This window comes from Streptomyces alanosinicus, assembly GCF_014650595.1.
Classification (GTDB): Bacteria; Actinomycetota; Actinomycetes; order Streptomycetales; family Streptomycetaceae; genus Streptomyces; species Streptomyces alanosinicus.
This window is the reverse complement of the sequence record NZ_BMVG01000015.1, coordinates 56,902-113,513: the sequence shown is the minus strand read 5'-3', so window position 1 is coordinate 113,513 and position 56,612 is coordinate 56,902. Positions and strand designations below refer to the sequence as shown.

Annotated in this window: 50 protein-coding genes and 3 pseudogenes (2 of these 53 only partly in view); 35 read left to right on the top strand and 18 right to left on the bottom strand. The window is 72.2% G+C overall.

The genetic code is table 11. The features are described 5' to 3' along the window. From IE277_RS27115 to IE277_RS27095, 5 genes are all read left to right on the top strand, one after another. Positions 1-255: the 3' portion of a thiolase family protein gene (locus tag IE277_RS27115; RefSeq protein ID WP_189956327.1), read on the top strand. The gene continues 795 nt to the left of window position 1, outside the view; only the last 255 of its 1,050 coding nucleotides appear in the window; its start codon lies beyond the left edge, outside the window; its stop codon occupies positions 253-255. Further along, positions 252-1,418, top strand: coding sequence for a thiolase family protein (locus IE277_RS27110; RefSeq protein ID WP_189956326.1), 1,167 nt, complete (start codon positions 252-254; stop codon positions 1,416-1,418). The genes IE277_RS27115 and IE277_RS27110 overlap by 4 nt, the downstream gene beginning before the upstream one ends. Positions 1,419-1,500: 82 nt before the next feature. Beyond that, positions 1,501-1,743 (top strand): DUF397 domain-containing protein, encoded by a 243-nt coding sequence (locus IE277_RS27105; RefSeq protein ID WP_189956325.1) that lies wholly within the window; start codon positions 1,501-1,503, stop codon positions 1,741-1,743. A 129-nt stretch (positions 1,744-1,872) separates the two neighbouring features. Continuing rightward, entirely contained in the window at positions 1,873-2,775 is a 903-nt protein-coding gene (locus IE277_RS27100) for a universal stress protein (protein ID WP_189956324.1), read from the top strand. 262 nt (positions 2,776-3,037) lie between these two features. Continuing rightward, positions 3,038-3,535 (top strand): glycosyltransferase family protein, encoded by a 498-nt coding sequence (locus IE277_RS27095; RefSeq protein ID WP_189956323.1) that lies wholly within the window; start codon positions 3,038-3,040, stop codon positions 3,533-3,535. A gap of 28 nt (positions 3,536-3,563) precedes the next feature. Here IE277_RS27095 and IE277_RS27090 read toward each other — a convergent pair whose 3' ends face one another. Then, positions 3,564-5,540, bottom strand: a complete 1,977-nt coding sequence (locus IE277_RS27090) for an N-acetylmuramoyl-L-alanine amidase (RefSeq protein WP_189956322.1) — start codon at positions 5,538-5,540, stop codon at positions 3,564-3,566. 261 nt (positions 5,541-5,801) lie between these two features. Next, the gene (locus IE277_RS27085; RefSeq protein WP_189956321.1) at positions 5,802-6,950 is read right to left on the bottom strand and encodes an aminoglycoside phosphotransferase family protein; all 1,149 of its coding nucleotides are present in this window, start codon (positions 6,948-6,950) and stop codon (positions 5,802-5,804) included. Between the two features lie 328 nt (positions 6,951-7,278). Here IE277_RS27085 and IE277_RS27080 point away from each other — a divergent pair, with 328 nt between their 5' ends. Beyond that, the gene (locus tag IE277_RS27080) at positions 7,279-8,772 is read left to right on the top strand and encodes a DNA-binding protein NsdB (protein WP_189956320.1); all 1,494 of its coding nucleotides are present in this window, start codon (positions 7,279-7,281) and stop codon (positions 8,770-8,772) included. Between the two features lie 86 nt (positions 8,773-8,858). On the opposite strand, the gene IE277_RS27075 is transcribed toward IE277_RS27080, so the two are convergent. Beyond that, on the bottom strand, positions 8,859-10,298 hold the full coding sequence (locus IE277_RS27075; protein WP_189956319.1) for a PP2C family protein-serine/threonine phosphatase: 1,440 nt from the start codon (positions 10,296-10,298) through the stop codon (positions 8,859-8,861). Positions 10,299-10,647: 349 nt separating this feature from the next. On the opposite strand from IE277_RS27075, the gene IE277_RS27070 reads away from it, so the two are divergent. Next, positions 10,648-11,064, top strand: coding sequence for an SsgA family sporulation/cell division regulator (locus tag IE277_RS27070; protein ID WP_189956318.1), 417 nt, complete (start codon positions 10,648-10,650; stop codon positions 11,062-11,064). Between the two features lie 132 nt (positions 11,065-11,196). Further along, entirely contained in the window at positions 11,197-13,218 is a 2,022-nt protein-coding gene (locus IE277_RS27065; RefSeq protein ID WP_189956317.1) for a phosphocholine-specific phospholipase C, read from the top strand. On the opposite strand, the pseudogene IE277_RS27060 reads toward IE277_RS27065, so the two are convergent. Further along, a pseudogene (locus tag IE277_RS27060) lies at positions 13,208-14,297 on the bottom strand (Gfo/Idh/MocA family protein). The gene IE277_RS27065 and the pseudogene IE277_RS27060 sit on opposite strands and share 11 nt — an antisense overlap. A gap of 122 nt (positions 14,298-14,419) precedes the next feature. Beyond that, complete coding sequence (locus IE277_RS27055; RefSeq protein WP_189956315.1) at positions 14,420-15,514, bottom strand: baeRF3 domain-containing protein; 1,095 nt, start codon at positions 15,512-15,514, stop codon at positions 14,420-14,422. A gap of 188 nt (positions 15,515-15,702) precedes the next feature. Between IE277_RS27055 and IE277_RS27050 the strand changes: the two genes are divergently transcribed. Together IE277_RS27050 and asnB are read left to right on the top strand one after the other, a co-directional pair. Then, positions 15,703-16,482, top strand: a complete 780-nt coding sequence (locus IE277_RS27050; RefSeq protein WP_189956314.1) for an alpha/beta fold hydrolase — start codon at positions 15,703-15,705, stop codon at positions 16,480-16,482. A 319-nt stretch (positions 16,483-16,801) separates the two neighbouring features. Further along, positions 16,802-18,643, top strand: coding sequence for an asparagine synthase (glutamine-hydrolyzing) (gene asnB / locus IE277_RS27045; RefSeq protein ID WP_189956313.1), 1,842 nt, complete (start codon positions 16,802-16,804; stop codon positions 18,641-18,643). On the opposite strand, the gene IE277_RS27040 is transcribed toward asnB, so the two are convergent. Together IE277_RS27040 and IE277_RS27035 are read right to left on the bottom strand one after the other, a co-directional pair. Beyond that, positions 18,630-19,160 (bottom strand): DUF4232 domain-containing protein, encoded by a 531-nt coding sequence (locus IE277_RS27040; protein WP_189956312.1) that lies wholly within the window; start codon positions 19,158-19,160, stop codon positions 18,630-18,632. The genes asnB and IE277_RS27040 overlap by 14 nt on opposite strands. A gap of 131 nt (positions 19,161-19,291) precedes the next feature. Beyond that, entirely contained in the window at positions 19,292-20,893 is a 1,602-nt protein-coding gene (locus IE277_RS27035; protein WP_189956311.1) for an alpha/beta hydrolase, read from the bottom strand. Positions 20,894-21,177: 284 nt separating this feature from the next. Here IE277_RS27035 and IE277_RS49250 point away from each other — a divergent pair, with 284 nt between their 5' ends. From IE277_RS49250 to IE277_RS27020, 3 genes are all read left to right on the top strand, one after another. Next, the gene (locus IE277_RS49250) at positions 21,178-21,843 is read left to right on the top strand and encodes a chaplin (protein WP_189956310.1); all 666 of its coding nucleotides are present in this window, start codon (positions 21,178-21,180) and stop codon (positions 21,841-21,843) included. Between the two features lie 120 nt (positions 21,844-21,963). Beyond that, entirely contained in the window at positions 21,964-22,485 is a 522-nt protein-coding gene (locus IE277_RS27025; RefSeq protein ID WP_229881980.1) for a hypothetical protein, read from the top strand. Next, positions 22,482-23,336: a GNAT family N-acetyltransferase gene (locus IE277_RS27020; RefSeq protein ID WP_189956309.1), complete on the top strand. Its 855-nt coding sequence runs from the start codon at positions 22,482-22,484 to the stop codon at positions 23,334-23,336. The genes IE277_RS27025 and IE277_RS27020 overlap by 4 nt, the downstream gene beginning before the upstream one ends. Here IE277_RS27020 and IE277_RS27015 read toward each other — a convergent pair. Continuing rightward, positions 23,314-24,621, bottom strand: a complete 1,308-nt coding sequence (locus IE277_RS27015; RefSeq protein WP_189956308.1) for an MFS transporter — start codon at positions 24,619-24,621, stop codon at positions 23,314-23,316. The two genes, IE277_RS27020 and IE277_RS27015, sit on opposite strands and share 23 nt — an antisense overlap. A gap of 59 nt (positions 24,622-24,680) precedes the next feature. On the opposite strand from IE277_RS27015, the gene IE277_RS27010 reads away from it, so the two are divergent. From IE277_RS27010 to IE277_RS27000, 3 genes are all read left to right on the top strand, one after another. Next, on the top strand, positions 24,681-25,052 hold the full coding sequence (locus IE277_RS27010) for a MerR family transcriptional regulator (RefSeq protein WP_189956307.1): 372 nt from the start codon (positions 24,681-24,683) through the stop codon (positions 25,050-25,052). Positions 25,053-25,093: 41 nt separating this feature from the next. Next, positions 25,094-25,870, top strand: a complete 777-nt coding sequence (locus IE277_RS27005; RefSeq protein WP_189956306.1) for a GNAT family N-acetyltransferase — start codon at positions 25,094-25,096, stop codon at positions 25,868-25,870. Between the two features lie 159 nt (positions 25,871-26,029). Continuing rightward, a complete protein-coding gene (locus tag IE277_RS27000; RefSeq protein ID WP_189956305.1) occupies positions 26,030-27,487 on the top strand; it encodes a M6 family metallopeptidase in 1,458 nt (485 codons plus the stop codon). A 44-nt stretch (positions 27,488-27,531) separates the two neighbouring features. On the opposite strand, the gene IE277_RS26995 is transcribed toward IE277_RS27000, so the two are convergent. Together IE277_RS26995 and IE277_RS26990 are read right to left on the bottom strand one after the other, a co-directional pair. After that, positions 27,532-30,258: a glycoside hydrolase family 2 protein gene (locus IE277_RS26995; protein ID WP_189956304.1), complete on the bottom strand. Its 2,727-nt coding sequence runs from the start codon at positions 30,256-30,258 to the stop codon at positions 27,532-27,534. 105 nt (positions 30,259-30,363) lie between these two features. Next, complete coding sequence (locus IE277_RS26990; RefSeq protein WP_189956303.1) at positions 30,364-31,548, bottom strand: ROK family protein; 1,185 nt, start codon at positions 31,546-31,548, stop codon at positions 30,364-30,366. 137 nt (positions 31,549-31,685) lie between these two features. On the opposite strand from IE277_RS26990, the gene IE277_RS26985 reads away from it, so the two are divergent. Next, on the top strand, positions 31,686-33,119 hold the full coding sequence (locus IE277_RS26985; protein ID WP_189956302.1) for an APC family permease: 1,434 nt from the start codon (positions 31,686-31,688) through the stop codon (positions 33,117-33,119). Between the two features lie 208 nt (positions 33,120-33,327). Here IE277_RS26985 and IE277_RS26980 read toward each other — a convergent pair whose 3' ends face one another. Both IE277_RS26980 and IE277_RS26975 read right to left on the bottom strand, forming a co-directional pair. After that, positions 33,328-34,119 carry a hypothetical protein gene (locus IE277_RS26980; protein WP_189956301.1) on the bottom strand — a complete coding sequence of 264 codons (792 nt, stop codon included), beginning with the start codon at positions 34,117-34,119 and terminating at the stop codon, positions 33,328-33,330. 293 nt (positions 34,120-34,412) lie between these two features. Beyond that, a complete protein-coding gene (locus tag IE277_RS26975) occupies positions 34,413-34,850 on the bottom strand; it encodes an SPW repeat protein (protein ID WP_189956300.1) in 438 nt (145 codons plus the stop codon). A 242-nt stretch (positions 34,851-35,092) separates the two neighbouring features. On the opposite strand from IE277_RS26975, the gene IE277_RS26970 reads away from it, so the two are divergent. The 11 genes and pseudogenes from IE277_RS26970 to IE277_RS26930 all read left to right on the top strand — a co-directional run bounded on the left by IE277_RS26970 (position 35,093) and on the right by IE277_RS26930 (position 43,205). Further along, positions 35,093-35,272 carry a DUF8839 family protein gene (locus IE277_RS26970; RefSeq protein ID WP_189956299.1) on the top strand — a complete coding sequence of 60 codons (180 nt, stop codon included), beginning with the start codon at positions 35,093-35,095 and terminating at the stop codon, positions 35,270-35,272. A gap of 181 nt (positions 35,273-35,453) precedes the next feature. Then, positions 35,454-35,537, top strand: a complete 84-nt coding sequence (locus tag IE277_RS49630) for a putative leader peptide (protein ID WP_350710819.1) — start codon at positions 35,454-35,456, stop codon at positions 35,535-35,537. 157 nt (positions 35,538-35,694) lie between these two features. Continuing rightward, entirely contained in the window at positions 35,695-36,252 is a 558-nt protein-coding gene (ssuE, locus tag IE277_RS26965; protein WP_189956298.1) for an NADPH-dependent FMN reductase, read from the top strand. A gap of 156 nt (positions 36,253-36,408) precedes the next feature. After that, the gene (locus IE277_RS26960; RefSeq protein ID WP_189956297.1) at positions 36,409-37,551 is read left to right on the top strand and encodes an LLM class flavin-dependent oxidoreductase; all 1,143 of its coding nucleotides are present in this window, start codon (positions 36,409-36,411) and stop codon (positions 37,549-37,551) included. A gap of 28 nt (positions 37,552-37,579) precedes the next feature. Continuing rightward, positions 37,580-38,116, top strand: a complete 537-nt coding sequence (locus IE277_RS26955) for an HXXEE domain-containing protein (protein ID WP_189956296.1) — start codon at positions 37,580-37,582, stop codon at positions 38,114-38,116. A 228-nt stretch (positions 38,117-38,344) separates the two neighbouring features. Next, a complete protein-coding gene (locus IE277_RS26950; protein ID WP_189956295.1) occupies positions 38,345-39,667 on the top strand; it encodes an aldehyde dehydrogenase family protein in 1,323 nt (440 codons plus the stop codon). A 95-nt stretch (positions 39,668-39,762) separates the two neighbouring features. Then, positions 39,763-40,051, top strand: a pseudogene (locus IE277_RS47475) (aldo-keto reductase family protein); the annotation flags it as partial. Positions 40,052-40,222: 171 nt separating this feature from the next. Then, positions 40,223-40,603 (top strand): BlaI/MecI/CopY family transcriptional regulator, encoded by a 381-nt coding sequence (locus IE277_RS26945; RefSeq protein ID WP_189956294.1) that lies wholly within the window; start codon positions 40,223-40,225, stop codon positions 40,601-40,603. Next, positions 40,600-41,526: a M56 family metallopeptidase gene (locus IE277_RS26940; protein WP_189956293.1), complete on the top strand. Its 927-nt coding sequence runs from the start codon at positions 40,600-40,602 to the stop codon at positions 41,524-41,526. The genes IE277_RS26945 and IE277_RS26940 overlap by 4 nt, the downstream gene beginning before the upstream one ends. 161 nt (positions 41,527-41,687) lie before the next feature. After that, on the top strand, positions 41,688-42,080 hold the full coding sequence (locus IE277_RS26935) for a VOC family protein (RefSeq protein WP_189956292.1): 393 nt from the start codon (positions 41,688-41,690) through the stop codon (positions 42,078-42,080). Positions 42,081-42,125: 45 nt separating this feature from the next. Continuing rightward, positions 42,126-43,205 carry an adenosine deaminase gene (locus tag IE277_RS26930; RefSeq protein ID WP_189956291.1) on the top strand — a complete coding sequence of 360 codons (1,080 nt, stop codon included), beginning with the start codon at positions 42,126-42,128 and terminating at the stop codon, positions 43,203-43,205. Here IE277_RS26930 and IE277_RS26925 read toward each other — a convergent pair. From IE277_RS26925 to IE277_RS26915, 3 genes are all read right to left on the bottom strand, one after another. After that, positions 43,187-43,702 (bottom strand): mycothiol transferase, encoded by a 516-nt coding sequence (locus IE277_RS26925; RefSeq protein WP_189956290.1) that lies wholly within the window; start codon positions 43,700-43,702, stop codon positions 43,187-43,189. The two genes, IE277_RS26930 and IE277_RS26925, sit on opposite strands and share 19 nt — an antisense overlap. A 28-nt stretch (positions 43,703-43,730) precedes the next feature. Then, on the bottom strand, positions 43,731-45,236 hold the full coding sequence (locus IE277_RS26920; RefSeq protein WP_189956289.1) for a carotenoid oxygenase family protein: 1,506 nt from the start codon (positions 45,234-45,236) through the stop codon (positions 43,731-43,733). Positions 45,237-45,301: 65 nt separating this feature from the next. Beyond that, positions 45,302-46,228: a LysR family transcriptional regulator gene (locus tag IE277_RS26915; protein ID WP_189956288.1), complete on the bottom strand. Its 927-nt coding sequence runs from the start codon at positions 46,226-46,228 to the stop codon at positions 45,302-45,304. A 146-nt stretch (positions 46,229-46,374) separates the two neighbouring features. Here IE277_RS26915 and mgrA point away from each other — a divergent pair, with 146 nt between their 5' ends. After that, on the top strand, positions 46,375-47,367 hold the full coding sequence (gene mgrA, locus IE277_RS26910) for an L-glyceraldehyde 3-phosphate reductase (protein WP_189956287.1): 993 nt from the start codon (positions 46,375-46,377) through the stop codon (positions 47,365-47,367). A gap of 31 nt (positions 47,368-47,398) precedes the next feature. Here the strand turns inward: mgrA and IE277_RS26905 are convergent, their stop codons facing one another. Together IE277_RS26905 and IE277_RS26900 are read right to left on the bottom strand one after the other, a co-directional pair. Next, the gene (locus tag IE277_RS26905; protein ID WP_189956286.1) at positions 47,399-47,863 is read right to left on the bottom strand and encodes a DUF5990 family protein; all 465 of its coding nucleotides are present in this window, start codon (positions 47,861-47,863) and stop codon (positions 47,399-47,401) included. Positions 47,864-48,109: 246 nt separating this feature from the next. Beyond that, on the bottom strand, positions 48,110-48,529 hold the full coding sequence (locus tag IE277_RS26900) for a nuclear transport factor 2 family protein (protein ID WP_189956285.1): 420 nt from the start codon (positions 48,527-48,529) through the stop codon (positions 48,110-48,112). A 300-nt stretch (positions 48,530-48,829) separates the two neighbouring features. Between IE277_RS26900 and IE277_RS26895 the strand changes: the two genes are divergently transcribed. From IE277_RS26895 to IE277_RS26880, 4 genes are all read left to right on the top strand, one after another. After that, a complete protein-coding gene (locus tag IE277_RS26895; RefSeq protein WP_189956284.1) occupies positions 48,830-49,240 on the top strand; it encodes a hypothetical protein in 411 nt (136 codons plus the stop codon). 71 nt (positions 49,241-49,311) lie between these two features. Beyond that, a complete protein-coding gene (locus IE277_RS26890; protein WP_189956283.1) occupies positions 49,312-51,651 on the top strand; it encodes an FHA domain-containing protein in 2,340 nt (779 codons plus the stop codon). Positions 51,652-51,689: 38 nt separating this feature from the next. Further along, on the top strand, positions 51,690-52,241 hold the full coding sequence (locus tag IE277_RS26885; RefSeq protein ID WP_189956282.1) for a hypothetical protein: 552 nt from the start codon (positions 51,690-51,692) through the stop codon (positions 52,239-52,241). After that, positions 52,241-53,245: a serine/threonine-protein kinase gene (locus tag IE277_RS26880; RefSeq protein WP_189956281.1), complete on the top strand. Its 1,005-nt coding sequence runs from the start codon at positions 52,241-52,243 to the stop codon at positions 53,243-53,245. Before IE277_RS26885 ends, IE277_RS26880 begins: the two co-directional genes overlap by 1 nt. A 313-nt stretch (positions 53,246-53,558) precedes the next feature. Here the strand turns inward: IE277_RS26880 and IE277_RS26875 are convergent, their stop codons facing one another. Beyond that, positions 53,559-54,836, bottom strand: coding sequence for a streptophobe family protein (locus IE277_RS26875; protein ID WP_373310876.1), 1,278 nt, complete (start codon positions 54,834-54,836; stop codon positions 53,559-53,561). Positions 54,837-55,051: 215 nt separating this feature from the next. Here IE277_RS26875 and IE277_RS26870 point away from each other — a divergent pair. Both IE277_RS26870 and IE277_RS26865 read left to right on the top strand, forming a co-directional pair. Beyond that, a pseudogene (locus IE277_RS26870) lies at positions 55,052-56,233 on the top strand (DUF6777 domain-containing protein); the annotation flags it as partial. Positions 56,234-56,566: 333 nt separating this feature from the next. Further along, positions 56,567-56,612: the beginning of an ATP-binding protein gene (locus tag IE277_RS26865; RefSeq protein WP_189956278.1), read on the top strand. Its footprint extends 407 nt past the window's final position; the window shows 46 of its 453 coding nt (coding positions 1-46); it begins with the start codon at positions 56,567-56,569; its stop codon lies off the right edge, out of view.

Genomic DNA, 56,612 nt, shown 5'->3' with positions numbered 1-56,612 from the left:
GCCGAGTTGCACGCGCCGTTCACCGCTCAGGAGGTGATCCTGCGCAGGGCGCTCCGCCTCGGCGACGACGTCCGCGTCAACCCCTCCGGCGGTGCGCTGGCCGCGAACCCCGTCATGGCCGCAGGACTCCTCCGCATCGGCGAGGCCGCCGCCCGCATCCACCGCGGCGCGTCCGACCGCGCCCTCGCCCACGCCACCTCCGGACCCTGCCTGCAGCAGAACCTGGTCGCCGTACTCGAAGGGGATCCGCGATGAGCAAGGAGCCCGTGGCCGTCGTAGGCATCGGCCAGACCAAGCACGTGGCCGCCCGCCGCGATGTGTCCATCGCCGGACTCGTCCGCGAGGCCGCTCGACGAGCCCTTGAGGACGCCGAGTTGTCCTGGGCCGACGTCGACGCCGTCGTCATCGGCAAGGCGCCCGACTTCTTCGAGGGCGTGATGATGCCCGAGCTGTACCTCGCCGACGCGCTCGGCGCCGTCGGCAAGCCCATGCTGCGGGTGCACACCGCCGGCTCGGTCGGCGGCTCCACCGCGCTCGTCGCCGCGAACCTGGTCGCCGCCCGCGTCCATGGCACCGTCCTCACCCTCGCCTTCGAGAAGCAGTCCGAGTCGAACGCCATGTGGGGCCTGTCCCTGCCCGTCCCCTTCCAGCAGCCCCTGCTCGCCGGGGCGGGCGGCTTCTTCGCCCCCCATGTGCGCGCCTACATGCGGCGCAGCGGCGCCCCCGACACAGTCGGCTCCCTCGTCGCCTACAAGGACCGGCGCAACGCGCTGAAGAACCCCTGCGCGCACCTTCACGAACACGACATCACCCTGGAGAAGGTCCAGGCCTCACCCATGTTGTGGGACCCCATCCGCTACTCCGAGACCTGCCCGTCCTCCGACGGCGCCTGCGCCATGGTCCTCACCGACCGCGCCGGCGCCGCCCGCGCGCCCCGGCCGCCCGCCTGGATGCTCGGCGGGGCCATGCGCAGCGAACCGACCCTGTTCGCGGGCAAGGACTTCGTCTCCCCGCAGGCCGGCAAGGACTGCGCCGCCGACGTCTACCGGCAGGCCGGCGTCGCCGACCCGCGCCGGGACATCGACGCCGTCGAGATGTATGTGCCGTTCTCGTGGTACGAGCCCATGTGGCTGGAGAACCTCGGCTTCGCCGAGGCGGGCGAAGGCTGGAAGCTCACCGAGTCCGGCGTCACCGAACTCGACGGCGATCTGCCGGTCAACATGTCCGGCGGGGTGCTGTCCGCCAACCCCATCGGCGCCTCCGGCATGATCCGTTTCGCCGAGGCCGCCCTGCAGGTGCGCGGCCAGGCCGGGGAACACCAGCTGGAGCGGGCCCGCAAGGTGCTCGGGCACGCCTACGGCGGCGGCTCCCAGTTCTTCTCCATGTGGCTCGTGGGAGCGGCGCCCCCACAGTCCTGAAAGTCCTTCCCACGTGGCCTGTTGGGCATCGTGAGCGCTCGCTAGGCTGGCCCGCGGACGACGAACCGGGAGGAGCACGGACGTGGCCGAGAGCACGATCCAGCAGCAGCCGTTCACGGGCTGGGACAAGCCGGAGCTGGACCTCAGCAGGGCCGAGTGGCAGTCCAGCAGCCGAGGGCTGGGCGATGTCCAGATCGCTTTTGTCGAGGGCTTCATCGCGATGCGCAACAGCGGCCGTCCGGAGAGCCCATCCCTGATCTTCACGCCGGCGGAATGGGGAGCCTTCGTCTCCGGAGCCCGGGAAGGGGAGTTCGACCTCACCTGAACCGGGGGTGTTCGGCGCCGATTTCCGGACACGCGACCGGCACGGCCCCGAGGGGACCACGGCCTGCGTCAGGCTGTGCCCCAGCAAGGGGAAGGTCGGGTTCCGAGAGGTTCCGAAAGGTGAGGAACGATGAGCACTGCACCCGTCATCGCCGCGGTCGACGGCTCGGACGACAGCCTGCGCGCACTGGAGTGGGCCTTCGACGCAGCCCGCCGCCGCGCCGCACCGCTGCGCGTGGTGCACGTACGGCAGTACGCCGCCTGGGGCCAGGCCGACGTGCTGGTCGCCGGGCCGCCGGACGCGGAGGGCGATCCGGTCCTGGACGATGTGCACGCCCGGTTCGCGGACCGCGGTGGCGAACCCGTCGTGGAGTACGTCGCCCTGGAGGGCGTCCCGGGTGCCGTCCTGCCGGAACTCGGCACGGACGCCGCGCTGTTGGTCCTCGGCTCCCGCGGCCGCGGCGGCTTCGCCAGCCTGCTGCTCGGCTCCAACGGCCTCGCCGCGGCCCGGGACGCCCAGTGCCCGGTGGTCGTCGTACCCCGGCGCGACCGGCAGGTGCACGGGGACGGGCCGGCCGAACCCGGGGCCCGGGTGGTGGTCGGTCTGCATGTCGACAGCCCCGACGACGGCGCTCTCGCCCTCGCCTTCACCGAGGCGGCTCTGCGCCAGGCCCGGGTCCAGGTGATCGCCGCCTATCCGTGGCCGGTGCAGACCTGGTCCGCGCCGGGCCAGATCCTGCCGCCCCAGGTCGACCAGGACGCCGTCGCGAACGAGACCCGCGCCCTCGCCGACGGCTTCCTCGCTCCGCACCGCAAGCAGCACCCCGAGGTCCGCGCCGACGCCGAGGCGCTGCCCGGGGACGCGGCCGGCAATCTCGTGGCCGCCTCCAAGGACGCCGAACTGATCGTCGTGGGCCGGCACCGGCGGCGCCTGCTCGCGCCCGCCCGCATGATGGGCTCGGTCACCCAGGCCGTCCTGCTGCACGCGGCCGCCCCGATCGCCGTAGTCCCGCCCGAGCCGCCACAGGAGTGAGCCGGCCAGGGACGCGGGCACCCCACCGCCCTGAGGCGGCGTTCTGAGGACGCGCCCTGAAGTGGCGCGCCGAGGGGCGCGGGGGAACTGCGCGACCAGCCACGACGTCCCCGCAGCCGCCCGACGGCCCATCACACCACCGCCGTCCGGCCCCACACCAACGCCGTCCGAACCCCACGTCACCACCGACGCGGACCCCTGGGAGAACCGGCGGAGCCGCCCGCACGCCACCCACCCGAGCCCGGACACGTACCATGGCCGCATGTCGTTCCTCCGCCGCCGCAGCGCCACCCCTGCCGGGCCCGATTTCGACGTGCTGGCCATGGACCCGGGCGACTGGCCGGGCAATCTCGGCGCGGGCCTGCTGCCCGCCCCCGACGGCACCTGCCAGGGTGTCTTCCTGCGCTATGACCTCTTCGGCGGTCGCGGCCCCGCCATGATCATCGGCAATCTGCCGGCGGGTTCCCCGGCCCGTGAGGTCGCCGAGGACGAGATCCCCTTCGAGGTGGGCCAGCTGCTGCTGGCGCTGGAGAACGACGAGGAGGTCACCGTCGTCGGCGTCGAGGACACCCCGGTCCTCCAGGGCGACAACCTCCTCATCGTGCGGCGGCTGAAGCTGTCCGAGTCCCGGATCTCCTGCGTCCAGTTCGACCGCAGCGACGGCGTCCTCGTCACCATCGCCGCCTGGGACCGCCCCATCACCGACGACCTGTACGCCCTGCTGAAGCCGCTCCCGGCGGAACTCTTCCAGCAGGGCTGAGGCCGGCCCGCGGCCAGGCCCTGCCGGCCTAGTGCGCCGCGCTCTCGACGCGCACGTCCGCGGCGCGGACGAAGGCGATCCGGTGGCCGTACTGGATCTCGTAGTACAGGTCCTTACCGGTCACCACCCGGTGCGAGTCGGTGGTGAAGGTGACCGAGTAGTCGTACGCGCCGGGCATCGCGTCACCGACCACGTACTTCTGCCCGGCCGGGATCGTGTACGGCAGCGGCACGACCGACTGCACCGGGATGTCCGCCGGGTAGGCCTCCTTCTCCGGGTAGGCCCTGCCGTACACCGGGACGCTCGTCAGGCCCTCCTTCGGTGTGATCACCGCACCCTGCGCCGGGACGGCCCTCGGCGCCTCGCGCGGGTTCTGGAACCAGGCCTTCTGGCCCAGGTACCAGATCGCGGTCCAGTCGCCCCAGCGGTCCGCGACCGCGTACTGCTGACCGGTGGAGACCCGGGAGGACAGGTCGTTCACATCGATGGTCGGGTCCGCGTTCATGCCGATGTCCTTGACCAGCGGCGCGTTCACGTCGTGGTCCGAGTACAGCCGCACCTCGTCGGAGCCGTGCGCCGGGCACGGCGCGCCCTTGGTGGCGCAGCCCGTGTACACCGGCTGGTTCGAGGCGAAGTCCGGCAGGATCGTGAGCAGCCCGGACTGCCTGGGCGCCGTGCGCTTGAACGGGTGGCCCAGCAGCTGGAAGTAGTGCCGCCAGTCCCAGTACGGGCCCGGGTCCGTGTGCATACCGGGGATCGTGGACGTGGTCGGACCGGGCACATTGTCGTGGCCGATGATGTGCTGCCGGTCCAGCGGGATGTCGTACCTCCGGCTCAGGTACTTCACCAGCCGGGCCGAGGACCGGTACATCGCCTCCGTGTACCAGGCGTCCGGGTTGGCGAGGAAGCCCTCGTGCTCGATGCCGACGGACCGGGCGTTGATGTCCCAGTTCCCGGCGTGCCAGGCCACATCCTTCGCCTTGACGTGCTGGGCGATCAGACCGTCGGTGGAGCGCACGGTGTAGTTCCACGACACATAGGTGGGGTCCTGGACCAGGTTCAGCACCCCGTCCCAGGTGCCTTCCGTGTCATGGATGACGATGTACCTGATGCGCTGCGACACGGGGCGGTCGCCGAGGTCGTGGTTGCCGTAGTCGTTGTTCCCGAACTGGGCGTACGGCGCCCACACCGCCTCGCACGACACCGAGCTGGGGCATTCGATCCCGTCTGTCGGCAGTGTGCGCAGGCCCGCCCGCGTCAGCTGGGCGATGAGAGGGACCAGCCGTGGCAGGGCGGCGAGCGCGACCAGTTGGCCGTCGTCCGTGGTGCGGGTCTCACCGGTGCGCAGGACGTCGTACACGTCGCCCGCGTACGCCGCCGCGGTCGCCTTGTCGTCGGCGCCGGAGAAGCGGGCCACCGCCGCGTACCAGTCGGCCGGGTCGGCGCTCAGCGGTTCGCCCAGCTCCTTCTGCGCGGCGGCGAGCAGGGCGGCGCCACCGGCCACGTTCGCCGCCGGATCGCCGCGCAGCCGGTCGGCCGGCAGGCCGGTCAGCCGCGCGGCCTTCGCCAGCGTCTTCAGCCGGGCGGGCAGCGCGGCCTCGGCCGGGACCTTGACCTCGGCAGCCGGACGCAGGGCGGCGCGGCTGCCGTCACCGCGGGCGTCCTCCGCGCTCTCGGCGAGATGCTCCGTGGCGGCGATCGCGGCCCTGGCGTCCGTGAGATGCATCGGGCCGTAGCCGCCGCTCACGCTCGGCGCACCCGCGTGCCAGTCCCAGCGGGACTGGATGTACGAGACGGCCAGCAGGACGCTCTGCGGCACGTGGTACTCGGCCGCGGCGGTGGCGAAGGCGTGCTGCAGCCGGCCTGCGGCGGGGTCCGGGACGCTCTGGGCGGGTGCCGCGCCGAGCAGCGGCAGCAGCAGAGCCGCGGAGGCCAACGGGCCGGCGGCCCGCCGTGGATGTCTGTGGCCGGGTGTGAACGGGGAGTGCGTGGCGGAACCTCGCAAGGCGGCCTCCTGAGACGGGCGGGCGTGGCGGGGCGTGCGGCGCCGAGCTGGGTCAGTGGTACCGGCTTGCCGACGATCCGTCAATGATGCCTACAGGACGGCGATTTCCCATGTCATGGAGGGGTTTCGGCGAGTTCCACGATGGCGGTGCGCGGACCTGCGGGGCATCACTGGCGTACACCAGTGGCCACGCCACGCCCGATAGGTACGAGGGTCCGCGGTGCGCCGCCGCTCTGGCGCACCGCGGAACCGTCGTCCCCGTCAGCGAGTGCCGACCGCCGCACGGACGGCCCTGCGGGCCATCTGGCAGTCGTCGTGCAGCCGCCTGAGCAGCAGCCGCTGTTCCTCGCCGGACGGCGCAGCACCCGGGTGGGCCAGGCCCGGTGCCGCCGGGGCCGCATCGTGCATCGAACGCTGCACGGCCGTCTCGTACGTACGGATCTCCCGGGTCAGCAGCAGCATCAGATTCACCAGGAAGGCGTCCCGGGAGGCCGGGCCCGCCGACTGGGCGATCTGGCTGATCTGGCGCCTGGCCACCGGCGCGTCCCCGAGGACCAGCCACAGCGTCGCCAGGTCGTACCCCGGCAGATACCAGCCCGCGTGCTCCCAGTCCACCAGCACCGGACCGGCCGGTGACAGCAGGATGTTCGACAGCAGGGCATCGCCGTGGCAGAACTGCAGCATGCCCTGGCGGCCGACCTCGTGAGCGATACCGTGCAGCAGTTTCTGCAGGTCGCCCAGGTCCCGGTCGGTGAGCAGGCCCAGTTCGTGGTACCGGGACATCCGTTCGCCGTAGTCGAGCGGGATGTCGAAGGTGCCCGCCGGGGGCCGCCACGCGTTCACCCGGCAGATCGCGCCCAGCGCGGCCCGGATGTCCGCGCGGGGCGGCGCCTCAAGGGGATGCCGTTGCAGCGCCGCCACGCGGCCCGGCGTCCGTTCGATCACCAAGGTGCAGTTGTCCGGGTCCGCCGCGATCAGCCGGGGCACACGGACCGGGGGCCGGTGCCGGACGAACGAGCGGTATGCGGCTATTTCGTGCCGGATCCACTCGGCCCAGACCGGCGACTGGTCCAGCAGACACTTGGCGACGGCCGTGGTCCGCCCTGTCGTCCCGACGAGAAGGACGGACCGTCCGCTGCGCCGCAGCACCTGCACCGGCGCGAACTCCGGACAGATCCGGTGCACCGCGGCGATCGCGGTGCGCAGCTGCGCGCCCTGGGGACCCGACAGATCGAGTCTTCCGCTGAGCGGTTGGGTGCCGGGCTGTCCCGGGAGCAGCCGACGGGGCCGGCCCGCGACCGGTACGGGTCCGCCCGGACGCGCCCCCGGGTCGAGGTACGGCCCGCCACCCGCCGGGCGGGGACGCAGCGGCCGGGGCGGGGCGGACACGGAGGACGATGCTGCGTACATGGGAGATACAGATCCCTTCGTGTGCCTGCGGTGCCTGCCTGGTGGTGCCGTGCTCGGCGCACCTGCGCGAAGCCGGTCCTCCCGGGGAGTCCGTACTCCGTTCGCATGCACTGCGAGCATGCGCCTGCCCGGCCCGGTCGCCCGGGTGCACCCTGGGGAATGCACCTGTCGTACCGAGTTGGCGACCGGGTCGGGGTGGCGCGTTCCTACTCGACACCCGATGCCCAGTGGCACACCATCTGGCGGACCCTGGCGAACCCTGGCGAATAGTCGCCCGGCAACCTCCACCGGGCTACTGTCAACTCAGCCGAGAACCTGGGGGCTTGACGTGAGCGGACAACCCAACACCCGCCTGGCGGACCTGTTCGGCCTGGCCGGCTGGTCCAAGGGTGAACTCGCGAGGCTGGTCAACAAGCAGGCGGCGGCCATGGGCCACCCCCAGCTGTCGACCGACACCTCCCGGGTGCGGCGGTGGATCGACATGGGAGAGATCCCGCGCGATCCCGTGCCGCGGGTGCTGGCGGCTCTGTTCACCGAGCGTCTCGGCCGTGTCGTGACCATCGAGGACCTCGGTCTGGTACGGCACGGGCGTGCGGGAAGACGGCAGGGCGACGGGATCGAGGAACATCCCGACGGCGTGCCATGGGCGCCCGAACGTACCGCCGCGGTCCTCACCGAATTCACGGGAATGGACCTCATGCTCAACCGACGCGGCTTGGTGGGCGCGGGTGCCGCGCTCGCCGCGGGATCCGCACTCAGCAGCGCCATGCACGACTGGCTGCACACCGACCCCACACTCAAGGCCGACGCCCCCGTACTCGACGACCCTCTGCACGCCGACCCCGCCGGGTTCGACCGCTATGAGGCCGCCCCCATCGGATCGCAGGAGATCGAGGAGCTGGAACGCTCGGTCGAGGTGTTCCGGGCCTGGGACGCCGCGCGTGGCGGCGGGCTTCAGCGCAAGGCCGTGGTGGGCCAGCTCAACGAGGTGGGCGGCATGCTCGCCTACCACCATCCACCCCATCTCCAGCGCCGCCTGTGGGGCGTCGCCGCCAACCTCGCCGTCCTCGCGGGCTGGATGTCGCACGACGTCGGCCTGGAACCCACGGCGCAGAAGTACTTCGTCATCGCCGCCCATGCCGCCCGTGAGGGCGGAGACCGGCCGCGGGCCGGAGAGGCCCTGTCCCGGGCGGCCCGGCAGATGGTGCACCTGGGCCGGCCCGACGACGCACTGGACCTGATGAAGCTCGCCCAGTCCGGCGCCGGCGACCGTCTGCAGCCGCGTACCAAGGCGATGTTCCACACCATCGAGGCCTGGGCGCAGGCGTCGATGGGCAAGGGCCAGGCCATGCGCCGCACGCTCGGCCAGGCCGAGGACATGTTCGTCGCCGGCCGGGGCGACGCCGAACCGCTCGACTGGATGCAGACCTTCAAGGACGAGGATCTGTACGGCATGCAGGCCCTCGCCTACCGCACGCTGGCCGAGTTCGACCCGAGCGAGGCCGCGCACGCCCAGCACTACGCGGAGAAGGCGCTCGCCCTGCGGGTGGACGGGCGGGAGCGGTCGAAGATCTTCGACCATCTGTCCATGGCGTCGGCCTGCTTCATCGCCGACGACCCCGAACAGGCCGACCGCTACGCACGGCTGGCCCTGATGTCGATGGGCGCGAACTCCTCCCGTCGCACCTGGGACCGGCTGCGGCAGATGTACCGGCTGACCGCGGAGTTCGCCGGCTATCCGAGGATCCATCAACTGCGGGAGGAGATCCGGCTCGCCCTGCCCAAGCCGAGGGCCAAGGGCGCGGGCAGCGCACGGGCGTGAGCGCACAGGCCCAGGGCCTGCGCGCCGACCACTAGAACAGCAGCTGTCTCACCGACTCCAGCTGTCTCACCGACTCAGGGCTCGGCTCATGCGGTGACCTTGGCGACGAGCACACACGCGTCGTCCTCGCGTCCGGCTCCGCCGAACTCCTCGACCAGCGTCCGTACGCAGTCCTGCGCGGTGCGTGCCGTGCCGAACCGCGGGGCGAGGTCGAGCAGGCGGTCCATGGCCGCCGCCGGGCCGTGCCCCGGCACCAGCCCGTCGGTGTGCAGCAGAAGGAGGTCGCCCGGCCGCAGAGCCTCTTCGGCCTGTCCGTAGACCGCGCCCGAGGTGGCGCCGAGCAGCACGCCGTCCGGTGCGTTCAGCAGACGCCCCGTCCCGTCGCGGTACAGCAGCGGGGCGGGGTGTCCTGCCTGCGCCCAGACCAGGGTGTGGGTCTCGGGCCGGTAGCGGCAGCAGACGGCGCTGCCGAGGGCGGGCTGTACGGTGGCGTCCAGTAACTGGTTGAGCCTGCCAAGCAGTTCAGCGGGCCGGCTGCCGGCCAGCGCCATGCCGCGTACGGCACCGAGCAGCATCGCCATGCCGGAGGCGACGGCCACCCCGTGCCCGGTGAGATCGCCGACGCTGAGCAGGGTCTCGCCGTCGGACAGCTCCAGCGCGTCGTACCAGTCGCCGCCGATCAGTGATTGTGTCGCCGCGGGCAGGCGGTGGGCGGCGAGGTCGAGGGTGCGCGGGCCCCGGTGCGGGAGCCGCAGGGAGCCGCGCCAGGGAGGGAGCACGGCTTCCTGCAGCTCGGCCGCGATCCGGTGCTCGGTCTGCTCCTGCCGGCGCTGACGCTGCAGCGAGTCACGGGTCTCGTGCACCGTCCGCTGATTGCGGCGCAGTTCGCTGACGTCGCGGAGTACCGCCCACATCGAGGCGGTGCCGCCGTCGGCGCCGAGCACGGGTTCGCCCATCATGTGCACCGCCCGGACGGATCCTTCCGGCCGTACGACGCGGAACTCCCCGTCGATGGGTTTGCCGTCGACCAGGCAGTCCGTGACCATCGCGGTCAGTTTCGGCCGGTCCTCGTCCAGGACCAGCGCGGGCAGTTCGTCCAGGGTGAGGGCGGGGGCGTCCGGGGCGAGGCCGAGGATCTGGTACAGCTCCCCGGACCAGGTCGCCTCGTCCGTCAGCAGGTTCCACTCCGCGCTGCCGACGCGGCTGAGCAGCGAGTCGTGCCGGACCGCGCCCGGCGCGGGCCGGAGCGCGGGCGCCCTCGTGGCCGCGGCCGGAGCGGCCGCCACGGAGTCCGGGCCGTCCCGGAGCTGGGCCAGGTGGGCGTCCAGGTCGTCCAGTTGGTGGAGCGCGAGGTCGTACAGGGCGCGCTGCCAGCGTTCCTCGGGGTCCGAACCGTCGCTCCGGGTGTCCCGCCGTACGGCGTCCACGTCGCCCTTGAGCCGCCGCGCCTGCGATATCAACGCCTCGACCGAGCCGCGTCCGGGTGGCTGGGCGGCTGAGCGGTCCGCGGAGACAGGGGACGGCATGACGGGCTCCGTTGGGGGAGGATGCGGCCAGGAGGGGACGGGGGGACCGGTTACGACTCTTGCACAGCCCGCGACGCCCCGTAAGGGATTTGGCAACACACGATACGGTGGTGCTTCTGGCATATGCCAGAGTCTTCTCTGAGTGATCCCGGCACACGAATGACGTATGCGCGGCGCGCCTCAAGTCGTAGTAGTCCTACGGGAGTTGTGGCACGCGCTTGCCGATCGGTCATGTGTTCGTCGCTCTTGTGTCCGGACGGAATGTCACCGTCCTGCATCCGTCCCGCATCCGTCGAACTCTGACCGGATTTGGCGGCATGCGAAGCGCCTTCGCGGAGTCCATTAAGGCATGGATGCCATCACTGTCGAACAGTCCGCCCAGGCCCGGCTGATCACCGCGGACGACGAGGAGATCCCCGTGTCGGCCACGCTGCGCTACTCCACGGACGACCCCCTGGCCGTCTTCGTGGACTTCCCCGCCGAGGCCTCCCTGGAGGGCGAGGAGGTCAGCTGGACCTTCGCCCGCTCCCTGCTCGACCAGGGGCTGCGGGCCCCGGCCGGACACGGGGACGTACAGATCTGGCCGTACGGCCACACGCGGACGGTGCTGGAGTTCCACTCGCCGCACGGCCTGGCCCTGCTCCAGTTCCCCGCGTGTGCGCTGCGCCGTTTCCTGCTGAACACCTACGCGGTGGTGCCGGCCGGACAGGAGGATGTGGCCGGGGTCGTGGAGCGGGGGCTCAGTGCCCTGTTCGGCGGGGTGTGAGGGGGTACCCCGGACGACTTTGACTGCTGTTCATCTTCGCCTCACCGCACCGGTATGGACCCTGACCATCGCCCCGTGCACCCTGGCGCGCGGCGTGCCGCAGGGGCACCGCAGGTGAGAAGGACGGGGCGAATGACACCGATCAGCCGAAGAGGCTTCGTGGGACTCGGCGCATCCGTGGCGGCGGGTGTGGCGCTGGGCGCCGGCACCCGCAGCACGGCCGCCGCGGCCACGGTGACCGGCACGATCAAGGACGTACAGCACGTGGTGATCCTCATGCAGGAGAACCGCAGCTTCGACCACTACTTCGGCCGGCTCAAGGGCGTGCGCGGCTTCGACGACCGCAGCGGCATCACCCTCAGCGGCGGCCACCCGGTCTTCGAACAGCCGAACGGGACGGGCCGTCAGTACCCGTGGAAGCTCAGCGCGACCCCGGACGCGGGCGGCAAGGACGGCGAGACCCTGGCCCAGTGCAGCGGCGATCTGCCGCACTCGTGGTCCTCCCAGCACTCCGCCTGGAACAAGGGCCGGATGGACAACTGGGTCGCGGGCGTCGGCAATGTGCGCTCGCTCGGCTACCTGGACCGCTCCGACATCCCCTTCCACTACGCGCTCGCCGACAACTACACCATCTGCGACGCCTACTTCTGCTCCACGCTCAGCGCGACCGGCCCCAACCGCACCTTCCTGTGGAGCGGCAAGGTCGACTCCTCCAGCTACGACGGCGGCGACGAGTCCGGACTGACCTGGCAGACCTACGCCGAGGCGATGCAGACCGCCGGGGTGAGCTGGAAGGTCTACCAGAACGCGGCCGACAACTACGGGGACAACGGCTGCGCCTACTTCAAGAACTTCGCCGACGCCAAGGCCGGCGACCCGCTGTACGACCGCGGCATGTCCTCGGTGCCGAAGGTGACCGGCTCGACCCCCGACGACATCGCCGCCGCCATCAAGGCCGACGTGGTGGCCGGCACCCTCCCGCAGGTCTCCTGGGTCGTGCCCGACCAGGCCTTCTCCGAGCACCCCTACGCCCCGCCCGGCGACGGCGCCCACTTCGTCAACCTCGTCTACCAGGCCCTCGCCGCCGACCAGGACGTCTTCAACTCGACCGTCCTGTTCCTCAACTACGACGAGAACGACGGCTTCTTCGACCATGTGCCCCCGCCGTCCCCGCCCGCCGGCACCGCGGGAGAGTTCCTCAACGGGGTGCCGTACGGCTTCGGCTTCCGGGTCCCGATGCTCGTCATCTCGCCCTGGACGCGCGGCGGCTGGGTCTCCTCGGAGGTCTTCGAGCACACCTCGGTGCTGCGCTTCCTGGAGACCTGGACGGCGGCCATCGGCAAGCCGGCCACGTGCGCCAACATCAGCGACTGGCGGCGCAAGGTCAGCGGCGACCTCACCGGGGTCTTCGACTTCGCCCACCCGGTCTACGGCCCGGTCTCCCTGCCGTCGACCGGCGTCATCGGCATCGGCACCTGCGGCCCGCTGCCCAACCCGGCACCGACGGACAACGCCCTGCCCGCCCAGGAGAGCGGCACCCGCCCGGCCCGCGCGCTGCCGTATCAGCCGAACGGCTACCTGGACCACCTGGAGTTCGGCGCGGCAGGCAAGATCCTCGCCTGGTTCACCATGACCAACCAGGGCACGCCGGCGTCCCGCGCGGCCCACTTCTCCATCCACCCGAACGCCTACCGCGACACCACGCCCTTCCCGTACACGGTCGACCCGGGCGGCACCGCCTCCGACTTCTTCAACATCGGTACCGGCTTCGGCGGCGGCAAGTACGACCTGTCCATGGTCGGTCCCAACCGCTTCCTGCGCCGCTTCCAGGGCGACGCGACCAAGGCGGGCAAGTCGGCGGAGGTGAGCACCCGTTACGCGGTCGAGCCGGGCACGGGCAAGCCCGCCGTCTACTTCAAGATGACCAACTCGGGCTCCTCGACGGTGAAGTTCACCATCACCTCCAACCACTACCGCAGCGACGGTCCCTGGAGCTACACGGTCGCCGCGGGCGGCTCGGCGGAGGACTTCTTCAACGCCGTCGCCTACCAGAACGGCTGGTACGACTTCACGGTGACCGTCGACTCCGACGCGACCTGGTCGCGCCGGTTCACCGGGCACCTGGAGACGGGCGCCGCGAGCGTCAGCGGCTGAGGCCGGCGTACAGCTCCGGGCGCGGGGCGAGGGTGACGGCCGTCCGGCCGCCGTCCGCCAGCGCCCGGACCCCCGCCTCGGCGACGGCGGAGGCGGCGTACCCGTCCTGGGGCCTGTCGTCAAACTCCCGCCGTGCGCCCGCCGGGCAGGCGGGAGTTTGACGACAGGCCCCAGGCGCTCGGACCGGTGACCTCGCCCCGCCGGGTGGCGTCGACCCAGGCCTGCACCTCGCGGTCGTAGGCGTCGGCGAAGCGGACGAGGTAGTCCTGTGCGACCTCCTCGTGGGCGCGGCCCGCCGTGGTGACCACCATGGTGTGTTCGGCGCCGATGCGGGCGCTGCCCTTCTCGCACACGGCCTCGCAGCGCACCTGGTAGCCGAAGCCGCAGTTCACGAAGACCTCGACATCGACGAGTGCGCCGCCGTCGGTCTCGAACAGCACGAACTGCGGATCGAGCAGACCCCCGGGCGCGTCCGAGGACGGCGTGGGCCGCAGCACGGTCACCGCCGTCAGCTCCTGTCCGAGCAGCCAGCGGGCCGCGTCGATCTCGTGCGAGACGGAGCTGTCGATGAGCATGGCGCTGGTGAAGCCGGGCGGCGAGGAGACATTGCGGTGGGTGCAGTGCAGCATCAGGGGCCGGCCGAGGTGTCCGCCGTCCAGCAGCGTCTTGAGCCGGCGGTACTCGGAGTCGTAGCGGCGCATGAAGCCGATCTGGGCCAGCCGGCGGCCCGAGCGGGCCTCGGCCTCCACGATCCGCAGCGCACCCGTGGAGTCCGGCACCATGGGCTTCTCGCACAGGACCGGCAGTCCGCGGGCGAAGGCGGCGAGCAGGGCCTCCTCGTGGGCCGGGCCGGGGGAGGCGATGAGGACGGCCGCGACACCGGGCGCGTCCAGCGCGGCCTCCGGGTCCGTGTGCACACTGACCGCGTCGAGGCCGGCCACCGCGTCCTCGGCTCGGGCGCGGTCGGGGTCGGCCACCGCCGCGACCCTGGCTCCGCTGACCATGTGGTGGAGGCGCCGTATATGGTCGGCCCCCATGTGCCCGGCACCCAGGACGGCCACTCCCAGCAGGTCACCCATGCGTGCGCTCCCTTACGCCGACGATCACGCCGTAGCGTACGCCGCGCAGGGAGCGCTGCCGGGGGAGGACCGGAAGGGGACGGAACGGAAGGGGAGGACCGGAGGGGCGCCGGGGGACCGGCTCAGTACCGCAGCACCCCCGCCATGCCGTTCGCGTCGCCCAGCGTGCCGTCGGGCACGAAGCGGACCTCGGCGCCGGTCTCCAGGCACTGCTCGACGATCTCGTCCACGATGTCGTCGCGGGCGTCCAGATCGCCGGGCGCGGCCGGCACCAGATGCGCGCCGAGATCCTGGACGGTGGCGCGGAAGTTCTCCTCCACGGCGAGCAGCCGCACCCGGCCTTCCCGGGCGCTCTGCCACAGCTCGTCGAGACCGGCCGCGAAGGTCCGGTGGCCGCGGGCCGAGGTCAGCTCCCGGACCACGGCCGTGGCGTCCTTGCGGGACTCCGCCTCCAGCACCGGCCGCAGCGCCTGCCACACCGCCTCGGGACCGGCGTGCGCGAGGCCGCCGCGCGGGACCTGGACCGCGGCCTTGGCGACGCTGCCGACCTCCTCCAGCAGGGACAGCGCCGCCTGTTCCCCGGTGACGTACAGCGGCCTCGGATGGTCGCGCAGGATCGTGCTCATGGCGGTGTCCGCCTCGCGCAGGAACTGCCGGGAGGCCTCGTCGCGGAAGGTGCTCGGCAGGTCGCCGATCTGCATCTGGCGCTCGGAGTCGAAGTTCTCCTGTCTGCGCTCCCGCGGGAAGCCGCCCAGGTGGTCCTGGACCACACGGCCCTCGCCGCCGCTCCACAGGGTGACCCGGTCCGCGGAGACCGACAGCACCCAGAAGGGCCGCTCGGCGGCGTGTGCGGCGACCAGGTTGCGGGTCAGGAAGGTGTCCGAGAGCACCACCCGCTCGGGCACGGTACGGGCCAGGGACCACACCTGGTGCTCGCCCGGAGCGGCGAAGATCACCAGGCCGTCCTCGGCATGGGCCAGGTCCACCTCCGACAGCGCCCGGTCGAGTTGCGCCACGACGTCGTTGCGCCGCTCACGGGTGACGGAGGGGTCGGCCTCCAGACGCCTGCGGGCCTCGGTGACCACATTGCGCAGCCGGACGGGATCCTGGCCGTTCTCGGGTTCGCGGCGGTGCGTCGGGGTCAGCACCGACACCGCCGGATAGGGACGCGGGCGCCGCAGTTCGGCAAGCGTCGCGGGACTCAGTGCGTGCTCCATGACAGCACGATAGGTCCGATTCACAGGTACGGCATTCGGGGTGTTCCGGACTGCGAGCCCTGCTCGGTCCTCCGGCCGGCGAACGGTGACGCGACGCCCTGCCGGCGGCTACCGTACCGGCCAGTAACCGGACCGTGGCGCAACCCGCCGTGGCGCAACCCGCCGTGGCGCAACCCCAGGAGGCCTGAATGCCGCAGCTCGAAGTCGACGGAGCGACCCTGACGTACGACGACGAGGGTCCCCGTGACGCACCCCGGGTGCCCCTGGTCCTCGTCCACGGCTGGACCGCGAACCGGCACCGCTGGGACCACCAGATGGCCCACTTCTCCGAAAGACGCCGGGTGATCCGGCTGGACCTGCGCGGACACGGGGAGAGCACCGGGGCCGGGGTGCGCACCGTCGCGGAACTGGCGCGCGACGTCCTCGCCCTCCTCGACCATCTGCGGGTCGAGCGGTTCGTGCTGGTCGGCCACTCGATGGGCGGCATGATCGCGCAGACCATCGCCCTGGCCCACCCCGAGCGGGTGGAGCGGATGGCGCTGGTCGGCTCCATCGCCCGGATGACGTACAGCCGTGGCCGGGGCCTGCTCATGGCCGCCTCGACCCTGGTGCCGTACCGGCTGTTCGTGGCGGCCAACATCCAGCGCGCGTTCGCGCCGGGCCATCCGCGCGAGGAGATCCGCGCGCAGATCCGCGCCTCGGCCGCGACCCCGCGCGAGGTCGTGATGACGCTGTACGGCGCGATGCGTGCCTTCGACGTCCTGGACCGGGCCGGTGAGATCCGTACGCCCACCCTGATGGTCCATGGCTATCACGACGTCCAGCTGCCGGTGCGGCAGATGCTGCGGATGGCCAAGGCCTATCCGGACGCGGTCGTCCGCATCCTCGACGCGGGCCATGAGCTGCCGCTGGAGAAGCCGGCCGAGCTGACCGACGTACTGGACCGGTTTGTGAGCGAGAAGCCCTGAGCTTAGCTGAGGGTCTGTCGTCAAACTCCCGCCGTCCACCCGAAGGCGACCTTGGTGAAGTTTTTGCCTGTGACCGGTTCCTGGCGGCGTCGTCCCGGTGGCCTGGGTGATGCCAGATTTCGCGCGAGCAAAACACGGCCGAAATGATGGGGGTGTAGGGGGCGTCCGCGTCGGCGCCGAGTTGACTGCCTCAGGCAACCGACGGAGGCTTGACGCATAGGTGCTCGATACAACTGGTTTGTCGGCCGCTCCCAGGCTCACCAGGGAAAGCCCAGGTGAGCGCCGGAGCCGGCGGCGGGCCGGAGTCTGGAGGCAGCGCATGTGCGGCATCACCGGATGGGTGTCCTTCGACCGTGATCTGACGACCGAGGTCACCACATTGGATGCGATGACCGAGACGATGGCCTGCCGCGGCCCGGACGACCGTGGCACCTGGGTCCAGGGCCCCGCCGCCCTGGGCCATCGCCGGCTCGCGATCATCGACCTCCCCGGCGGCCGTCAGCCGATGTCCCTCGACACCCCTGAGGGAACCGTGGCCATGGTGTACTCCGGGGAGGCGTACAACTTCACCGAGCTGCGCCGCGAACTGGAAGGCCGCGGCCACCGGTTCACGACCGATTCCGACACCGAGGTCGTCCTGCACGGCTACCTCGAATGGGGTGACGCGGTCGCCGAACGGCTCAACGGGATGTACGCGTTCGCCGTGTGGGACGGCCGGTACCACAAGCTCGTGATGATCCGCGACCGCATGGGCATCAAGCCGTTCTACTACTACCCCACCTCCGACGGCGTCCTGTTCGGCTCCGAGCCCAAGGCGATCCTCGCCAATCCGCTGGCCCGCCGCCGGGTCACGCTGGACGGGCTGCGGGAACTGCTCGTCATGGTCAAGACGCCCGGACACGGGATCTGGGACGGCATGCGCGAGGTCGAGCCCGGCACCGTCGTCACCCTCGACCGCTCAGGCCTGTCCACGCGCGTCTACTGGCGGCTCCAGACGCGTGCGCACACCGACGACCGCGACACCAGCATCGCCACCGTGCGCTCGCTCCTCGACGACATCGTGCGCCGCCAGCTGGTCGCCGACGTACCGCGCTGCACCCTGCTCTCCGGCGGCCTCGACTCCTCCGCCATGACCGCGATAGCCGCCCGGCAGCTCGCCGCGCAGGGTGAGCGGGTGCGCAGCTTCGCCGTCGACTTCGTGGGCCAGACCGAGAACTTCATCGCCGACGAACTGCGCGGCACTCCCGACACGCCCTTCGTGCACGACGTGGCCAAGCTCGCCGACACCGAGCACCAGGACATCGTGCTGGACCCGCAGTCCCTCGCCGACCCCGCCGTGCGCGAGCGGGTGATCCGCGCCCGCGATCTGCCGGCCGGCTTCGGCGACATGGACGCCTCGCTGCTGCTTCTCTTCCGCGCCATCCGGGAGAAGTCCACCGTCGCCTTGTCCGGCGAGTCCGCCGACGAGGTCTTCGGCGGCTATCTGCAGTTCTTCGACGGGGAGGCGCGCCGTGCCGACACCTTTCCCTGGCTGGTCCGCTTCGGGCGCGACTTCGGTGACGACGCCGACGTGCTGCGCGCCGACGTCGCGAGGTCCCTGGACCTGGACGGCTATGTCGCCGACGGCTACCGCACCGCCGTCGCCGGCATCGACCGGCTCGACGGCGAGAGCGACTTCGAGTACCGGATGCGGCAGATCAGCCATCTGCACCTGACCCGCTTCGTGCGCATCCTGCTCGACCGCAAGGACCGGATGAGCATGGCCGTCGGCCTGGAGGTCCGGGTGCCGTTCTGCGACCACCGGCTGGTCGAGTACGTCTACAACGCCCCGTGGGCGCTGAAGTCCTTCGACGGCCGGGAGAAGAGCCTGCTGCGGGAGGCGGCCGCGGACGTCCTGCCCCGCTCGGTCTACGACCGGGTCAAGAGCCCGTACCCCTCCACGCAGGACCCGCGGTACGCCCGCGCCCTCCAGGAGCAGGTCAAGGACCTGATCGCGCAGCCCGCCCACCGGGTCTTCGACCTCGTCGACCGCGACCGGCTGCGCAAGGCCGCCGAGAGCGAGGAGCCGATCAACACCCAGGCCGGGCGGCGCGGGCTGGAGCGCACGCTGGACTTCGCGCGCTGGCTGGACGTCTACTCGCCCGAGCTCAACCTCGGCTGAGCCCGATGGCCCGGTCCGCGGCCGCCGCCGAGGGCCGCCACCATGTCGTCACCGGCTCCCACACCAGGACCCGCTTCCCGGTGCCGAGCCGCCCGGCGGTGAAGGAGCGGCCCCAGTGTGCGGTCGAGGCGGCCACGGTCACGGCGTCCACCCGGCGGGCCTCGGGGTCCGCCGGGTCGCCGATGGTACGGATGTCGGCGTAGGCGCTCTGGCCCGGCGCGAGCCGGTAGGCGCCGGCGCCGCCCGCCGGCGTCGGCAGCGCGGCGCCGTCCAGGTTCCCGAAGGTCACCGTGGGCACACGGTCGACAACGCAGGCGCGGGCGCCGTGGTTGGTGATGCTGACCCGCACCACGGTCGGGTCGCCGGCCGCGGCCCGCGCCCGCATCGACAGGGCCTTCTCGGTGCAGCCGGCGGGGCGGGAAGGGCCCGTGGCGGCCTGGCTCTGCGGCGCGGTCAGCAGCAGGACCGCCGTGGCGGCCGAGACGGCGGGTACGGCGAGGGCGGCGCGGATGCGCATGGTGGTCTCCCCTGTCGTGGGCACGTGAGCGGGATGGAGCGGCCGAAGGGCGCCTGCCCGGAGTGACGACCGGAACAGGCGGGAGGTTGTGCCGGATTCGCACCTGTTACCCGGTTGCGTCCTTGCTGTCATCAGTTGGTGGTGTTCTCGCTGTCACTCCATTCGCGGCCGTCCGCCGGGCACGAGCTGCCGCTCGGCGGCAGGGAGCCGTAGAGCAGGAAGTCGCCGACCGTGCGGTGCACACAGGTGGAGGAGGTGTAGCCGGTGTGTCCGTCGCCCTTGTTGTCGAGCACCACGGCCGACGGGCCGAGCCGCGCGGCCGTCTCCACGGTCCACCGGTACGGCGTCGCCGGGTCGCCGCGCGTGCCCACGAGCAGCATCTTCGCCGAGTGGACCTGCTTGACCCGGTCACGGATGAAGTCGGTGCCCTTCGGGCGGCCGTAGCACATGAGCAGCTGGGTCAGCCGGTAGTGGCCGAAGACCGGTGAGGCCTGCTCGTACGCGGCCCGCAGATCCTTCAGGTCCTTGGCTATCTGTGCCGCTCCGGGCCGGTCGGGGTCGTCGGCGCAGTCGATCGCCATCAGCGCGGCCGGGAGGTTGTCCGTCGGGACGTCCTGCGGATCGACCGGACCGCCGCTGCCGCTCCGTGCCGCGCCGGGCTTCGTGGCGCCCCCGCCGGCGAAGGTCAGCACGCCCCGGGTGTCGCCGTCGTCGACCAGGGAGGCCAGGGCGCGCTCCAGGGCGGGCCACAGCTGCTTGCTGTAGAGGGCCTGCCCGATGGCGCCCACCAGGTCCTGCCCGGAGAGGGAGCCGCCGAAGTCGCTCGGGACCGGGTTCCCGTCGAGCGAGTGCACCAGCCGCACGACCTGGTCCCCGGCAGCACGCCGGTCCTGCCCGAACGGACAGGCGACGTCCGCCGTACACCAGTCCAGGAAATCGTCCAGCGCGGTCTGCTGCCCCTCGGCGCCGGCCAGCCCCTGCTCGGACAGCGGCTCGGTCAGGGTGTCCACGCCGTCGAGGGCGATCCGGCCGACCTTGTGCGGGAACTGTGCCGCGTACACCGCGCCGAGCCGCGTTCCATAGGAGAAACCCAGGTAGTTGAGCTTCTTGTCGCCGAGCGCCTGGCGGATCACGTCCAGGTCGCGGGAGGCGTTCACGGTGCCGATGTGCGGCAGGACGGGGCCGGAGTGCCGGGCGCATTCGGCGGCGGCCTTGCGCAACTGTGCGAGCAGCGCCGCGGGATGGTCGAGATCGGGGTCGGCCGTCGCCTGGGAGGCCTCGTCACCGCCCTCGCCGCAGCTGACCGGGGAGGAGCGGCCGACGCCGCGCGGGTCGAAGGTGACCACGTCGTAGCCGTTCGTCAGGTCCATGAACTCCCGGCCGTCGGCGGCCAGTTCGGGTATTCCCGCACCGCCGGGCCCGCCGAAGTTCAGCAGCACCGAGCCCTGCTTCTTCCCGGTGCCCTGATAGCGGGCCAGGGCCACGTCGAGCGTGCCCGCGCGGGGCCGGGCGTAGTCGAGCGGGACGGTGACCTTGCCGCACTGCAGGTCCTTCGGCATCTCCGGGCCCGGGCAGGCCGCCCAGGTCACCTTCTGCCGGTAGAACCGGGTCAGGTCGGGCTGCGGCTGACCGGCGGCCGCCGCGGGCAGTCCGGAGCCGAGCAGGGCCAGGGTCAGGGCTCCGGTACCCGCGCAGCGCCGCACGGCGGGCCGTGTCGACAGCTTGGCCAGCATCGATCGCCTCCCGGGACGCCTGTCGCGGACCGGGGACGGCGCCCTTCGGATCACCATAAGCGGGGCCCGGACCGGCCGCCTCCGGGCGAGCGGCACGGCCCCCACCGTCGTACCCTTTGCACCCTCTGTTCCTGTTAATGATCATTGAGTGGCTTTACATGCAGTTCGATAACAGTGTCGCTCGACGGGGTGAAAGACCGATAAGCCATAACTCGGATGGTGCTCCTGCGTTTTATGGGGTGCGGGTGAGTGCCCGTGACGAAGTTGTGGAAGGCAGGAAACCTATGAGACGGGCTACCCGTAAAGGTGTGATCGCCGTCGCCGCCTCCGGGGCGCTGGCCGTGGCGCTCCCGGTGTCCGCCGCCTTCGCGGCCGACGGCTCCGCAGCCGACGGCTCCGCGGCCGGCTCACCCGGACTGCTCTCCGGCAACGGCATCCAGCTCCCGGTGCACGTGCCGGTGAACGTGTGCGGCAACACCGTGGACGTGGTGGGGCTGCTCAACCCCGCCGCCGGCAACGCGTGCGCGAACCGCCCGGACACGAGGGGCCGGTCGTCGGCGCACGGCGGGGCGTCCGCGCACGGCGCGGCGAAGAACGCGCCCGGCGTGCTCTCCGGCAACGGCATCCAGCTCCCCGTCGATGTCCCGGTCAACATCAGCGGCAACAGCGTCAACGTGGTCGGGGTGGGCAACCCGGCCGCCGGCAACCGGTCGGTCAACGGCTCCGGCGGACAGCCTCGCACCCCCCACCACCCGCGCCACGCGGCCCCCAAGCCCCCCACGAAGCACCACCCCGGCCCGCCCCGGGCACTCGGGCCGACGACGTCCGCGCTGGCCCACACCGGTACGGACATCATCTTCCCGGCGGTCGCCGGCAGCGCCGCGCTGCTGCTCACCGGCACGGTCCTCTACCGCCGCTCCCGCACGGGCCGCACCGACCGCACCGGCTGAGCCACCACCCCGGCCAAGGCCCCACCGGACGCCGGACCGGTGGGGCATCGTTCGCCCGCCGCCGCACGTGTCCGTTCGCCCTCCGCCGGCCGGTGTCACCGGGTGCAGTAGGTTGATCCGGTGACGGACGGCATACGCGGGCGATGGCGGGCACTTCCGCGCCGGGCGCGCTGGACACTCGTGGTGTACGTCGGCGGGTTCCTGGAGGGGACCTGCTACCACGCCCTCTGTCTGGTGCGCGGCGGGCTCCATGCCTACACGGGCTTCGGGCCGCTGCCCCTGCAGGTGCTCTTCCACGCCCTGCTCGTCCTCGACCCGCTGGTCGCCGTCCTGGCCCTGCGGCTGCGACCCGCGGGCATCCGGGCGGCCGGGGTCGTGATGACGCTGGACGTCCTCGCCAACTGGTACGTCAACCGGCGCCGGGTGACAGCGGATCCGGCGGCGCTGCTGAGCCCGGTCGGGCTGCTGCCCATCACCCTCTTCGGGGTGTTCGTCCTCGTCTCGCTGTGTCCGCTGCTGCGCGCCCTGGCCGGCCGGGGAACCGGACCGGCAACGGCTGATCCTGCCGTGGCGCGGCCGGTGTTGATCCGGAAGGATGCGGGACGACAGTCCGGTTCCGGCGGAGATGGAGCGCATCGATGACCTCAGCGGCCCCCCACGACCTCGTCCTCACCCAGGCCACCCTCGCCGACTGGCCGGTGATCGCCGGATGGGCGGCGGCGGAGGGCTGGAACCCCGGACTGTCCGACGGGCCGGCGTTCTTCGCGCAGGACCCCGACGGGTTCTTCCTCGGCCGTATCGACGGCGAGCCCGTCTCGGCCATCTCGGTGGTCAACTACGGCTCCGACTACGCCTTTCTGGGCTGTTACCTCGTCCGCCCCGACCTGCGCGGCCACGGCCACGGCCTCGCCACCTGGAAGACCGCCCTCGCGCACGCCGGCGACCGCACCGTGGGCCTCGACGGAGTCGTCGCCCAGCAGGACAACTATCGCCAGTCCGGCTTCGAACTCGCCTACCGCACCATCCGGTTCACCGGCGCCGCCCCGCAGACCGAGCCGGCCGCGGACATCCGGCCGGCCGGTCCCGCAGACCTCGCCGCGATCACCGCCTACGACGGCGCCTGCACCCCGGCCGACCGTCCGCGTTTCCTCGCGCAGTGGCTCACCGGCCCCGGCCACCGGGCCTTCGTCCGCCACGACGGCACCCGCCTCACCGGCTACGGCGTGCTCCGCCCCGGCCGCGACAGCCTGCGTGTCGGTCCCCTCTTCGCGGACACCGCCGACGACGCCCGCGCCCTGTTCGCCGCGCTCATGGCCGAGGCCGCCGGACGCGACGTGGCCATCGATGTGCCCGAGCCGAACACGGCCGGCGTGACGCTCGCCGAAGAGGCCGGATTCCGGGCCTCGTTCGAGACCGCCCGGATGTACACCGGGCCGGTGCGCGAGCACGCGCAGCACCGCGTGTTCGGTGTCAGCACCCTCGAACTCGGCTGACGCCCGGGGGTGTTCGGTCAGGCGGCGACGCCGCCGGGCGCGCGGTTCCCCGCGCCTTTCCGGGCGCGGCCGGCGCCTTCGCTCCTGGGGCGAGACCGTGCCGCCGCGCCGGGAAGGCGTACCGGCGGCCCGCCGCGACCGTCGCCAGCGCCAGCACGGCCGGCGCCAGCGCGGTCCACGGCAGGGCGCCGGGGCCCAGCCCGTCCAGCGTCACACCGCCGGTGAGCGAACCGGCGGCGATGCCCGCGTTGTACACCGTGGTCTGCAGCGAGGTCGCCACATCGGCCTCCGCCGGCCCGGAGGCGTCCACCAGCGCGCTCTGGATCAGCGTCGGCGCCCCGCCGAAGGCCACGCCCCACAGGGCCACCGCGCCGACCAGCAGCACGGGCGTCCGCGCGCACAGGCCCAGGGCCGGCAGCACCGCGCCGAACAGGGTGAGCGCGGCCAGCAGCGTGGCGCGCGGATACCGGTCGACCAGCGCTCCGGCGAGCCAGATCCCGGCCACCGTGGCCGCCCCGAACACCGCGAGCAGCGGGCCCGTACGGCCGTACCCGGCATGCGCGGCGAACGGGGCGAGATAGGTGTACATCACCTGGTGCCCCAGCAACAGGAACAGGGTCACGGACAGCACCGGGCGGATACCGGGGCGCCGGGCCACCCGGCTGAGCGGCACGCGCGCGTGGGGCGGCTCGCCGGGGAAGCCGGGCGCACACAGCCGGATCCACCCCACCAGCACGACGGCGAGCACGGCCAGCGCGGCGAAGGCCGTCCGCCAGCCCACCGCGCCCGCGAGCGCCGTGCCGGCGGGCACTCCGAGCGACAGGGCCAGGGTGATCCCGGCGAGCACGATCGCGATGGCCCGTCCGCGCCGCCCGGCCGGCACCAGCCGGGCGGCGTAGCCGACCAGCATCGCCCACAGCGTGCCGCCCGTCACGCCGGCCAGCAGCCGGGCCGCGAAGGTGAGCGGGTACGACGAGGACAGCGCGACCAGCGCGTCGCTCACGGCGAAGCCCAGCAGGGCACCGCACAGCACCGGCCGCCGTGGCAGCCCGCGCAGGGCCGACGTGACCGGGACCGCGGCCAGGAAGGAGGCCGCCGCGTAGGCGGTGACCAGGAAACCGATCCGGGACTCGGCGACCCCGAGCGGGGGAGCCATCGCGGGCAGCAGGCCGGCCGGCAGGAGTTCCGTCATGACGGCGATGAACGCGGCGCAGGACAGGGCCAGCAGCCCCGACCACGGCAGCGGATCGCCCTTGACCTGGGAGGACGTGGAGGACACAGTCATGCGAGCATGGTCGGAGCCTGACATCAGTGTGAAGGTCAAGCGCGGCGGCGGAGGCGGACATGCGGATCGGTGAACTGTCCCACCGCACGGGTGTGCCCACCCGTCTGCTGCGCTACTACGAGGAGCAGGACCTCCTCCACCCCGAACGCGGCGACAACGGCTACCGCCGCTACCCCGAGTCCGCGGTCGCCGACGTCCAGCAGATCCGCGGCCTCCTGGACTCGGGCCTGACCACCGAGATGATCCGCGCGATCCTGCCGTATCTCGCAGGCCCCGGCGAACTCCATCCGCCGGCCGAGTGCGTCACCCCGGAGACCGCCGCCCTGCTCCACGGGCACATCGAGCGCATCCAGTCCCGCATCGACTGCCTGGCCAGGAACCGGGACCGACTCAGCGCCTATCTGGCCGCCGTACGGCCGCACCCGCGGTAATCCCGTTGCCCGGACCAGAGCGCTCCTGTTGTGCTGGTCCCATGGATCACTCGGCGGTACTCGCTCTGTACGACCGTGACCTGCGCGAGCGCGCGACCCCCGACGGCCCCGGGGCCCGGATCGAACGGTCCGGCACGGTGGTGCGGCAGGTCGCGGACGCGCAGGGCTGGAACGGCGTGCTCTGGTCCGCCCTGGACCGGGCCGGCGCGGACCGGGCGATCCAGGACGAGATCGCGTACTTCACCGGCCTCGGCCGCGCCTTCGAATGGAAGCTCTACGGCCATGACCGGCCGGCGGACCTCGGCGCCCGGCTCGGCGCGGCCGGATTCCGGGCCGAGCCCGAGGAGACGCTGCTGGTCGCCGAGACCGGGCGGCTCGCCCTGGACGCCGAACCGCCCGCGGGCATCCGGCTCGCACAGGCCGCCGACGCGGCCGGCGTCGAACTCGTCGTGGCCGTGCACGAGAAGGCCTTCGGCACCGACGGCACCCGGCTGCGGCACCGGCTGCTCGCCCGGCTGGCCGCCGACCCGGGCACGGTCGTCGCCGTGGTCGCGCTCGCCGGGGACGAACCCGTCAGCGCCGCCCGGCTGGAGCTCGTGCCCGGGACCGCGTTCGCCGGGCTGTGGGGCGGCGGCACCGCCGAGGGCTGGCGGGGCCGGGGCATCTATCGCGCCCTGGTCGCCCATCGCGCCCGCGTGGCCGCGGCCCACGGCTACCGGTATCTCCAGGTCGACGCCTCGGCCATGAGCCGTCCGATCCTGCAACGGCTCGGCTTCCAGGCGCTGAGCACCACGACCCCTTATCTGTACGGGAGCTGATGGCGCGCCACCGCGGATATTGCCGGGTCTTTCTGTTCACCAGGCCTTCATGCCATGTACCTTTCAACCAGTTGACGCGTGTAGAACCCTCAACCCGGCTCTACGCGCGCAGACTTGGCGCCGCACCGCCTCTCCCCACCCCTCATGGAGGTTCGTCGGATGCTCGGATCCCGGAGATCCCGCCACAGACTCACCACCGCCCTGGCCGGATTCGGACTGCTCCTCACCGGAGCCGCCGTCCAGGTCGGCGCCGGCGCCGCCGCGCACGCGGCGACCACGCACCGCGTCCTGTTCGACAACGCCCATGCGGAGACCGCCGGAAACGCCGACTGGATCATCTCCACCAGCCAGCCCGATCCACTCGGCCAGGACTCCTCCCCGTCCGCCGAGAGCGACTGGACCGGCGCCCTGTCCTCCTGGGGCGTGTCGCTGCAGAAGACCGGCGACTACAGCCTGAAGACGCTGCCGTCCGGCTCCAGCCTCAGCTACGGCGGCTCCTCCTCGCTGGACCTGTCGAACTTCGACACACTCGTCCTGCCGGAGCCGAACACGCTGTTCACAAGCGCCGAGAAGACGGCGATCATGAACTTCGTGAAGAACGGCGGCGGCCTGTTCATGATCTCCGACCACACCGGAGCCGACCGGAACAACGACGGCTACGACGCGGTCGAGATCCTGAACGACCTGATGACGAACAACAGCGTCGACTCCACCGACCCGTTCGGCTTCTCCATCGACTCGCTGAACATCGCCTCGGGCTACCCGGCCGCGATCAGCGACAGCTCCGACCCGGTGCTGCACGGCTCCTTCGGCACGGTCACCAAGAGCCTCATCGCCAACGGCACCACCGCCACCCTCAAGCCCTCCGACAACTCCTCCGTCAAGGGCCTGGTCTACCGCAGCGGTTACTCCGGCAACACCGGTGCCTTCTTCCTCACCAGCACCTACGGCAGTGGCCGCATCGCCTTCTGGGGCGACAGCTCCCCGATCGACGACGGCACCGGCCAGTCCGGCAACACCCTGTACGACGGCTGGAACGACTCCGGCGCCACCAACGCGGCCCTCGCCCTCAACGCCACCGCCTGGCTGGCCGGTTCGAGCACCGGCAGCGGTGGCGGCGGGGGTGGCGGCGGCACCGGCACCTGCACCGCCGCGCAGCTCCTCGGCAACAACGGCTTCGAGTCCGGCAACAGCACCTGGAGCGCCACGAGCGGTGTCATCACCGACTCCAGCGGTGAGTCACCCCGTTCGGGTTCGTACGACGCCTGGCTCGACGGCAACGGCAGCGCCACCACCGACACCCTGTCCCAGTCGGTGACCGTCCCGTCCGGCTGCTCGACCGCGAAGGTCAGCTTCTACCTGCACATCGACACGGACGAGACCACGACCAGCACGGCCTACGACACGCTCAAGGTCCAGGTGCTGAACAGCTCCGGCACGGTGCTCGGCACCCTGGCCACCTACTCCAACCTCAACGCGGCCTCCGGCTACACCCAGCGCAGCTTCGATCTCAGCGCCTACGCCGGGCAGACCGTCACGCTGAAGTTCACCGGCACCGAGGGCTCCAAGTACCAGACGTCGTTCGTGGTGGACGACACCGCGCTCGACGTCAGCTGAACCGAACGGGCGGGGGCGGGCCGCCGGCCCCACCCCCGCCCGTGTCACGCCGCCGGTACCGTCCGCTGCGGGGTGTTCCAGCCGGAGACCCGCACGCTCGGCGCGGAGCCCCGCAGATCGGCCGTCCGGTACGTGGCGGTCAGCGTGACCGACTCGCCCGGCCACAGGCTCACCTCGTTGTCCGACCAGCGCACCGGCAGCACCGGCTTCCCCAGCGCGTCCACGAGGTGGACGTCCGTCAGCAGCGCCGGGGTCTTCCCGCTCCCGGTGCCGCGCAGGGTGACCGTCGTGGTCGAGGTGCCGTCCGAGGACTCGGTGGCCGCGGTCGCCGTCACCGGCACCTGTGCCATCGAGGAGAGCCCCTTGAGATCGGCGTAACCCGTCGTCGGCGTGTAGTACCAGGTGGTGTGCGACCAGTCGAGGGTGTCGGGGCGGGTGGAGAGCCAGTACACGTTGCGGCTCACCTCCTTGCCGTCCGCGCCGGTCAGGACCAGGCGCAGCAGATACGTCGACGGCAGTCCGCCCACCGAGGAGGGCAGGGTGAGCGGGGTGCTGTGCGCGCCGTCGCCGTTCACCGAGACACCGCTCACCGTCCGGTCGTACCGCTGTGTGCCGTCGGGGTCGAAGAGCGTGGCCCGCGCGGTGAGTCCGTGGGCGGCCTCGTGCCGGTTGTTCACGACGGCGACCGAGCGGTTGTCGTAGCCGTACTGGATGTGCAGCGGCTCGTTCGCCTTCTTCGCGCCGAAGTAGGCGCCGCCCTGGTCGAGACAGCGGTCCGTCAGCTGCCAGTGCAGGGACGTCCAGCCGCTGTTGAACATCCAGTGGATCACCCCGGTCGAGGGCTTCGACGCGTCCGTGGCATTGCGGTCGTAGGCCTCGAACTGGGCGCGGACGTTCTCGTACTGGGCCAGCTGGGCCTTGCGCACATAGTCGGCGAGGCTCGTGGAGGCGCCGTAGCGGCCGGCGAGGGCGGTGTCGTAGATCTTGAGTGTGCCGAAGACCGGGGACGGCGAGCGGTGGTACTGCCTGGCGTCCGGGTCCTTCCAGAGGGTGTCCAGTTCGGCCGGGGTCAGCATGCGCCGCAGGGTGTCGAGGGTCGGGATGCTCGGTCCGGCGCTGGTCTCGGAGTTGAAGCCGGTGGCTCCGCCCTCCCGCTTCGCGTACCAGTAGCCCGGCGGCACCCAGTCGTACGGCCCGGTCATCTTCATACCCGAACTGCCCAGCTGGGGTGAGGATTTGCCGGAGGCGGCGGAGACCACCGGGTCGGGCCAGTCGGCGGACCCCAGGGCGTCGAGATAGGTCTTCTCGATCTTCGCGTCGGGGGCGAAGTCGCTGCCGATCAGGAAGGAGATCACGCTCGGGTGGTCCCGCAGCCGGGCGGCCTCGGCGGCCATGGAGGCCTTCGCCACCGGATAGTCGGCGGCGGTCCACGGGTCGCCCGGCTCACCGGAGCCGTTGACGTTGCCCTCCCACTTGTCGCAGCACTCCCAGCCCGGCAGCGTGAGGATGCCGTAGCGGTCGGCCAGGTCGAAGAACTCGTCCGGCTCCAGGTGTCCTTCCAGGCGGATCGTGTTCAGCCCCAGGTCGCGGGCGTACTTCAGACGGTCCTCGACATAGCGGCTGTCCCAGCGCAGGAACTCGTCGGGCGACCAGCCGCCGCCCTTGATCAGCAGCCTGCGGCCGTTGATCCGGTACCGGCGTGCGCCGTCCGCGTTCAGGGGAGCCTCGACGTCGCGGATGCCGAAGCTGTCGTGTGCGGTGTCGGACGTCGTCCCGGCGACGGACGCCGTGAGGTCGAGGCCGTACAGCGGCTGTCCGCCCATCCCGGCCGGCCACCACACCTCGGGCGCGGTCAGATGCAGACCGGGGGTGTCGGCGGGGGAGAAGGTGACGGCCCTGGTCTCGTGGGCGGCGAGGGGGACGTCCCGGGTGAAGCGCGTCGCGCCGACGGTGCCGGTGATCTGTGCCGTGACCGGCGCGCCGGTGTCGTTGCGGGCCTCGGCCTTCACCGTGAGGTCGGCGGAGGCGAGCGAGGGCACGGCGAGCTTGCTGACGACGTGCGCGTCGCGCAGCGCCACCGGGCCGCCCCTGCGCACCAGGACGTCCCGGACGATCCCCATGTTCCGGTCGGGCGGCGGCTGGAGCCAGTCGATCCAGCCCATGGTGAGGTCCTTGGCCGGGTCGTTGGGCCTGATGCGGAAGGCGACGGTGTTCGTGCCGGCCCTGACCAGGGACGTGACGTCCAGCTCGTGGTGGGTGTAGGCGCCGGTGACATCGTCCGCCCCCGCCACCTGGTGGCCGTCGACATAGACGTCGGCCGCCGAGATCACCCCGCTGAAGTCGAGGTAGGTGCGCCGCGCGGTGTCGTCGACGGTGAAGTCGGAGCGGTACCACCAGGGGACCTGGAAGTCGGACTGCGGGATCTTCTGCTGGTCGGTCGAGAAGAAGGGGTCGGCGTAGACGCCGTCGGCGAGCAGCGCCGCCAGCACCGTGGAGCGGGGGCCCGCCGGGTACCAGCCCTGCGCCGGATAGCCGGGGGAGGAGACCACGGCGGCGGAGTCGGTCACCTTCGCCGAGGACTGGATCGCGTACCCGGTCAGCGGGGTGGCGGAGCCGGCGGCGGAGGGGACACGGGTCACCCGGGCGGGCCCGTGCGACGGCGTCGGCTGCTGCCGGGCGCCGGGCCAGGCGCCGCTGGTCAGGGAGGCGAGCAGGCCGAGGACCAGCGCGGTGACGGCGTACCGGCGGGCGAGGGCGGGGCGAGGGAACACGGGGTCTCCAGCCTCGTAAAGTTAGGAAACTTTACTAACCTGGTTCAAGCTAGGGCGCGCCCCGGGTCGTGTCAATGACCGTGGGCGGCAGGGCCCTTCGGGGCGTCAGGTTCCCGCCGTCCTGCGCTCGAACACCAGGTCCCGGGCCGTGTCCAGGGCCGTGGCCACCGCGCCCAGCAGCACCGCGTCCTCGCCGAGCCGGCTCGGCGCGATCCTCGGGCGCAGCGGGGTGAGGGCGCGCACCCGCTCCTGGACCGGGCCGAGCAGCAGGTCGACGCTGTGGCCGACGCCGCCGCCGAGCACCACCAGGTCCGGGTCGAGCACGGCGGCGGCCGCCGCGACGGTGTGCGCGATCCGCTCGCCCTCCAGTTCCACCGCGCTGAGGGCGGCCGGATGGCCCTGCCGGGCCGCGTCGAAGACCGCCTTCGCCGTGAGCTGCCCGCTCATCCCGAACTCCCGGGCGGCCTCCACCACGGCCACCCCGGACACCGCGTCCTCCAGCCGCTCCGGCTTCTGCCGGCCCGGCCAGGGCAGGAAGCCGATCTCGCCGGCCAGGCCGCGCGCGCCCGTGAACAGCCGACCCTCGCTCACGACACCCATGCCGAGTCCGGTACCGATCAGGATGTACGCGAACAGCCGGCTGCCCGTGCCGACGCCGTAGGTGTACTCGCCGAGCGCGGCGAGATTGGCGTCGTTGTGCACCTCCAGCGGCACACCCAGCTCCTCGCGCATCCGGTCGACGAGCCCCGCGCGCCCCCAGCCCGGCAGATGCATCGCGTACCGCACCCGCCGCTGCTTCGCGTCGTAGACACCGGGCGTGCCGATCACCCCGTGCACCACCTCGGCCGGGTCCACGCCCGAGCCCGCGATCACCTGGCGGGCGGTGCCCACGACCAGGTCGGCCAGCGCGGCGGAGGCGCGGGCCCGGTTGCGCACATCGGACCGGGCGACGACGGTGCCGTCCAGGTCGACCACCGCCACCCGCAGCCAGCCACGCCCGATGTCCACGCCGAGCGCGTACCCGGCGGCCGGGTCGGGGGCGTACAGCACCGCGGTGCGTCCGCGCTCCGGGGCCTGGGTGCCGACCTCGTGCACCAGGCCGGCCGCCGCCAGCGAGGCCAGCGCGCTGGAGACCGTGGGCTTCGACAGGCCGGTCTCCCGGGCCAGTTGGGCTCGTGAGGCGGCGCCCTGGGCGCGCAGTCGGTCCAGCAGCAGCCGCTCGTTGGTGCTGCGCAGCCGCCGGCGGCTCCAGGGCTGTTCCTGCTGCTCTACGACATCGCTGGCGGCCATCGCACCATTCTCACGCATTCCCCACGGATACTTGACGCGGCTAGTAAGGCTCCTTAACTTTATCGCCCAGCAGTCCGGCCCGGGCGTGTCGGCCCCCGCAGACACGCGGCCCGCGTCCCGTCGCGTCAGGAGTCCCCATGTCCGGTAGCCCGCCGCCCGCGGGTGGTTTCGTCCGCCGTGTCGGCCTGTTCCAGGCCACGGCCATCAACATGAGCCAGATGTGCGGTATCGGCCCGTTCGTCACGATCCCGCTGATGGTCGCCGTGTTCGGCGGCCCCCAGGCGGTCATCGGCTTCGTCGCGGGCGCGGTCCTCGCTCTGTGCGACGGGCTGGTCTGGGCCGAACTGGGCGCCTCGATGCCCGGCTCCGGCGGCAGTTACGTCTATCTGCGCCAGGCCTTCCAGTACCGCACGGGCCGTCTGATGCCGTTCCTGTTCGTGTGGACGGCGATGCTCTTCATCCCGCTGATCATGTCCACGGGTGTGGTCGGCTTCGTCCAGTACCTCGGCTATCTGGCCCCGGACCTCGGGCAGAGTGCCGGGGATCTGATCGGCCTCGGTGTCATCGCCCTCGTCGTGCTCCTGCTCTGGCGCGGCATCGAGCACATCGCACGGATCACCGCCGTGATGTGGGCCGTGATGATCGCCTCGGTGCTCCTGGTCATCGCCGCCGCGGCCTCCGACTTCAGCCCGCACCTGGCCTTCACCTACCCCTCGGGCGCCTTCGACCTGACGGGCAACCACTTCTGGCCGGGCTTCGCCGGGGGCCTGACCATCGGCATCTACGACTACCTCGGCTACAACACCACCGCGTACATGGGCGCCGAGATCAAGGACCCGGGCCGTACGCTCCCACGCTCGATCCTCTTCTCCATCCTCGGCATCATGGCGATCTATCTGCTGCTCCAGATCGGCACCCTCGGCGTGATCGACTGGCACCGGATGACCGACCCGCACGACATCGCCGCCACCTCGGTGGCCTCGGCGGTGCTGGAGAAGACCTGGGGCAGGGGCGCCGCCGACGTGGTGACCGTGCTGATCCTCGTCACCGCGTTCGCCTCGGTGTTCACCGGGCTGCTGGGCGGCTCCCGGGTGCCCTACGACGCCGCCCGCGACCGCGTCTTCTTCCGGCCGTACGAGAAGCTGCACCCCCGGCACCGCTTCCCGATGCTGGGTCTCGCGACCATGGGCGTGATCACCGCCGTGGGCTTCCTGATCGGCCGGCACACCGACCTCGCCACCCTGATCCAGCTGCTCACCACGGTCATGGTGATCGTCCAGGCACTCGCCCAGATCATCGCCCTGACCGTGCTGCGCAGGCGGCAGCCGGAACTGCGCCGCCCCTACCGGATGTGGCTCTACCCGCTGCCGAGCATCCTCGCGTTCGTCGGCTGGTGCGTGATCTACGGCTACGCCGACAGGAACTCCCCAGGTCGCCACCCCATCGAGTGGTCCCTGGCCTGGCTGGCGCTCGGCTGCGTGGCCTTCTTCGTGTGGGCACGGCTGGAGAAGGTGTGGCCGTTCGGCGTGAAGGAGATCAGCGAGGAGTACAAGGTCCTTGAGGTGGGCTAGGGAGTGTTGCGAAAGTCCCGCCTGCCGCCCGGCGCCTGGGGGATCGCGTTCCAGCACGACAACCCGGCCGCCCTACCGTTCTGGCCGCATGTGGCCCGGGACATGGCCGGGGACGCCTGGACACGTCGGCTCCGGCCGGTACCTGACCGGCCGGAGCCGCCCCCGGATGTATGGATCCCGTTCGCTGTGACCGGCTGGCTCGGCCGGGTCACTCGGCCTGCGCGGCCTGCGGCGTGTCGGCGTTGTCGGTCTGGACGGCCTTGTCAGCCGTGTCGGCCTTGTCGTCCTTGGCTGCCTTCTCGGACGTGTCGGCCTTGTCGTTGCCGTTGTCCGGCAGCGGGGCCGGCTTGGCAGCGGAGGTGGTCTTCTTCGGCTCGGGCCGCGGGGCGTCCTCGACCCACGAGGTCAGCCGGCCGTCCGGCTTCAGGGCCACGTGGAGGCCGTTGTTCTCGCCGTAGGCGGCGCGGCCCTTGGCGACGAGGGTGTCGAGCTTGTGGCCGTGGGCGTAGATGTCGGCCTCGTAGTGGTTGGCGCCGAGCTTGTAGACCTTGCCGGTGGAGACGTCATCGGCCAGCGTCGCTATGGAGACGAGGATGCGCTTGGCGACGGGCTGCGGCTTGGGCTGGGGCTTCGGCTTGGCCCGCTCGACCCAGGACGTCACCTTGCTGTTCGGGTGCAGCGTGATGTGCAGTCCGTTGTGCTGGGCGTGCGTGTGCTTGCCCTTGCCCTTGCTGGTGAGGGTCCCGTACTTCTTGCCCTTCGCCCAGATCTCCGCCTCGAAGCGGTGCTTGCCGGTCTTGTAGACCTTGGCGACGGAGACCTTGTCCGCGAGCCGCACCGTCTTGACGAGGACACGCTTGTCCTTGCAGTGGGTCGAGGCATGAGCGACGGGCGCCGCCTCGGGAGCGGCGGCCGCGAAGGCGCCGGAGGCCGACGCGGCGAGAACGGCGGTGGCGCCGGCGGCGACGAGGGTGGTGCGCAGGGTGCGAAGAGCACGCATCGGTGAACTGTCCTTCGATCGGTTTCGTTCGTCGGTGTGTCTTCGACGCTACGGACCGTCCATCAAGGTCAGCCATACGTCATGTAACAGATGTTTGTAGCGTTCTCCTCGAATCGGTGCATATTCCACCGCTCAACCTTTGAATCCGCAGGAAAGCGCGGGGTTGGACCCGCTTAAACAACGGCCAGAGCCTGGGTGAGCTGTGCGAGCGGGGCGCTGGGCGGGCGCGAGGAGGCCGGCCCGCACGGGCGGACCGGCCTCGCATTCCCTTCGCTTCTCTCGTGCGTCTGCGGTCACGGCTTGGAGGTGCTCCGCGCCGCCGTACCGGCACAGATCAGTCCGAGGGCGAGCGCCAGTGCGCCGATGACGACGTTGTTGATGATCACGCCCCGGTCCGGGCTGCTGCCCACGATCCACGGGGCGATGATCATCCAGATGCCCAGCGCGCACATGGCCCAGCTCAGGCCGTACATCCGCTCGGGGGCCCGGGTGAATCCCAGTGCCAGCAGTCCTATCGCTATACCCATGATCAGGTTGTGGGTCACGAGTGCGGGCTGGCTCGTCGTGTAGTGCACGATCCACGGAGATGCCGCGCAGTAGATCCCGAGCAGGAAGACCGGCCCGTCCACGAGCGCCACATCGCGACCGCCGAGCATGCGGGCGTAGCGTTCCCGCATTTCGGAGACATCGGGGTGGGTCGTCATATCACCCCTGTGCGAGACGTTGGCCATGACTCGTCTCCTTTGACTTCGCTGGCCAGACCGCGTCTGGTGCGGTGCGAGGGAGGCACCGCTTGAATCCAGTTTGCTCTTATTTCGTCTTTATGTGTAGTTCTGCGTCCGCGGGTCCGCGCATCGGGGCCCGGCGTCGCGGGTCCGGCACGGGGTGACATGTTCGCGCGGGATCCGGGCAGGCGAAGTGGTACAGGGTGTACAGACCGTCCGGCCGGCGACTGTGGAGGTGACCGACCGTCATGACCGGGAAGGTGCTGGAGCGGTTCCCCGCCGGGGCCCCGCGGGGATCGTGGCCCGCGGAGGAGTACGCGGCCGCGTGCCGCGCCCAGGGCGAGCGGGTGACCGTGGTGATGGACCTGAGGTCCGACGCTTTCCTCGTCGTGGCCGAGGCGGGGGACGAGGACGGCCGGGCGCTGTGAGCGGGGCTGCGGCGACCGCCGGGCCGCCCGGTGACGGTCTTGTGGCGCCGGGTCCCTGAGGATGCGGTTCAAGGGTTTTCCCGTCACACCCGCACGCCCTCGTGAAATTCAACGGTCCGCGATACGAGACCGGTCGGGATTTCCTTGACGGTTCTCATCGGCGGCTGTAACGATCAATGGCATGACGATGCGACTGGACCTCACGCGGCGACGCCATGTCGACCTCGCGCGCGTCTCCAGCGCCTCCTGTCGCGCCGCGGCCTGATCGCCGACCCTTTCCACCGAGCCGTCGAACCGCCGATCCGCCGCGCCCCGCTCTGCTCCATTCCGGCCCCGCCGAATTCCCCCGCGCTTTCCCGTATCCGGAATTCGGCATGCCCTGGTCGAGGAATGCGGCGGCGCATCCCCGAAACGAGGCACTCATGGCCACCGTCCTGTCCGTCTCCGGCAGCCCCTCCGCGACCTCGCGCACCGGCCGGCTGCTGCGCCACCTGGACCAGCGGCTGCTCGCCCAGGGCCATCAGGTGATCCCGCTCGACGTCCGTGGCGTCCCGGCCGAGGCGCTGCTCGGCGCGGACGTCCGGCATCCGGCGATCGTCGAGGCCGCCGCGCTGTTCGCCCGCGCCGACGGCGTCCTGATCGGCACACCCATCTACAAGGCGTCGTACTCCGGTGTCCTCAAGGCGCTGCTCGACCTGCTCCCGCAGCACGCGCTCACCGGCAAGACCGTGCTGCCCCTGGCCACCGGAGGCTCCACCGCGCATGTCCTCGCCATCGACTACGCGCTGCGGCCGGTGCTGCACTCCATGGGCGCCGCCCATGTCGTCCAGGGCTGGTTCACCCTCGACCGGGACATCACCGTACGCGAGGACGGCTCGCTGAGCCTCGCCCCGGCCACCGCCGAGGCGCTCGGTCATGCGGTGGACCGGTTCTCCGCCGCCCTCGACCGCACCGCCCCGGTGCTGGCGGCGGCGGGCTGACCGTCGCCGAGCGGCGTCCGGCACTGCCGCGCGCCGCACCTTTTGGAGCGCACGATCCGGCCCGCTGGTCCAGTGCCTCGGCCGGTGTGTGCCGACCGGAACGCTGCCGCCCCGGCACGGTCCGCCCTGACGGACACTCGCGATCGGAGACCCCACGTGTCCCTCACCTTCCACTGGTTCCTGCCCACAAACGGCGACAGCCGTCATGTCGTCGGCGGCGGTCACGGCACACCGGCCACCGCCTCCGGCCGGGACCGGCCCCCGACCGTCGCGTATCTGAGCCAGATCGCCCGGGCCGCCGAGCACCTCGGCTTCGTGGGCGCGCTCACCCCGACCGGTGCCTGGTGCGAGGACGCGTGGCTGACCACCGCCATGGTCAGCCAGAACTCCGAACGCCTGAAGTTCCTCGTCGCCTTCAGGCCCGGTTCCGTCTCGCCGACGCTCGCCGCGCAGATGGCCTCCACCTTCCAGCGGCAGACCGGCGGACGGCTGCTGCTCAACGTGGTCACCGGCGGCGAGAGCCACGAACAGCGGGCCTACGGCGACTTCCTCGACAAGGACGCCCGCTACCGTCGTACCGGCGAATTCCTGCACATCGTGCGGGACTTGTGGGACGGCAAGAGCGTCGACCTGCACGGGGAGCATCTGCGCGTCGAGGAGGCGAAACTCAGCCGGGTGCCCGACCCGGTGCCCGAGGTGTACTTCGGCGGTTCCTCGCCCGCGGCCGGCGAGGTCGCGGCCCGGTACGCGGACGTCTATCTGACCTGGGGCGAGCCGCCCGCCCAGGTCGCCGAGAAGATCGCCTGGATCCGCGACCTGGCCGCGCGGCACGGCCGTACGCTCCGCTTCGGCATCCGGCTGCACGTCATCACCCGGGACACCTCGGCACAGGCCTGGGCGGAGGCGGACCGGCTGCTCGACGGCTTCGACCCCCGGACCGTACAGGCCGTCCAGGAGGGCCTCGCCCGCAGCGAGTCCGAGGGGCAGCAGCGCATGCTCGCCCTGCACGGCGGCGGCCGCGACGGCCTGGAGATCCACCCCAACCTCTGGGCGGGCATCGGCCTGGTGCGCGGCGGTGCGGGCACCGCCCTGGTCGGCAGCCACGACGAGGTCGCCGGGCGGATCGAGGAGTATCACGCCCTCGGCATCGACGAGTTCGTCCTCTCCGGCTACCCGCACCTGGAGGAGGCGTACTGGTTCGGCGAGGGCGTGCTGCCCCGGCTCGCCGCGCGGGGACAGTGGGCCCATCCCGACGCCGGGGCGTCCGCTCCCTCGGCCCAGGTGCCGTTCGCGAGCTGACCAACGGGCCCTGGCAGACTGCGGGTTCATGACACAAGAAGCGAACGACGTCGACGCGGTCGTCGTCTGGGGTCTGCTGGCCGCCTGGGCCCTGCACGACACCGAGGAAGTCGTCATGGTGCCGCGCTGGGTGCGCACCCATGTGCCGGAGCTGCGTAGACGGTTCCCCCAGGTGCCGGAGACGGTGTGGCGGCGGCTGGAGTCCGTGGACGCGCGGGAGTTCACCACCGCGGTCGCCGCCATGGCGGTGTTGCTGGCCGCCGTGTGCGCCGACGGGCAGCGGACCGGGGGCCGGTCGGCCGTCTACCAGACCGCGCTCAACGCCTTCGGGCTGCACGGCCTGGTCCATCTGGCACAGGCGGCGACCATGCGCGGCTACACCCCGGGCTCCGCGACCACGCCCCTGGTGGTCCTTCCCTTCACCGTGTGGGCCCGCGGCCGGCTGCGCAGGTCCGGCGTGCTGCGCCGCACCCGGCCGCGGGACCTCGCCCAGGGCCTCGGCTTCGCCGCGGTGGCCGCCGTCGCCACCCACGCGCTGGCCCAGGGGCCGCTGCGCCGACGCTGACGGTCGGTCGCCGGCGGCGCCCGCGCAGCGGTGCCCGGTCCGGGGGAACCCTGTCGCGCCGCACGCCGCGGCCGGGATCCCCGCGGCGCACCCGGACTCAGCGTGGTCCAGTGACGCGCGTCACGGCGTGTCGCCGGAATGAACTTGAGGACCTGAAAGGTTGGCAAGTACATCCACCAGGTCCTAGGCTCGGGCCGATCCGGCCCGTGCACCATCAGCGAGGCATCCGTGAACCACCCCGCCATCGAGCAGCCCGCCGACATCGTGGCCCGGCTGCGCGCCACCTTCGCCGCCGGCCGCACCAAGCCCGTCGAGTGGCGCACCGGCCAGCTGCGCCGGCTGCGCGCGATGCTCACGGAGCGCGGCGCCGACCTCGCCGCCGCCCTCCACGCCGACCTCGGCAAGAGCAGCACCGAGGCCTACCGCACCGAGATCGACTTCACGATCCGCGAGATCGACCACACCCTCGACCACCTCGCGGAGTGGCTGCGCCCGGAGCCCGCGCCGGTCCCCGCCCACCTCGGCGCCGACGCCACGGCCTGGACGCAGTACGACCCCCTCGGCGTCGTCCTCGTCATCGCGCCCTGGAACTACCCGGCACAGCTGCTGCTCGCCCCGATGGTCGGCGCCCTGGCCTCCGGCAACGCGGTCGTCGTCAAGCCGAGCGAGCTGGCCCCCGCCACCTCGGCCGTCCTCGCCGAGCTGATCCCGGTGTATCTCGACACCGACGCGGTCGCCGTGGTCGAGGGCGGCGTCCCGGAGACCACGGCCCTGCTGGCCGAGCGCTTCGACCACATCTTCTACACCGGCAACGGCACCGTCGGCCGGATCGTGATGCGCGCCGCGGCCGAGCACCTGACCCCGGTCACCCTCGAACTGGGCGGCAAGTCCCCGGTGTTCGTGGACCGGGACGCCGATCTCGACGTGGTCGCGGACCGGCTCGCCCGCGGCAAGTTCCTCAACGCCGGCCAGACCTGCGTCGCCCCCGACTACGTCCTGACCGACCCGGAGACCGCCGCCGCCCTGGAGCCCGCGCTGGTCCGGGCGGTCGAGGCGCTGTTCGGCACCGACCCGGCGACGTCCCCGGAGTACGGCCGGATCGTCAACGAGCGGCACTTCGACCGGCTGTCCGGCCTGCTCGGCTCCGGCCGGGTCGCGGTCGGCGGCGGGACCGACCGCATGGCCAAGTACATCGCGCCGACCGTCCTCGCCGATGTCGACCCCGCCTCACCCGTCATGCGGGAGGAGATCTTCGGCCCGATCCTGCCTCTCGTCACGGTGGCCGGCCTGGACGAGGCGATCGGCTTCATCAACGACCGCGACAAGCCGCTCGCGCTGTACGTGTTCACCGAGTCCGAGGCGACCCGTGCGCGCATCGCCGCCGAGACCTCCTCCGGCGGCCTCGGCTACGGCCTGCCCCTCGCCCATCTCACCGTCTCCGACCTGCCGTTCGGCGGCGTCGGCGAGAGCGGCATGGGCAGCTACCACGGCCGCTACTCCATCGAGACGTTCAGCCACCGCAAGGCGGTGCTGGACAAGCCCCTCGGCTGAACCACCCTGCACGGCACGGCGGATGTGGCAAACCCCGCCGGACGGCCGCTGAAGCGACCGACGCCGACGCCTGATGCACCTGGAAACCCGGCGACCTGCCCGTGCGCCGCATCGGCCTCGGCGCCATGCGGCTCACGGGCGGCGCCGTCTTCCCCCTCGGCACGCCCGGCGGCCGTACCCGGTCCCGGGCCGTGCGGCGCCGCGCCGTCGAACTCGGCGTGAACCCGAGTGGGGCGCCTCGGCCCGGCCCGACCAGCCGCGTGGTCGTGTCGAGGAGAACCTGCGCCGGCTCGGCCGTGACCTTCTCGACGTCGTCTGTCCGCGCCCGATGCGGCGGGACTCCGTCGCCGACACCTCGGCGCGCTCGCCGAGCTGAGCGAATCGGCCAGGCACGACTCGACGTCCCGCACACCCCGGCGCACTGACACGCCCGGCCCCCGTCACCGGCCCTCCCATAATGGGGGACCGGCTGCACAGTCGTACGAAGGCCGGGTTGACTACTATCGTGTAGACGGTCGCCCGGGCCGCAGACGAAGACGGGGTGAGGAACGTTCCATGACCGAGGCCAAGGACGAGCGCCGGCCGGCCGGTGAGCTCGAAGCGAGTGTCATGGCCGCGCTCTGGGCCGCCGCCGCACCCCAGACGCCCGGCCAGGTCCAGCGCAGCCTCGGCGCGGACCTGGCCCGTACGACGGTCACCACGATCCTCACCCGCCTGCACGACAAGGGGGTCGTCGAGCGGCACCGCCAGGGCCGCGGCTACGTCTATCTCCCCGTCCAGGACGTCCAGGACGCCCAGGGTCTCACCGCCCGCCGGATGCACAGCGAACTGGACCGGGACAGCGACCGCGAGACCGTCCTCGCCCGCTTCGTCGCCCAGCTCAGCGCCGATGACGAACGCACCCTGCGGGACCTGCTCGAATCCGACGAACGATGACCGCGCTCCTCCTGCTGCCCCTGCTGCTGCCGCTCGCCCTGCCGGCCCTGGCCCGCCGCGCCCTGGACCGGCTGGCCCCGGTCCTCGCGCTGTGGTCCGTCACCGTCTGCGCCGTCGTCCTCGCCGGCTGCTCGCTGGCGGCGCTCGGCTCGTTCGTCCTCATCGGACTGCTCAAGATGCCCCTCTTCGCCGCGCTCGGCGAGCTGATCCACCCGCTGCGCACCGCCTCCGACCTGGTCGTCCTGCCCGCCGCCGCGACCTCCGTCGGCGCCCTCGCCGTCTGCGGCTGGACCCTCGTCCGCTCGGTGCTGCACCAGACCCGCGCCTTCCGTGCCGCCCGTACACAGGCCGGGCACCGGCCGGCGGCCGGCGACCTGTGCGTGGTGGAATCGTCCCGCCCGGACGCCTACGCGCTGCCGGGCCGGCCGCACCGCATCGTCGTCACCACCGCGATGCTGCGCAGCCTGGACGGCCCCGAGCGGGAGGTGCTGTTCGCGCACGAGCGGGCGCACAACGACGGCGGTCACCACTACTTCCTCGCCGCCGCCGAACTCGCCGCGCACTGCCACCCGGCGCTGCGCCCGGTCCGCGAGACCATCCGCCTCGCCGTCGAGCGCGCCGCCGACGAGGCCGCGGCCGTCCGGGTCGGCGACCGGCGGCTGACCGCCCGGGCCATCGCCCGCGCGGCCCTCGCCGGCCAGGCGGCCCACTCCGAGCGCCCCGGCTTCGTGGCCGCAGCGACCACGGGCCCCGTGCCGCAGCGCGTCCAGGCGCTGCTGGCCGCTCCTCACGTGCCCCGGGCGGGCCGGACGATCGCCGGCCTGCTCATCGCCTGCACCGCCGTCTCCTGCGCGGCCTCCGTCGTCGGCATGGCCGACTTCCACCACCGGGTGGAGATCGCCCAGGGCGACGAGAAGCCCTGACACACTCCGTCCGCCGTGTGTGGCCCGCAGTGGACACCGGTGAGCCGCCGCACCGCCACGCCCCGGTAACGCCGCACGGCAACGCGCGTAGAACAATGACTGGCGCGGGTGACGTTTTACGTATAACCTCACCCGCTAACCACCTCCACCGGAAGGTCCCGATGCGACGCGTCGCCCTGGTCACCCTCGTCGTCGACGACTACGACGAGGCCATCCGCTTCTACACCGAGGCCCTCGGCTTCCGGCTGGCCGAGGACGCCCCGCGCCCCGACGGCTCCCGCTGGGTCGTCGTGGAACCGGGCGGCTCGGACGCCGGTACCGGGCTGCTGCTCGCCCGCGCCAAGGACGAGGCCCAGCGCTCCCGCCTCGGCGACCAGACCGGCGGACGCGTCGGGTTCTTCCTGCACACCGACGACTTCGCCCGCGACCACGCCCGGATGACCGCGGCCGGCGTGACCTTCCTGGAGGAGCCGCGCCACGAGCCGTACGGCACCGTCGCCGTCTTCCAGGACCTGTACGGCAACCGCTGGGACCTGCTCCAGCCCGCCGCCTGACCACCGCTGAGACACCTTCGAACCACCTGCCGAGGAACGCCTGCCATGACCGCGCCCCGCATCGACACCGAGACCCTCCGCCGACTCCCCAAGGCCGTGCTGCACGACCACCTCGACGGCGGACTGCGCCCCGCCACCGTCGTCGAACTCGCCGCGGAGATCGGCCACACCCTGCCCACCACCGACCCCGACGAACTGGCCGCCTGGTACTTCGAGGCCGCCAACTCCGGCGATCTGGTCCGCTACATAGCCACCTTCGAGCACACCCTCGCCGTCATGCAGACCCGCGAGGGCCTGCTGCGCACCGCCGAGGAGTATGTGCTGGACCTCGCCGCCGACGGTGTCGTCTACGCCGAGGTGCGCTACGCCCCCGAGCTGAACACGAACGGCGGGCTGTCGCTGAGCGAGGTCGTGGAGACCGTGCAGGAGGGACTCGCCGCCGGTATGGCCAAGGCGGCCGCCGCCGGCACCCCGGTCCGGGTGGGCACCCTGCTGTGCGGCATGCGGATGTTCGACCGGGTCCGCGAGGCCGCCGACCTGGCCGTCGCCTACCGTGACGCCGGGGTCGTCGGCTTCGACATCGCGGGCGCCGAGGACGGCTTCCCGCCGGCCGACCACCTCGCCGCCTTCGAGCACCTGCGCCGCGAGAACGTGCCCTTCACCATCCACGCCGGCGAGGCCCACGGTCTGCCCAGCATCCACCAGGCGCTGCAGGTGTGCGGCGCCCAGCGCATCGGCCACGGCGTGCGCCTGACCGAGGACATCCCCGACCTCGCGGCCGGCAAGCTCGGCCGACTCGCCTCCTGGGTGCGCGACCGCCGGATCGCCCTGGAGATGTGCCCCACCTCCAACCTGCAGACCGGCTGCGCCACCTCGATCGCCGAGCACCCGATCACGGCCCTGAAGGACCTCGGCTTCCGGGTCACCCTCAACACCGACAACCGTCTGGTGTCGGGCACGACGATGACCCGGGAGATGTCCCTGCTGGTCGAGGAGGCCGGCTGGGGCGTCGAGGACCTGCGCACGGTCACGGTGAACGCCCTCAAGAGCGCGTTCATCCCGTTCGACGAGCGCAAGGCCCTCATCGAGGACGTGGTCCTGCCGGGTTACGCGGCAGCGCTCTGAAGCAGCCCCCTGAGGTAGGCGGCCTGTCCGATGTGCTGAAGGTCGTCGGACAGGACGCTCACCAGGCGCACCCCCAGCGTGACCGGGGGATCCCAGCGCTCGTCCACGATCCGCTCCAGGTCCCCCGCGGTCAGAGAGCGCAGCGCGCCGAGGGTCTGCTCGTGGACGGCGTCGTAGTAGCCGGTCAGCAGCTCGGCGGAGTCGACCGTGACCTTCGCGACCTTCGCCGGGGTGTGGCCGTATCCGTGGTCACGGGCCGGCAGACCGAGTCCGAAGCGCTTCTCCCAGCCCTGGGACAGCCAGACCTGGTCAAGGCCGAAGGCGTCGGCGATGTGGTCGTCCTGCACCCGGGTGAGGTGCCACACCAGCCAGGCGATGGAGTTGGCGTCGGGCGCGGGGCGGTGGTTCAGCTCGTGCGGTCCGAGGCCGTCGAGGGCGGCATGGACTTCTTCCCGGATACGGCCGTAGCCGTCGATGAGGATGTCCTTTGCGTGCATGGCGTCCACGATCCCAAACACCGGGCGCTCACGCGTCCGGAACCCAGCTCCCGTGGAAACCGAGCGGCACCCGCCCCGGCAGCCGGACCCGCGCCACCGGCTCCCCGGTGAAGTCCCGCGCGGCGAGGACCACCAGGTCGGCCGCGCCCCGGTCCGGGTTGTGGACATACGCGAGCGCATATCCGTCGTCCTCGGCCGCCGCCCGGCGGTCGGTCGCGTCCCGTGGTACGAACACCGCCTCGCCCGCCGCCGCGCCCCTCGGCAGCCGGTGCACCTGAGTGGTGCCGCGCAGCAGGTCGTGCTTGACCAGCGCGTTGGAGAACGCGTCGGCGCGCGGGGCGGCGCCGTCCGACGCCAGATAGGCGGCCGTCATCTCCGCGGCCGCCGCCGTGTAGCCGTAGCGGTGCCGCCGCGACACCAACGACTCGTTCACGCGCGGGAATTCCTGCGGCCGGTCGTCCAGCACCCGCTGTCGTACCCGCCCGTGGCGCAGGTCGATCGTCCAGCGCTCCAGCTTGGCGGTACCCGTCGCGCTCGGACCGTCCGAGCCGCGGCCGGCGGCGTAGAACGGCGCCGGATACGTCGTCAGGTCGACCACCACCGAGCCGCCCTCGTCGTAGGCGTTGAGCGTGTGCGAGTAGAAGACGGGGTCGATCCCGAACCAGCGGACCGGGCCCCCGGCGCGCGGCATGACGCCCACGCGCGTGGGGTGCTCGCGGTTCCAGACGTAGGGCACCGGCGCGCCCCGCCCGGCCGCCGCGGCGTCGAAGGTGATCGGGACGTCGATGACGACGACATGCTTCTCGGTCAGCGCGAAGTCGTGCACCATCGGCGCGTCCCGCATCGGGATCCGGGTGGTGCGCGTGACGCGCCCCGAGGGGTCGACCACCATGTGCCGGATGTGGTCCCAGGCCGGGTAGTAGGCGATCGCGTGCAGCTCGCCCGCGTGCGCGTCGAACTTGGTGTGCGCGGTGAACGCGCCGTGCAGGGTGCCCTTGAAGTCGTACGTGCCCACCGTGCGCAGCTCGCCGTCGAGTTCGTACGGCAGCGGGCCGCTCTCCTGCAGTGCGAGGATCCGCCCCCGGTAGGGGATCACATGCGTGTTGCAGGGGAAGTCGTCCGGCGGGACCGGGCCCGGGTACGGCTCGCCGAGCCGCTTCGCGACCTGGGCGGAGCGCACCCAGCGGTTGCGGTACCACTCGGCCCTGCCGTCCCGCAGCCGGACGCCGTGCACCATGCCCTCGCCCAGCATCCAGTGCTGGGCCCGGGGATCCTCCAGGCCCAGCACGTTCGGGCCGTTGCGCAGGAAACGGCCGTTCAGCTCGCGCGGGATGCGGCCGGTCACCGGCAGGTCGAACGCCGTGAGTTCCTCGGTGACCGGCGCGAACGCCCCCTCCAGGAAGGGATGGTGACGTGGCGTCAGTTCTTCTGCGGCGCGGGCCGCGGCCGGGCCGGCGCCCAGGCCGGTGAGCGTGCCCGCCGCCGCGAGTCCCGCCGTCCCGCGCAGCACCGTCCGCCGTGAGTGTTCCGCCATGGTGTCCTCCTGACCGTCGTCGTCCTCGCTGACGGTCTTGAGTCTGCGACGGCGGGCGGCCGGAATCAGGAGGCCTGGGGCCCCTCCCGGGGTGGTGCCAGCCCCCCTGCCCCGCCACCTGCCTCCAGGAGTGCGACGAGCGCGTGGGCGGCGGGACTGGTGGCCCTCTCCGGTGGCAGCAGGGCCACGGTCTCGTACTCCGTCTCGCCCGCGCCCTTCAGCGGCAGCGCCGTCAGCGAGGGCCGCTTGTGCCGGAAGTGCCGGGGTACGACCGCGATCCCCAGGTTCTCGTCCACCAGGTCCAGCAGACTGTGCACGTCGTTGACCTCCAGCGCGACCGTGCGCCGGACGCCGGCCGCGGTGAACGCGGCGTCGGTGGTGCGGCGCGGGCCCCAGTCCGGATGGAAGTCCACGAAGACCTCACCGGCCAGGTCCTCGGGGACCAGCACCGCGCCGGCCGAGGCCAGCCGGTGCCCGGGGTGGCACAGCACCGTCATCGGCTCGCTGGTCAGCGACACCGAACGCAGCTGGTCGGTGTCCGCCTGGGTGCGGTAGGCGAAGGCGAGGTCGAGCCGGCCCGCCCCGACCTCCTCGGCCAGCGCCCCCGAACCGGCCTGCCGCAGCCGGATCTCCACATCCGGGTGCCGGCCCCGGAACGCGGCCAGCATCCGCGCCACATGGACCCCGGCGATGCACTGCTCGGTGCCCAGCGCGAGGGTGCCGCGCAGCACGCCCTGCACCGCCGCCACCGCCTCGTGCGCCGAACGCACCTGCGCCAGGATCCGCTCGGCCTCCACCAGCAGCGCCCGCCCCGCCTCGGTGAGCGTCACCCGGCGGGTGGTGCGCACGAACAGCGGGGCCCGCAGCTCCCGCTCCAGCGCCCTGATGGACGCCGAAAGACCCGACTGGGACACCATCAGGCGTTCCGCGGCCCGGGTGAAATGCTGGTCCTCGGCGACGGCGACGAAGTGCTGGAGATGGCGCAGTTCCATGATTGAGCAGCCTAGTCGCTGAATTCCATCGGATTCTCCTGTTGGACCGCTGCCCGGCGGGCGGGGAACAGTGGAGGGCGGTGACCGGGGGCCCGCACGCTCCCGGAAGCCGGGAAGACCCGTGTGCCAACCCCTCTGGAGTCGCGTTGTACACCGCACACCCCGACCGTTACGCCGACCTGCCCTACCGGCGCACCGGACGCAGCGGACTGATGCTCCCCGCGCTGTCCCTCGGCCTGTGGCACAACTTCGGCCCGAACCGGCCCGCCGAGACCCAGCGGGCCATCCTGCGCCGCGCCTTCGACCTGGGCGTCACCCACTTCGACCTCGCCAACAACTACGGCCCGCCGCCCGGCGCCGCCGAGTCCGCGCTCGGCGCGGCCCTCGCGGCGGACTTCGCGCCGTACCGCGACGAGCTGGTCATCTCCACCAAGGCCGGCTATCTCATGTGGCCCGGCCCGTACGGCGAATGGGGCTCGCGCAAGTACCTGCTGTCCTCGCTGGACCAGAGCCTCACGAGGATGGGCCTCGACCACGTCGACATCTTCTACTCGCACCGCCCCGACCCGGACACTCCGCTGGAGGAGACGATGGGCGCCCTGCACTCGGCGGTGCAGCAGGGCAAGGCGCTCTACGTCGGCGTCTCCAACTACTCGGCCGAGCAGACCCGCGAGGCCGCCCGGATCCTCGCCGGCCTCGGCACCCCCCTCCTCATCCACCAGCCGCGCTACTCGATGCTCGACCGGCGCCCCGAGGACGAGGGCCTGCTCGACGCCCTGGACGAACTCCAGGTCGGCTCCATCGCCTACTCCCCCCTGGAGCAGGGCCTGCTCACCGGCCGCTACCTCGACGGCATCCCCGAGGACTCCCGGGCCGCGAGCGACAGCCCCTTCCTGAACTCGGACGCCGTCACCGAGGACCTGGTCGCCCGGCTGCGCTCGCTCGACGAGATCGCGGGCGAGCGCGGCCAGACCCTCGCCCAGCTGGCCCTCGCCTGGGTGCTGCGCGCCGGCCGGGTCACCTCCGCACTGGTCGGCGCGAGCAGCCCCGAGCAGCTGGCGGACAGCGTCGGCGCCCTCCGCAACCTGGACTTCGACGCCGAGGAACTGGCCCGGATCGACGCGATCGTCAAGGCGTAGCGCGACACCGACATGATCCAAACGACAGGCCCTAGCAGGGCTCCGTCGGCTCGCCCGCGCTCCAGACGACCGCCGGGGGCACCACCCGTCCGCACAGCGGATGGCCCTTGGCGTCGGTGAGGGCGAGCCGGCCCACCAGGGCACCGCGCAGCCGCGCCTCGTCGAGCACCTGCGGCGGAACGTCGGCAAGCATCAGCTTGGCGCGCCGGAACATCCGCGACGCCTCCTCCCGCGGGGGCCTGCCGAGCCAGGAGAGGTAGACGAAGCGTCCGCCGAGCCGGTTCTGCACATAGGGGCCGCGCAGCTCACCGTCCGCGGTGAACGTACAAGGCAGCGTCCAGGTCGTCTGCGGGGCGTCGCCGGGCTGCGGGTCGAGCAGCTCGGCGGGCCGGTCCCTGCGCTGGACCGCGACCTCGATCCCGCTGACCCCGTGGAAGCCGGGTCCCGGCCCGCAGTCGCGGCCGGGCAGGGTGTGGCCCTCGATACGCAGTTGCATGCCACCAGTGTGGCCGAGGCGGGGCCGGCCTCTCACCGGGCCGCCCGACGGGGCCCGGGCCGTCGGCCGCCGAGCGCACCGTCGGCCTCGCTCCCCGGCGCGATCGGGAGACGGCCGGTGGCGGAGCCGTCTCCCGGGGCGCACGGTCACCGAGTCGCCCGACGTCGTCGCCCCGCGCCACGTCGCTCGTCCCGCCGGCAGGGTGTCCCACCGCGCGCGGCCGGACCCGCCGCCGGCCAGGCGGTGTCAGGCACCCGCCGATACGCGGTCCAGGAAGCCGAGCACCTGCCGGATGCGGCCCTCGGCGTCCAGCGTGACGACGTCGAACCCCGCCACCGGCGCCGAGCTTTCCCCCGAGGGGGCGTCCCCGGCCTCGCTCACCAGCTCCCAGGTGAACCGCGCGGTGTCGTGATGTCCGTCCACCGTCCCGGGCGGGCGGAAGACGAACCCGGGGAACTGCTCGTGCACCGCCGCGATCACGGCCACGATGCCCTCGTGGCCGCGGACGTCGGCTGGGGGTCCCCTCTCTGGGGATGGGGCAGTGCAGCCGCCGTCCGTGGTCCACGCGGCGGCGATCGCCTTCTCCAGCGCCTCCGGCTCGGTGGCGTTCCCGGCCTCGAAGTAACGGGCGGCCGAGGTCTCGTAACGGTCGGTGTTCGTGGACATGGTGAATCAGCCTCCATCGAGTTCGTCGCTGCTGGTCAGAGCCGGATCCGGGGCTTCGTTGATCCGGTGTGACCACCAGGCCGGAGGGCCGGGGCGGGGTCGATCACCTGCCCGGTGATGCCCGAAGGGGCGGGCACACGCCGCCGCATTCCGGCCAGAACGGACGGTGAATATGCCAACAGACTGGCCGGAAAGGCGTGGTGACAGTGTTTCGGCAGTGGCGATACTCGAACGTCAGGGGCACTTCACCGCACTGGAGCCGCACGGCCGGCCACCAGCGAGGCGACGGGGGAGTGAGGCGTGCACGACGAATTCCTGTGCCATGTCACGGCGTACGGCATGTGCGACGGCCGGCGCATCGGGGTACCGCTCGGCACCTATCGCGCGCCGACGCTGGCCCTCGCCCTGTGGTGGCTGCGGGACCGCGCGTCCTGGATCGCCGAGCGCCTCGACCCGATCCCCGAGGACGCCGCCTTTCCGGCGGGCGCGCTGGTGCCGGTCGGGGACACGGTGGCCGACGTGCCCGCCCTGCTGCGCGCCTGGTGCGCCGACGACATCCGGCAGGAGCGGGTGGCCGACGAGCTGTCGGGCGGCCGGCTGGTGCGGATCGCCGCCAGCGACGACACCACCGAGTACGAACTGCTCGCCGAGTCCGTCGACGCGCTGCGGATGCAGCGCACCCTGCCCGCGCTCGTCATCCCCGTCGCCTGACACGTGTCCGTCGGACCGCCGCCCCCCTCGGCGCCGGGCACACATATGAACCAATCGGTAGAATTCTGGCCATGGCGGAGCGGCCGGTCGCCCCGACGGCGCCGGAACTCGTCCTGGAGACCGACATGGGCTCCACGGTGATGAGTCCGGGCCAGGACTACCTCGTCGGACGCGACCCGTTGAGCGACATCGTCCTCGACGATGCCCGGGTCTCGTGGCACCACGCCGTGCTGCGCTGCGACCACGCACACTGGATCCTGACCGACCAGGACAGCACCAACGGCACCTACGCCGACGGCCGCCGGATCGACGCCTGGGACGTGCGCCCCGGCAGCGTGATCCGCTTCGGCAACCCCACCGACGGCCCCCGCGCCGTCCTCGCCGACGCCCCGCCGGCCGCCCCCGGCCACCCCTGCGCGGTCTCGCTGCCCCAGCGGACCGGCACCTTCCGCCGGCCCAGCAGCGTCCGCCCGCTGCCCCCGCGCACGGTCCGCATCGGCCGGGCGGCCGACAACGACCTCGTGGTGGACGACCTCATCGTCTCCCGCCGCCACGCCGAACTGCGCGCCCACACCGACGGTACCTACGAGATCGTCGACCTCGGCAGCCACAACGGCACCTACCTCAACGGCCGGCCCGTCACCCGCGCTCCCATGGGCCCCGGTGACATCGTGGGCATCGGGCACTCCGCGTTCTGCCTGGTCGGCGACGAACTCCAGGAGTACATCGACACCGGCGAGGTCTCGCTGGACGTCCAGGACCTCAGCGTCGCCGTCGAGCGCGGCAGCAAGGTGCTCCTCGACCACGTGTCCTTCCCGGTGGGCGAGAAGTGCCTGCTCGCGGTGGTCGGACCGAGCGGAGCCGGCAAGTCCACGCTGCTCAACGCCCTCACCGGACAGCGGCCCGCCGACCGCGGCACCGTCCTGTACGACGGCCGTGACCTCTACCGCGACTACGCCGAACTGCGCCAGCGCATCGGCCTGGTCCCGCAGGACGACATCCTGCACCCCCAACTCACCGTGCGCGCCGCCCTGTCCTACGCCGCCGAACTGCGCTTCCCCGAGGACACCGCCGCGCACGAGCGACGCGCCCGGGTGGACGAGGTGATCATGGAACTCGGCCTCGGACACCGTGCCGACCAGCCCGTGCACCGCCTCTCCGGCGGGCAGCGCAAGCGGGTCAGCGTGGCTCTGGAACTGCTCACCAAACCCTCGCTGCTCTTCCTGGACGAGCCGACCTCGGGCCTCGACCCCGGTATGGACCGCTCGGTGATGAACATGCTGCGCGGCCTCGCCGACGACGGCCACACGGTCGTCGTCGTCACACACAGCGTGCTCAGCCTGAGCGTCTGCGACCGCCTCCTCGTGCTGGCCCCCGGCGGCACGGTCGCCTACTACGGGCCGCCCGGCGACGCCCTCGCCTTCTTCGGCTTCGAACAGTGGCCGGAGGCCTTCGAGGCCTTCGAGCACGCCCACGACCGCGACTGGGCGCGGGAGTACCGCGAGTCGCCCTTCCACCGGCACTACGTCGCCGAGGCCAGCACCCAGCCCCAGCACCCCGGGCCGGCCCCCGTCACCGCGGCACCGCCGCCCCGCCCGCGCCGCTGGCTCGCCCAGCTCGGCACCCTGGTCCGCCGCTACACGGCCGTCCTCGCCGCCGACCGCACCTTCCTCCTCGTCATGATCGCCCTGCCGTTCGTCATGGGCGCCATGGCCCGCGCCCTGGCCGGCGGCCGGCTCACCCGGGACACCGCGATGAACACACTGCTCATCCTGTGCGTCGGCGCCGTGCTGACCGGCGCCGCGAACGCGGTGCGCGAACTCGTCAAGGAACGCGTCGTCTACCAGCGCGAACGCGCCGTAGGCCTGCCCCGGTCGGCCTATCTGATGTCCAAGGTCGTCGTGCTCGGCACCATCAGCGTCGTCCAGGCCGTCGTCCTCACCCTGGTCGCCCTCCTCGGCGTCGACCTCAACAGCCCCGGGGACCACGGTGTCCTGCTGCCACCGCTGGCCGAGATCACCCTGGCCGTCGCCCTGCTGGCGTTCACCGCGATGATGCTCGGCCTGCTGATCTCCGCCCTGGTGCGCAAGGAGGAGGTGACGATGCCGCTGCTGGTGCTGCTCGCCATCATCCAGGTCGTGTTCTGCGGAGCGCTGCTCAGACTCGACGGCGTGCCCGGCCTGCAGCAGCTGGCCTGGCTCGTGCCCTCCCGCTGGGCGCTCGGCGCCATGGCCGGCACGGTCGGGCTGTCCCGGATCGTCCCCGGCGAGCTGACCGCCGACCCCCTCTTCCGGCACTCGACGGGCGTCTGGCTGCTCGACATGGTCATGCTGGTGGTGCTCTCCGTCCTCTACGGGTTCGCGGTCGCCCGGCTGCTGCGCCGGCACGAGCCCGCCGTGATGCGGAAGTAGGCGAACGCGATGGCCCCCACGCGGAAGCAGGCGCCCCGATGAGCAGAGCGCCCGGTCCCGGATTCCGGCCCACGCACGTCGTGCCGCGGGGCGGCACGCCCGCCTGGGAGAGCCCCGACCCGGCCCGGCCCACCGTGCCCCTCGACCCGCTGCTGCCGGTCGAACTGGTGGAGCGGCGCGGCGACTGGGGATACATCCGCTGCTCCAACGGCTGGGCCGCCTGGGTCGACAGCCGCCGGCTCGTCGCCGTGCCGGACGACCCGCCCGCCGTGGACGGCACGGGCGGCACCAGCGACCCGCTGCCCCTGCTGGCCCACGCCGAACAGGCCCTGGCCGACTACCGGACCGCGGTGCGGGAACTGGCGGACGGCGTCCTGGACGGAGAGGGCTTCGAGGAACGCACCCGGGGCCTCAGGCTCGGGATCGTGGTCGACGGGGAGTCCATGTGGCTGTACGACCCCGGGGAGAGCCGCTGGGTCTACGGCGACGGACGGCGGCTGACCACCTACGCCACCGACCGTGCGGTCACCGGCGACGACGGGACCGGACAGGCCCCGACCCGGCTGGTCGCACCCGAGAGCGAGCGCTGATGGCACGCGAGACCAGCCTGTTCTCCGGCCGGCCCGCCGAACTGATCGGCCGGCAGGTCGCCGGCTACCTGGTCGAGAGCGAGATCGGGCGCGGCGGCATGGCCGTGGTCTACCGGGCCCGCGATCTGCGCCTGGACCGCACGGTCGCGCTCAAGCTGCTCGCCCCCGAACTCGCCCGCAACGACACCTTCCGCAACCGCTTCACCCACGAGTCCCAGGTAGCCGCGGCGATCGACCACCCGCACATCGTCCCCGTCTTCGAGGCCGGTGAGACCGACGGGGTGCTCTACATCGCCATGCGGTACGTCCCCGGCAGCGATCTGCGCCGCCTCCTCGACCTGCGCGGACCGCTGCCGCTGCCGGACGCCGTGCGGATCGCCGGGCAGGTGGCCTCCGCCCTCGACGCCGCCCACGAGCACGGCCTGGTCCACCGGGACGTCAAGCCGGGCAACATCCTGATCGCCGAGGGCATCGACAGCGACCACCCCGAGCACGTGTACCTCACCGACTTCGGGCTCACCAAGAAGTCGCTGTCCCTGAGCGGTTTCACCAGCGTCGGCCAGTTCGTCGGCACCCTCGACTACGTGGCCCCCGAGCAGATCTCCGGCCGCCCGGTCGACGGCCGCTGCGATGTCTACGGCCTGGCCTGCGTCGTCTACGAGAGCCTCGCCGGCAGCCCGCCGTTCCTGCGCGAGGACGACATGGCCCTGCTGTGGGCGCACCAGTACGACGAGCCGCCCCCGCCGAGCGAAGCCCGCCCCGGCCTTCCCCCGGCCCTCGACCCGGTCTTCGCCAAGGCCCTCGCCAAAAGCCCGGACGCCCGCCACGAAACCTGCCTCGCCTTCGTGTCCGACCTGCGCACCGCCACCGAGTCGGCACCCGGCCCGGCCGGCGCCCACCCGGCGGCGCACGCCGACACGGAGACCGACCACACGTCCACCGGCGCCCCGGAACCCCCGCACTGGGCCGACCCGGTGTTCCCTGCCCCACCGGCCGGGCCCTAGGGCGTGTTGCGAAAGTCCCGCCTGCCGCCCGACGCCTGGCACGCACTCTCGGCGTGCCGGGCGAAATCCCACGTACAACCAGTACGAGGGCTTCCGCCCGGCACTCCCCCAGCCTCCGGCCGGGGGGACCCCCGGAGCACGCACCAGACGCCGCTCGGCCCGCCCTCCGGGCGGACGACGGGACTTTCGCAACACGCCCTAGGCCCTGTCGTCACATTCCCGTCGTCCGTCCGAAGGGCGGGCCCGGCGGCGTCTGGCAGGGGGCACCTCCCACGCCCTCAAGGCAGTGGGGGAGGGAATTTGACGACAGGGTCTAGGACCGGCCCGCCTCGTGTCGCCGGTGCAGTGGCCGGGCCAGCAGAGCGCCCAGGAATCCGGCGGCCAGTCCCCACAGCGCGCCCAGGCCCACGGCCTGCCACAGCCGGGGCCTGAGGAACAGCTCCCCGGACAGCCCGCCGCCCAGGTTGCCGATGCCGAGCAGGGAGAGGCCGTAGTGCGCCGAGACACGGCCCGTCAGACAGATCATCAGCACCGTCAGCGCCAGCGCCACGGCCAGTCGCACGGCGTGCTGCCACAGCCGGACCCGGGCCGGGGAGCGGGCCGCCATCCGGAACGCCACGGCCAGCAGCAGGATCGCGTCCACGACCAGCAGCCACCACCACCGGCCGTCGTAGGCGGTGAGTGAGCCCAGATCGAGCGCGGAGACGTCCGGGGTGCGCAGGATCACGTCCAGGACATGCGGCATCGGCAGGCCGAACGGCCCGTCCACCCGGCCGTTCCAGGTCGCTCCCAGGCCGAGGGTGAGGGCCAGCCAGGCCAGATTGGGCAGGCCCAGCAGGATCAGCGCGAAGGTCGCCGAGGCATGCCCGCGGATGGCCGCCGTGATCAGCGCGGTGACAAGACCGACCGCGACGTACGCGAGCAGCAGGACCACCATCGCGTGTGCCGCGGGCCGCACCGACTCCTGGCACCGCAGCAGCCGCCCCGGCAGCGGGGCCCCGCGGGCGACCAGCAGCGCCAGCAGCAGCACTCCGGCGAGCCACAGCATGCCGAACAGCACCGTCAGCGGCACGTCCGTGGTGAACCCGATCTTCGGCGCCGCGTCGAACAGCCCGGTCAGATCGCTCAGCGTGCCACTGCCCACGTCCACGGCGAAGCTCTGCCGGGCGGCGAAGGCCAGGCCGATCAACGCGAGCAGCCACAGCACCGCGATCCGGGCGGCCCAGCCGGCCAGCTCCCCGGCCGAGGCGACCGCCCGGTGCCGCAGCGGGCGCAGAAAGCCCGCGCCGGTCACCAGCGCCCCGGCGAGCGTCACGGACAGCGGGATCACGGTGAGTCCGGCGTGCGTCTGGGCCAGAGCCCCGGCGTTCCCGGAGAGCTTCACGCTGCCGCCGACCGCCGTGACCAGGGTCGCGGCCACCACCCTCGGGAACGCGCCGTCCGGCAGATCCGCCGCTCCCGCCGCCCACAGCCCGAGCGCCGCGACCAGCACCATGACGGCCAGCCCGGTCAGCACCGCCGCCACGGCCGGCGCCCAGCCATGTCGGGCGACGGGCCGCGCGGAGACGGTCGGAGGACTCACGGTTGACACGCTAGACAGCGGTCCGGCACCCCGCCCGCCGGGTGGGCCGTCCGCGTCGGCTTGCGAGCCTGACCGCCTTCGGACACACAATGGGATCACTGTGCAGCCAAGTGCACCAGTACACCGTCACCGGTGCACCGAACGGGTCGTGACTGAGAAAAAGCCGCGCATCGCACCGCGCATCGCACCACGTATCGCGACGATCGCGACGGAAATGAGTGCTCGTGAGCGCCGAACCTCCGTCTTCCGGCCGCCCGACCGGACCGCCCTCCGGCCCGCTGTCGGGCTCCTCTCGTCCTCCCTCCGGACCACCGCCCGGCCGGCCGCTGGGCGGCGCGGGATCCCCGGGGCCGCACGGGCCGTGGTGGAAATCCGTTCCGCGCGTCAGCGCCCTCGCCGCCGCGGTCGTCGCCGCCGTGGTCCTCGCGGTGGTCTTCACCCGTCCGGGTGGCGGTTCCGCCGCCAAGGGCGAGGTCTTCCTGCAGTCCGCGAGCAGCAGCGGCCAGGACCCGTTCACGGAGTCGACCGCGAAGCAGAGTTCCGCGCCGCCCCCGCCCGCCGCCTCCGCCGCGGCCACCGGCACGGCCAACGCGGTCCAGGGCGTGCAGGGCGGGGCGCCAGGCCTGTACAGCGGCACTCAGCGGACGCCCGCCTGCGACATCGAGCGCCAGATCAAGGCCTTCCAGGCCGACCCGGGCACGAACAAGGCGTTCGCCTCCGTGGCCGGCGTGCAGCCCTCCGGCGTCCCCGCCTATCTGCGCTCGCTCACCCCGGTCCAGCTCCGTGTCGACACCCGCGTCACCAACCACGGCTACCGGGGCGGCACCGCCACCGCCTACCAGTCGGTGCTCCAGGCGGGCACCGCCGTGCTGGTCGACAGCCATGGCGTGCCCCGGGTGCGCTGCGCCTGCGGCAACCCGCTGACCCCGCCGGTCGCCCAGAAGACCACGCCGAAACTGGTGGGCCCCCGCTGGTCGGCGTACCGGCCCTCGAACGTGGTCGTGGTGACCCCGGCACCGGCGATCGTCAACATCTTCGTGCTCTACGACCCGCACCACGACGACTGGATCCACCGCCACCGCGGCGACCAGGACTGCCGGCACGACCAGCACGGCAAGCCGCCGGAGCACCCACATCCGTGGAACCCGCCGACGCCGTCCACGTCGGGCAAGCCGAGCCCGTCGGCATCGACGTCCTCGTCCTCGTCGCCGTCGTCCTCGTCGAGTTCGTCCCCGTCGTCCCCGTCGTCCTCCTCGTCCTCCTCGTCGTCCCCATCCTCCTCGTCCTCGTCTTCGTCGTCTTCATCCCCTCCTTCTTCGTCCTCGCAGTCGTCGTCCGCGCCCTCGGAGTCGACGTCCTCGTCCTCGCCGTCGGAGTCGAAGTCCTCGGAGCCGCCCTCGTCCGGGTCGACGTCGCCGGGGTCGCAGTCCCAGTCCCAGTCCTCCCAGTCCTCGCAGTCCCAGTCGCAGTCCCAGTCGCGTTCGGCGTCGACCGCGCCCTCCTCCGCCGGGCCGGCGTCATCGTCCGCAGGCCCTCCGTCGAGCGAGAATGACACCGGGGGCGTGACCGAGGAGCCTCAGGGCTCGCCCTCGACGTGAGCGGTCGTGGCCTGCCGCGCACCGTGACCCTCGCCACTGTGAGCGGTCGGCGAACGCCTCGGGGGACTGCCGGGCCCGGCTCGGGGTAGCAGGACAGATGCAACAGGCGACCGGTCGTACCGGGCATTCGAGAGAGACAGCATGATCAACCATCTGGGCGGGGAAGTGATACCGACTGGTTTCGACG

Excerpts from the sequence above, each read along its gene's own strand:
- IE277_RS27110 (WP_189956326.1), top strand. The coding sequence starts at position 252 with ATGAGCAAGGAGCCCGTGGCCGTCGTAGGCATCGGCCAGACCAAGCAC.
- IE277_RS27100 (WP_189956324.1), top strand. The coding sequence starts at position 1,873 with ATGAGCACTGCACCCGTCATCGCCGCGGTCGACGGCTCGGACGACAGC.
- IE277_RS27095 (WP_189956323.1), top strand. The coding sequence starts at position 3,038 with ATGTCGTTCCTCCGCCGCCGCAGCGCCACCCCTGCCGGGCCCGATTTC.
- IE277_RS27085 (WP_189956321.1), bottom strand. The coding sequence starts at position 6,950 with ATGTACGCAGCATCGTCCTCCGTGTCCGCCCCGCCCCGGCCGCTGCGT.
- IE277_RS27075 (WP_189956319.1), bottom strand. The coding sequence starts at position 10,298 with ATGCCGTCCCCTGTCTCCGCGGACCGCTCAGCCGCCCAGCCACCCGGA.
- IE277_RS27070 (WP_189956318.1), top strand. The coding sequence starts at position 10,648 with ATGGATGCCATCACTGTCGAACAGTCCGCCCAGGCCCGGCTGATCACC.
- IE277_RS27065 (WP_189956317.1), top strand. The coding sequence starts at position 11,197 with ATGACACCGATCAGCCGAAGAGGCTTCGTGGGACTCGGCGCATCCGTG.
- IE277_RS27055 (WP_189956315.1), bottom strand. The coding sequence starts at position 15,514 with ATGGAGCACGCACTGAGTCCCGCGACGCTTGCCGAACTGCGGCGCCCG.
- IE277_RS27050 (WP_189956314.1), top strand. The coding sequence starts at position 15,703 with ATGCCGCAGCTCGAAGTCGACGGAGCGACCCTGACGTACGACGACGAG.
- asnB (WP_189956313.1), top strand. The coding sequence starts at position 16,802 with ATGTGCGGCATCACCGGATGGGTGTCCTTCGACCGTGATCTGACGACC.
- IE277_RS27040 (WP_189956312.1), bottom strand. The coding sequence starts at position 19,160 with ATGCGCATCCGCGCCGCCCTCGCCGTACCCGCCGTCTCGGCCGCCACG.
- IE277_RS27035 (WP_189956311.1), bottom strand. The coding sequence starts at position 20,893 with ATGCTGGCCAAGCTGTCGACACGGCCCGCCGTGCGGCGCTGCGCGGGT.
- IE277_RS49250 (WP_189956310.1), top strand. The coding sequence starts at position 21,178 with ATGAGACGGGCTACCCGTAAAGGTGTGATCGCCGTCGCCGCCTCCGGG.
- IE277_RS27020 (WP_189956309.1), top strand. The coding sequence starts at position 22,482 with ATGACCTCAGCGGCCCCCCACGACCTCGTCCTCACCCAGGCCACCCTC.
- IE277_RS27015 (WP_189956308.1), bottom strand. The coding sequence starts at position 24,621 with ATGACTGTGTCCTCCACGTCCTCCCAGGTCAAGGGCGATCCGCTGCCG.
- IE277_RS27010 (WP_189956307.1), top strand. The coding sequence starts at position 24,681 with ATGCGGATCGGTGAACTGTCCCACCGCACGGGTGTGCCCACCCGTCTG.
- IE277_RS27005 (WP_189956306.1), top strand. The coding sequence starts at position 25,094 with ATGGATCACTCGGCGGTACTCGCTCTGTACGACCGTGACCTGCGCGAG.
- IE277_RS27000 (WP_189956305.1), top strand. The coding sequence starts at position 26,030 with ATGCTCGGATCCCGGAGATCCCGCCACAGACTCACCACCGCCCTGGCC.
- IE277_RS26990 (WP_189956303.1), bottom strand. The coding sequence starts at position 31,548 with ATGGCCGCCAGCGATGTCGTAGAGCAGCAGGAACAGCCCTGGAGCCGC.
- IE277_RS26985 (WP_189956302.1), top strand. The coding sequence starts at position 31,686 with ATGTCCGGTAGCCCGCCGCCCGCGGGTGGTTTCGTCCGCCGTGTCGGC.
- IE277_RS26980 (WP_189956301.1), bottom strand. The coding sequence starts at position 34,119 with ATGCGTGCTCTTCGCACCCTGCGCACCACCCTCGTCGCCGCCGGCGCC.
- IE277_RS26975 (WP_189956300.1), bottom strand. The coding sequence starts at position 34,850 with ATGGCCAACGTCTCGCACAGGGGTGATATGACGACCCACCCCGATGTC.
- IE277_RS26970 (WP_189956299.1), top strand. The coding sequence starts at position 35,093 with ATGACCGGGAAGGTGCTGGAGCGGTTCCCCGCCGGGGCCCCGCGGGGA.
- IE277_RS49630 (WP_350710819.1), top strand. The coding sequence starts at position 35,454 with ATGACGATGCGACTGGACCTCACGCGGCGACGCCATGTCGACCTCGCG.
- ssuE (WP_189956298.1), top strand. The coding sequence starts at position 35,695 with ATGGCCACCGTCCTGTCCGTCTCCGGCAGCCCCTCCGCGACCTCGCGC.
- IE277_RS26955 (WP_189956296.1), top strand. The coding sequence starts at position 37,580 with ATGACACAAGAAGCGAACGACGTCGACGCGGTCGTCGTCTGGGGTCTG.
- IE277_RS26945 (WP_189956294.1), top strand. The coding sequence starts at position 40,223 with ATGACCGAGGCCAAGGACGAGCGCCGGCCGGCCGGTGAGCTCGAAGCG.
- IE277_RS26940 (WP_189956293.1), top strand. The coding sequence starts at position 40,600 with ATGACCGCGCTCCTCCTGCTGCCCCTGCTGCTGCCGCTCGCCCTGCCG.
- IE277_RS26935 (WP_189956292.1), top strand. The coding sequence starts at position 41,688 with ATGCGACGCGTCGCCCTGGTCACCCTCGTCGTCGACGACTACGACGAG.
- IE277_RS26930 (WP_189956291.1), top strand. The coding sequence starts at position 42,126 with ATGACCGCGCCCCGCATCGACACCGAGACCCTCCGCCGACTCCCCAAG.
- IE277_RS26925 (WP_189956290.1), bottom strand. The coding sequence starts at position 43,702 with ATGCACGCAAAGGACATCCTCATCGACGGCTACGGCCGTATCCGGGAA.
- IE277_RS26920 (WP_189956289.1), bottom strand. The coding sequence starts at position 45,236 with ATGGCGGAACACTCACGGCGGACGGTGCTGCGCGGGACGGCGGGACTC.
- IE277_RS26915 (WP_189956288.1), bottom strand. The coding sequence starts at position 46,228 with ATGGAACTGCGCCATCTCCAGCACTTCGTCGCCGTCGCCGAGGACCAG.
- IE277_RS26905 (WP_189956286.1), bottom strand. The coding sequence starts at position 47,863 with ATGCAACTGCGTATCGAGGGCCACACCCTGCCCGGCCGCGACTGCGGG.
- IE277_RS26900 (WP_189956285.1), bottom strand. The coding sequence starts at position 48,529 with ATGTCCACGAACACCGACCGTTACGAGACCTCGGCCGCCCGTTACTTC.
- IE277_RS26890 (WP_189956283.1), top strand. The coding sequence starts at position 49,312 with ATGGCGGAGCGGCCGGTCGCCCCGACGGCGCCGGAACTCGTCCTGGAG.
- IE277_RS26885 (WP_189956282.1), top strand. The coding sequence starts at position 51,690 with ATGAGCAGAGCGCCCGGTCCCGGATTCCGGCCCACGCACGTCGTGCCG.
- IE277_RS26880 (WP_189956281.1), top strand. The coding sequence starts at position 52,241 with ATGGCACGCGAGACCAGCCTGTTCTCCGGCCGGCCCGCCGAACTGATC.